Origin of the sequence: Halalkalibacter alkalisediminis (assembly GCF_028610705.1) — a bacterium.
In the GTDB taxonomy this organism is placed as follows: domain Bacteria; phylum Bacillota; class Bacilli; order Bacillales; family Bacillaceae_D; genus Halalkalibacter; species Halalkalibacter alkalisediminis.
Genome location: NZ_JAQQWT010000005.1, coordinates 1 through 57,671 on the forward strand (window position 1 = coordinate 1; position 57,671 = coordinate 57,671).

The window sequence follows — 57,671 nt, forward strand, 5'->3', positions numbered from 1 at the left end:
ACCAATTCCCATTTATGTATCCCCCTAATAAGTCATTCCCACTTATTGTAAAATAAGTTGTTTTTTAAGTAAACTGCTCCGTTACTTTAAGTACAAAATTTCACAATCTCTTCTAAACTTTAACCTAGATATCTAGGTATTGTTCAACAATATGGCCCGATTGTGGAACAACAAAACTATGAAATTAAAGCACCGGTTGAAGAACAAAACTTAGAAAATCCTCTTTTTTCTCCGTCAATTCTTACCATTAAGGCTAATATTAAAAAGTTATCTTGAATTATTTTTAATGTTACTGCATATAGAAAGGATTGAGTTAAAAACCTTTCCAACAATGATGGAAAAATATCCCACAAAATAAACTGAAAAGAGTAAAATTAAAAAAGAGATAGATAAAAAAATTAAATTATTATTTGTTTCACTTCTTGTAATACCAAAAAAGTACAGATTATAGATAATTGGAGGGAAAATCATGTTTGAGAACGCGATAGTTATTGGAGGAAGTATTGCTGGAAAACTAGTTGCTAAAGCCTTGTCCTCTTCCTTTCGACAAGTGATTATCTTGGAAGCAGGTCAAGAATGGAAAGAGAAAGTACCTAGAAAAAGGGTCCCACAAAGCTATCATCCCCATGTCTTATTAAAAGGAGGAGAAGAAGCGATTGAGAAATTATTCCCACAGTTTATTGCTCAATTAATAGAAGATGGTAGTATTGTAAATAATTTTACTGGGGATTTGAAATGGCATCATTTTGGTTTCTGGAAACAACAATTTTCAGGAGAATTAATAATGGTTCAACAAAGTCGACCTATGCTTGAGTGGCATTTACAAAAACGTATTGATCAAGTTCTCAATATTTCTACTAGATACGAAACAGTGGCAGAACAACTGCTAATAGACCGTCTGCACAACAAATTGTCTGGAGTGCGAGTAAGATCCCTTAAAACAAGAACAGAAGAAGAACTTTATGCAAATCTGGTTGTTGATACCAGTGGATTTGGTTCAAAGAGTATAGACTGGTTGAAAACATATGATATAGAGGTTAAAGAGGAAAAGGTGTGGATTCAACTATTCTATGCTTCTAGATTATTTCGTCTAAAAAACCAAGAACATCCAGACTGGTGTAACATCCTTATTTCTCCAAGTTACCCTGACAATCCTTACGGGGCCTATATCCAAACAATTGAAGAGGATCGTTTCTCTGTGACTTTTAGTGGTTACGCCAATGAAAGCCCACCGCAAACGAATGAAGAATTTATTTCTTATGCCCAAAGATTACCCGTCCCTGATGTGCTTCATTTTCTTGAACAAGCAGAGCCTGTTACAGATATTAAAATACATAAGATTCCCTATCAAGTACGTCGGCGCTTTGACCTAGTAAGACATATCCCAGAAGGTTTTTTGGTAATTGGAGACGCTCATTGTCGCTTTGATCCTGTTTTCGGGCAAGGAATTTCTGTCGCTGCGATGGAAGCTTTAGAGTTACAAAGATGTCTTCAACAAGTTACGCACCTCGATAAAGGTTTTACTCAAACATATCATAAGAGAATTTCAAAGTTGATCGCAACCCCTTGGAACATGGCTATCACAGAATCATTTCGCCATCCTAATATAAAAGGGAATAGGTCTCTTGGACAGCCGATTAAACAGTGGTACAGCAAAAGAGTATATCAACTTTCAGCTTTTGACCCGGAAATTTATATCCGCTTGGTTAGAGTGATGAATTTAATCCGTCCCCCTTTTCATCTCTTCCATCCTAAAGTATGGTTCAAAATATTCACCAGTCAGCAGAAGTAGATTGTTTTTAGGGGAAGAATTTGTTAAAAAATAAACCTATTCTATAAATCAAACCTGTTTTTGAACAATCTTCATTCAAAAACAGGTTCTGTTATTAATGTACAGTAATGATCTGGACGATTATTTTAACCCAACAACATAGTTTTTCAATTTACTTTTTACATCTCTTGAAGACACTATGTTTAAAAAAGTCTATCAGCCTTCCTTATCATAAAATAACAATTCTAATTCTCCCTATTAAGTAATATCAAAAAATGTCTCTTTTGCTTAACTTTAATCATTTCAGTTTTCCGGCATTTAAGCAATTGTTACTCTACAATCTAGCCCGATTGTTGAATAGAATGACTTGCATTTTTTAAACAACTTTATTATTTTTTTAATGACTTTATTGTTACTTAACAACAAGGGGCTTTCTCGCCTTTGTAATAGGCTGCCCCCTTAGTAAAACCCTTTGAAATGCAAAAAGGACGCTTAAAAGCGTCCTCAGTATCGAATAAAATTATTTTTTACTATCTATTTTAGAAAACAGTACTAATCTGAATTTTATTTTGCTTAAATAAATTCGCTAAAGTGACCTCTTCTATTTTGACAGATTCTATCAAAGATATATGATCATTACTAAAATACTCGCTTAATTTTATGTCACCTTTCCATACAGCTCTTCCTTCTAACGAATTAGAAATAAAATATTCTTTTCCCTTATAAGTAAATTCAATCTCTCTTCCTTGTTCCAAATAAAACAATAGATGCTGATAACTAATGTTTTTGCCAGCAGGAACATCTTCAACGTTTGTTTGATCATTCATTTTAGAAATCACCTCACTTAATGTCCACTTCTTACTCCACTAGTCCAAGTATGCCTATGTGGAAATTTTAAATTTCCAGCATGGTGAAAATCAATATCTAAGTCAGCTTTTCCATTTTATCATAATATCTTCTTTGTTTTACTCCCTACTATCTTTTAAGTTTTTTGAGGACAAAGCTTTTCCGGTGGTAGGTAAAGATGATTTTGTTGATGTTGATTGCGTTTCTGTTTTGTACTCTAAACCGGACCCGTTAATTTGATTTAGTTGTGTTTTTTTACTTTTTTTCGAATGTTGATTTTGATCCTAATGGAATGAACATACCATTAGACTCATTTATTCATACGAGGGAAATATGGGTTGAATTTTAATAGCAACCGAGAATAATTACAATTTCATTTACAAAGGATATTACCTAGGTGATTGATTATGTGGTTGAATCTATACGGTGGGTTTATCGCACCTTGCTTTTTCGGATTATGGTTATTTAAAAGAGATAAAAAACTTGTTTTTAAGAATCGTCCCTTTTGTGTGGATTTTAGCAAGTATTATTAACTTATGGGGAGATTACAAAAATTTTTGGGTATTGAAACCTAAACTAAAAAAGAGACAATATCTTACTACAATGCCTTTAAGTTTTGGATTATATCCAGCTTTAGGTGCTATCATGATTTACTTAATTAGAATCACAGAGAAAAAGGCCCCTTTTTGGATTTTAACTTTTTCTTGTTTAACCACCTTTGCTGAATCTTTTTGTTTAATTTTTGGAAAAGCAAAATATGGGAATGGTTGGAATACCTTAAAAACATTTTTTTCATATCTAGTGCCGTATTATTTAGTTTATCGGTATTATAAGTTAGTTTACAAATAACCATTAATTGACCTTAAATAAATAAAAAAGCAGGGGAATTTCTATGAAAAAGGGAATTTACATTTAATATGTCTTTGAAAAATCAGTGGTTCATTAATATTACAATGGTTTTACTTTCATGGTTATCCTTATCTTTTTTTGGGTGGCGTAACATCAAACGATTTCTCCCTGCATCGATGCTTGTTGTTTTTTTGGAAGCGACTAAAAATGAATAGGCCAAAAAACCATCCGTTTTACTCTTACTGGAAGGTTTTTTGGCATGTAGGTTGTTATTGTTTTAAAGAGGCAGCTTATCCGTATGGTTATAGTAAATAAAAGATGTTATACCAACACATACAGATTATCCAAGTCAATCATTCTTTCTACTCTTTTCATATACCATTCGTGCCATTTCCTCTAATATAAAAATAACTGGAATTTGCGTGGTAATATTCGATTTGTCAAAAAATTCTTCTGTCACATAATAGGATACATTTTTATCAGAAATTTTGGCGATTGTGGACTGCCCGTTGTTTGTAATACTTAAAATCTTACTGCTATTTTCTTTTAACTTGTGAATGTGAGATATGGTAAACTCATTTTCTCCGGAAACGGATAGAGCAATCGTAATGCTATTGTTTAAGTTGGCGTGAATAGGCATATACCAATCTTTTAAATATGTAGAGAACTTACCTAAGCTCGAGAAGTATCTAGCACCGTATTCTGCAAGAATACCTGAACTGCCGATTCCGACAAAAAATACATGATTTGCTTTAGAAATGGCTTCTGCAGCATCCTCTAGCTTAGAAGTGAATTTCTCATTTTGAGTGCGCTCAAAAAACTCCGCTAATACATGTTGGCCGCTTTTAATCGTTATGTCACTCTTTTCATCAAGTAAAAGCTTCAGTTTCACTTTAAACTCCGAAAAACCTTCGCAATTTAATTTCCTGCAGAAACGCATGATCGTGGAAGTGGAAACATGAGTTTCATCAGCTAGATCGCGTATGCGCATATAAACGACTTTTTCTTTATTTTGCATGATGTATTTATAAAGCAGCATCTCAAGTTCATTGAATGTTGCAATGATCTCATTCGTAAACAAAGGCTTTTCCCCCTTCATGTGATCTTTCATCCTTTTATTATTATACTCCAAAAGAGAAACACAGTGTTATTTTCATGGAACAAATGCCTTTCGGTGAAAAACAAATCTAACGCTTCCAAAACTATATCGATTTCCCTTTTTCTCCTCTAGAATAAGTTTTGTAAATTCATTATTTTTTAGGAGGATGATTTATGGGTAAAGGAATTAAGATCGTAACGATTGGCGGAGGTTCAAGTTATACTCCAGAATTAGTAGAAGGCTTTATTAAAAGATATGATGAACTGCCTGTAAGGGAATTATGGTTGGTTGATATAGAAGCAGGTAAAGAAAAATTAGAAATCGTTGGGAGCCTTGCAAAAAGAATGATTGAAAAGGCAGGACTCGCAATCAAGGTTCATCTAACACTAGATAGAAAAGTGGCATTGAAGGATGCAGATTTTGTTACGACACAATTTCGCGTAGGGTTACTTGATGCTCGTGCTAAAGATGAAAGAATTCCTTTAAGTCATGGGGTATTAGGTCAAGAAACAAATGGACCTGGTGGACTTTTTAAGGGATTGCGTACGATTCCAGTCATTTTGGACATTGTAAAAGATATGAAAGAACTATGTCCAGATGCTTGGTTGATCAACTTTACAAACCCTGCTGGTATGGTGACCGAAGCTGTTCTTCGCTATACGGACCATAGGAAAATCGTTGGTTTATGTAATGTTCCGATCGGAATTGAGATGGGAGTGGCAAAGCTATTGGATGTCGACCATTCTCGTATTCGGATTGATTTCGCGGGTTTAAATCATATGGTATATGGATTAGATGTGTATCTAGACGGGGTTAGTGTGAAAGATAGAGTCATAGAACTGTTATCCATTCCAGAGAACAGCAGCTTTGTTCGAAACGTAGAAGGGCAAGGTTGGGAGCCAGAGTTTATTCGTGCATTAAATGTCCTAACTTGTCCATATCACCTTTACTATTATAAAAGGGATGAAATGCTAGAAAAAGAATTGAAAAACTTTAAAGAGGGCACAACGAGAGCGGAAGTCGTGAAGAAATTGGAAGAGGAATTATTCGAGCTGTACAAAGATCCTACCTTATCAATCAAACCACCTCAGTTAGAGGAACGAGGCGGAGCGTATTACAGTGATGCAGCGGTTCGTTTAATTTCATCCATTTATAACGATAAACGGGATATTCAGCCCGTTAACACAATGAATAATGGAGCAATCGCTAGTATTCCATATGAGTCTGCTGTAGAAGTAAGTTGTGTCATCACGAAGGAAGGTCCAAAACCAATCATAAATGGAGATTTACCAGTTCCTGTTAGAGGGCTAGTCCAACAAATTAAGTCTTTTGAACGGGTAGGCGCTGAGGCAGCCGTTACAGGAAATTACGATACAGCTTTACTTGCCATGACCATAAATCCGCTAGTTCCTTCTGATAAAGTGGGTAAAGCGATTTTGGATGAAATGCTAGAAGCACATAAAGAGCATTTACCACAGTTTTTCCAAACAGTAGACGTGTAATTTAGATTGTTTAAGGGGTAGAAATAAAATTTCTACTCCTCTTTTTATTTCTTACTATATGTCTTTAGAGCATAAAAGAATACCTAAGCCCCTATCAGTGTGAAAAAATAAAAAAAGGTTGTTGTGACTAGAAATAATATAGCTGTCTTCACTCCAACTGTTTGAAAATTGGGCAATAAGTAATCTTAACCCGATAACGACAAGATGAATTTACTTTTATGTGCTACATTAAATCTAACGAGGCACCTCAAACTTGAATGTTCAAGTTTTAAAGTAGCTAAACCTCCTTTTACCCACCTCAAAATCCTCCTCACCTAATTTTCAAGTACCTAAAACCCCTTTTACCTACCTCAAAATCCTCCTCACCTAATTTTCAAGTACCTAAAACTCCTTTTACCCACCTCAAAATCCTCCTCACCTAATTTTCAAGTACCTAAAACCCCTTTTACCCACCTCAAAATCCTCCTCTCCTAATTTTCAAGTACCTAAAACCCCTTTTACCCACCTCAAAATCCTCCTCACCTAATTTTCAAGTACCTAAAACGAATTCTAATAAAGGATGTTTTTCTGTTTTATTAAATTGTACCTCTCAATCGTACCCGTTCCCCTAACATGTCCCTCTTATGGAGTGAGATACCTTAAAGTATGCTCCCTCACTTCAGCAAACGTACTTCCTGATATCGCTGTTCGATCTGCCTCCTCGAATGGATAGACCACATATCCGTTTTCCTCTCGAATGACAAGGGTTGGCTCAATGTTTGGAGAATGGATATGGAGTTCTCCATTCGCTGTTTTGGTCACTTGAATGGTTGCCACACCGCCTATATCGGTGTAATCGTATGTTTGTCCAGATAAAAAGTTCCCTAAGGAGTAAAAAACGGTCGTTTCATGCCCTGAGTCTTGGTGGATGACATCGATCGGCTGCAGGACGTGGGGATGATGGCCAAAAATGATATCAACCCCCGCTTTTGATAACTGCTGAGCTAGCTTGCGTTGCTGTTCATTGGGTTCGCGCTCATACTCTGCTCCCCAATGCATATGAACGACCATCACATCGACTTGGCTACGCAGTCGTTTTACATCTTCTTCTATTCTTTCTGGATCAATGAGAGCGACGACATCTTGATGCCCATCAGGAATTGGAATGCCATTGGTGCCATATGTATAAGCCAAGACTCCGATTTTCACATCTTCAATCTCAACCATTCGGTCTCTATCTCGGTCCTCTGCATCTCGGTACACACCTACATAGTCCATTCCTATATCGTCATAAAAGGTAAGGGCACGTTCAATCGCCTTCACCCCACGATCAAGCGTATGATTATTCGCTCCAATCACCATTTGCACACCTAGCGATTGTAGGTTACTCACTATTTCTTGCGGACTATTAAAGGAAGGATAGGTGGATAACCCAATCTCCACTCCTCCAGGCATCGATTCTTGATTCGCCATGAGGAAATCAGGCGCTTTTAACAGTGGTTCAACCCCTGATAACATCGGTAAAAAATCATATCCATTTTCCGTCTCGGCTAACTCATAAACTCGTTCATGAAGCAAGATGTCGCCAATGGCCCCGAGAGTGATCGTCACTTCTTTTTCGTCTTCCTCGTTTACTTCTTCTTCCGTCCCAACGAGGAGCGATTCATGTTCTAGATCTGGTTCATTTTGATCAGAGGCTGCTTGTCCACATGCACCTAAGTTCAGCATCGCAACGAAACAGATTAACCAGACTACGTTCATAGGTTCACTTCCCTATCTATGACTTTCGTTTAGTATAGGAGGAAATAAATGTTTATATACAACAGACACCTCTTTCCCCTTTTAGCATAAAAAAACGCTAGGAGAGGCTCCCAGCGTTATCATGACATCTTATTTAGTATGTGCCAATTTCCGTATACTCATTTTCAAGTAGATCTAGCTCATAGACGGTTCCCGTGGCCGGATCAACCGAATACCATCCTAATGTCACGGTAGCATGTTCATTAAAGACATAGACTTGAACGATAAAGGATTCTTCCTTTTCTAGCATGGTTACATGGTCCTCTAGCTGATTTGATCCATCAAAGACTACATTGATTTCTGGATCGTGTAATTTCGTTACATGGCGCACCGCGGTCTCTGCACCGCTTGGAGATAGATATTTTTCAATGTCTATAATCTTCCATTTGTTCTCTTCCACAGCTAAAGAATATTGATACAGATCATTCTTTTCCTCATTGATTTCTGGTTGAGCAAAGACCGTCATCTCTTCTTCAGAATGAATCAACACTTGGTTTGGTGGAAGGTCTTGTCGTGCTAAAGGAAACTCATGACGAGGCTCATAGAAACGGCCTGGCTTCTCATAAATTCCTTTAAATTTCCCCTCAATCATACTCAGCGCATAAACGTCTGTAAGCTGACTAGCGATCTCTTCAAAAGAATTGGAAAAGCTTAGCTCCTCTTCACCCATTTCAAAGCTGCTCGATAAAACGTCTACTGCCTTTTGTTCAACATCCATAATAAATTGAACGGCTTCTTCCTCAGAAAGCACAGTTGCTTCTTCCACTACTTCCTCTACCGTTTCTTCTACTTGTTCATCCGTTTCTTTATCTTCAGGTTCCGGATTCGTCTCTTCTTCCACTTGTTCTTCAACCTGGTCAAAAGCTGGGTCCTCTATGGCTTCTTCTACTACGTCTTCACTCATACAAGCTGATAATACCAATAACCCGCTCAGGCAAAGGATCATTCCTATCTTCTTCATCATTACCTCCCTTTTAACTCTCATCCTATGAAACTAGTATAACGTATTTCTTCATCTTAAACGAATGTTTGTGCTAATCTGATTTCTGACCTGATGTAACCTTTACAATTTATTACAATTCATTCATCCTGCCTTAACAATGCACGAGTATGATGAAAGGAGTCACATTAAAGGAGGCTTATATGAGTGAGGATTGCGACATTGTTATCGGAATCACCTGGGCAGTTCTGTTGAGTATTCCTCTTTGGATCGTTGTTTTCGGTTGGATTCGGTTGATCGCATCGCTTTTACCTAGCTAAATGAACTTTAATGTTCCTTTCATCATTCTTATTCATCATCCTTCTTTGGTTTTAAACCAAAAGGCAAAGTGTGGTTGTGCCGCACTTTGCCTTTTCCCCATTCCATTGTTATTGCACTAGTAATTGGATCTCCTTATAGACATCCGCACTTATCGCTAGTTCCCCGCCTAATACATGGATTTGCCCGTAATCTATATCAACTAAATGGTTTCGAGTTACATCGTGCACGGTGTTTCCTACTAGTATCACACCTGCCTGTTCTTTTGCTGCCAAGGCAGCTCCTGATAGGCCATCTGGAAAACGTTCGGAGGTTGCTATATAGGCTTTATCGAACGATGGTTCAAAGTATTGAAAGGCTAAGATGTTTGTTTCAAACCTTGTTCTTCCAGCTAATCTTTCATGGTTGGGGAGAAGACTTGCTACCTCGTCTGTAATCGCGAGCTCTCCTCCAATGACAAGCGTTTCTTTTACCCCTAAATGTTTCAAAGCTCGTTCCGTCGCTTTTGGTACCGTTTTGGTATTTGCCAGTAAGACCGGAATTCCCCTTACGCCTGCATAGGAAGCAACGGATAGAGCATCTTGAAACCTAGAATCACTGACAATAATGGCATGATAGGATCCATTGGGTGCCACTTTCTTAGAGATCAATTCTGCTGTTTCGTGTGCATTGGCTCCTGCGATTCTCTCTATTTTTATTCCCAATTGTTTAATTTGCTGTTCAACCATGGGATCAATGGCAAGATGACCACCAAGAATCATGACCTTTTTCGCACCTAACCTTATGAGTTCATTCTTCGTAAAGGAATCTAATCGTTTATTCCGTGACAGCAACAATGGTGCATGATATTTTGCAGCTAACGGAACACCTGCTAAGGCGTCTTGAAACCGATCGCCTCGTGACAAGATCACATATTCTGATTTCTCCCAGCCCTCTTTACTGATCAAAGCTGATGTCTCATATAAATTAATCCCTTCTATCCGAGATACATGAGGCGCTGGCTGAGTGCGATTGGCATACTTAACGAATCCATGGCCAAACCAACTATCTCTTCCTTTTGGACCTAAATCAAGAGCGAACTCTTGTAGCTTGCTTCTCAACTCCTTATTGGTTTGTTCTGGGTATTTCTGTTTTAAGAGCGCTAAAATCCCAGTAATATGAGGAGTTGCCGACGAGGTTCCATCAGCCAATGCATATTGCCCCTTTAGAAATGTACTTAGAATTTCCACCCCTGGAGCTGAAAACTCGACTTCTTTTCCCGTTGAAGAAAAAGAAGCACGATTCAATTCCTGATCCACCGCTGCAACAGCTATGACACTTTCATATTTTGCTAGACTACTTACACTATTATCTGTTCCTTGTGAGTTCCCTGTATTTCCACTCGCCCCTACAATCAGAATGCCTTTTTCTTCAGCTTGTTTTAATAGGTTCTCTAGTATGTCTGAGGCTTGATTTGTGCCTAAGCTAAAATTGATCATATCCATTTTGTTCGCGATCGACCAATCAATCGCCTGCATAATCGACCGTAGGGTACCTACACCATCTTTGTTTAGAGCTTTGACCGCAAACAAATCCGCGCCAGGAGCTACTCCAATCACACGATTGTTCGTGTTCTTCGCTCCAATCGTTCCTGCAACGTGAGTCCCATGCCCATTATCATCGGACCATGAAGTCGTATAATCAAGTGTCGATACTCCACCGATCACATTAAGCTCCGGATGTGCGGCAATGCCCGTGTCCACGACCGCAATTCTAACACCCTTACCCGTTAACCCTTCATCCCACGCCAAACTAGCTTTAATCGCATGAATATTCCACTGTGACTTTGCGCTTTGAACAACATCATCGTTTAGTTGAGTAGTAGGAACTACATTCATTACCGTGTGTTCTAATGTATAAACGCTATTCTCTTCCACATTGGCTATATGAGGACTCTTTTTTAACTGCTCCAGATCTTCCTCTTGAAACACAGCTGCTACTGCTGGAATGGATTCGAATTGATGTTCAATTTCATGAGCTAACTCGCTAATGAACTGCTTCCCTTCCTCTGTGTTATACACAACAATGACTTCTTTACCCGTTTTATCTTGAGAAAATCCGTACGGCATCGCTGTTAACTGAACCACACAAATAATCAGTAAAGCCATTATCCATTTATATGTAGATCTAGTAAAAACCATCAATGTTCTTATCTCCTTTTAGAATCCGATATGTATTCAAAACGATCAAACATCCTATTCTTGTATTATATCCTATATATGTAAGGGATTTAAGAAGAAATCATGATTAATAGAGTTTCCTTTTATTTTCACAACTATAGTCATAGAGAGGCCATTGAAAAAGGTACGGTTTCACCTTTTTCAACGGTCTTTAAGCAATGAGTGGAACCGTTGCTTTGTCTTAAACCTGCTATGAGTGGGTTTCTCAATCCGCAGGCGCGCAACGTGTGGAGCCATTGCTGCTTCCTCGAATCGGCTTAAAGGGATTTTTTCAGTGCCCTCATAGATTTACGGGGGACTTCTTGGGGCTACGACTCAAAAGATGTGAGGTCACCTTTTGAGTCAGCCTCTATTCATTTTCTGTTTTAAATAACAAATCTAAACTATATTGGTGTCCAACCAATAAATCGTACTGAAGCAGTTGATATTCCTTCAAGAGCTCTTCTTGTTCTGGAGTGAGCTCTAACAGTTCCTGTCCTTTTGGATCCACCTTAACGGTTGGAGCTAACCCCGATATCTCGTCTCTGATTTTTACCAAAAACTGATAATAGGGAGGTAAATCCAAGTTTAATAACTCAAATACGGTGGGGCCGAGAAACGAAGCACTGATCGTATGTAGCTCTCTTCGTTCAACATCTACATTGGAGTAAATAAATAAAGGGGTTTCATGAAAGCTTCGGTAATCTTCTTCCTCTTCATGTACGTCTCCATAATTTAGTTCCTTGTAAACCGCTTTGTCCTCCCCTAAAATCGGGAGGTGATCTCCCCAAAAAACAACAACGGTTGGTTCCTCAAAATCCGAAACAAAGTCGACTAATTTTTTGGTTGCCGCATCGGCTTGCTTAATGCCTTCTGCATAAACTTCTAATTCTAACGTAAGCTCATCACTGATTCCGCTCACTTCAATTGTATTTTCTTCATAACGTTTTGTTCCATACGGAAAGTGGTTTTGCATAGTGACAGCATGGACAAACATAGGCTGCTCGCTTTCTTCTAAAAGCATCACAATTTCATCGGTTACCGACTCATCGCCAATATAAGACCCAGACTTCTCCTTGTGCTTCATTTCATCTATGCTGATAAAGGTATCAAACCCAAATGCTTGGTACACCCTCGTTCGTTTGTAAAAAGCTTTGTTGTAAGGATGGAGGGCAATCGTTCGATATTCTTTTTCCTTTAAAATACTTGCAAGTGAAGGCACCCTTGCCTTGCTATCAATAAATTGTTGATAAGGCATCGCACCTGATTGTAGGGCACTCATCGAAAATCCAGTTAACGCTTCATACTCTACATTGGCTGTTTGTCCACCGAAGCTCGGAGATAAGACAGACCCTGATGTGTGTTCGGCCATATAATTCCGCACATTCGGCATCGGGTCCTCACTGAAGGAGACGTCGAGCTTTGTTGGATCCCAAAAGGTCTCATTCATGACAAAGATGATATTCGGTCGCGCGTATCGTTCATCACTAAAACTCGCCGGTGTCGCTCCCCCTTCATTTAGAATCGCTTGGACCATTTCCTCTACCCGCTTTTGACTGTAATTCTCTGGTTTTTCAAACGTTTCATGATTTAAATTGGAGAGATACCCAAAAACAAATCCATTGTTGCTATAATTTTTTAGTTGGTTCCAACGAACGATCTCCAAATGATTCTCTTCCACAATCTCACCCATAAACGTAGTTGGATGGTAGGTGATCGAATAGACCATAAATAAGGCAAACATACTTGCTGCAGCCCTGCTCACTAAATGGATCTTGACTTCTTGTAGCCATTTATAAACCAAAACCACCATCATAACCACTGTTCCCAAGAAGACCATAGACATCGGAGAAAAATAGCCAACAACCATCTTTAACACATCTGTAAAATGAGCCGTCTGGGTAAAGTCAGATGGGTAAAGCGGTTCACCTAAAAATTTAAGCTTATTCCCATGCAAAACGCCCATCGTCAACACAAATGCCGATAAAAGGATGGAACTGATATAGAGCCTGCCTATTAAGGCGAATAGAAACAACCCCATACAAAACAAGTAAAAAGACCCTAATAGAAACAACCGAGTTTTAACCTGAATCCAGTCAATGGTCCCTGAAACTCCCCTTGAACCTTGAAAATACTCCAACGCAAAATTCAGAAGCACTGCTAGTAAAAGTAGACATGTGATACTATAGGTTTTTTTTATCCAAATTTCGTACTTAGGGTTTTCCAATAACCTCAACACTACGTTAATCTGAAACTGGCTGAAGATCATGACGTAACCCCAAATAAGAAAGGTTATAAGCAAAAAGATTCTCGTATTCAGTTGAATCCAGTCGATGATCGCATCCACATTTAGTTGGAATAACAGCCCTAACACTATACTAGTGATGAGCAAGGCTATCATGACATTGGCTATGAAAACAATTATCCAAGAATTTACGTTTTTTTTCATGCTACGCTCCTAAGTTTATTCGAGTGGAACCAGCTCTAGCTCCTCCCCATTCATATGAATTTCATAAAATGCCTCCAACATGATTAGTATGAACAAAAAAGGAGAAAAAATTTCCCAAATGTTCCTTATTGCTCTAAAACGACCGAACGGATTTATTATTGAAGATAAGGTTTAGACAAATTTATCGCAAAAAAGAACGTATTGTATGATAATTATGAGTGTGTGTTATTGAATTAGGTGAGGTTTAGAGGATGAAGGGGGAGAGGAACTTGTTGATTGGTCGCATATTAAATGCATTAGGTGTCCTTTTTATTTTTTATTGTGGAATTATGCTAGTAACTACATTTTTTACTGATAGAGGAAACTTTGATATGATGACGATTGGTTTCTTTGGTTTACTTAATGGTTTTATCGCTATGGAGGTTGGCCATATCGTCATAAGGTTACATTATAAAGACGTTTAGGAAGTGACCATAACCTTTTGCGCGAACAGTAACCGTTTATACGAAAATGGTCTAACAAAAAACCATTTCTCGCTAAATGGAGAAATGGGTTCGTTCTTGGTCATGCTGCATTGTTTTAAAATAATAGGTATGAAAACTAACTGGTGGTCCTTCTAAGTCATAGAGGAATATAGCTACTCTGTTAAATACCTCTCTGTATGCTCGATTGTTTCCGTATAGGTCCCACCCATAATGGGATTGATATCCGTTTCTGCGAACGGATACACTCGGTACGTTCCTTGTTCGACTAAAGTCGGTTCTATATGAGGAGTGTGTATATCAATCGATACATCGTCGCCCTTTGTCGTCTTCGTCACTTCGACCGTAGCCACCCCACCAATATCTGTTAGCCCAAAATCTTGGGAAGAGATGAAATTGCCAAGTGAATAAAACACCGTTGTCTCATGACCGGATTCCTGCTCGATGACCTCAATTGGCTGCAATACATGTGGATGATGTCCAAAAATGATATCGACACCAGCCTCTGACAGCTGCTCAGCTAACTCGCGTTGTTCCTCATTCGGTTCATTTTCATATTCCGCTCCCCAGTGCATATGCACAATGAGGACATCTACTTGCGCGCGGAGTCTCTCTATATCCTTGTCCATTCGCTCCGGATCGATTAAAGCCACCATATCTTCATGGCCAGCAGGAATCGGAATTCCATTTGTTCCATACGTATAGGCCAACACCCCAATAGTAACGTCGTCAACGGTGACGATGCGCTCTCTCTCCCGGTCTTTTGTATCTCGGTAAACGCCCACATACTCCATGTTGATTTCATCATAATAATCTAACGCACTTTCCACCGCTTCTACGCCTCGATCAAGCGTATGGTTATTCGCTCCAATCACCATATCAATACCAACTGTTTGCAAATTGCTAGCAATTTCATGAGGGCTATTAAAATTAGGATAGGTAGAAAGCCCAAGCTCGACTCCACCTGGCATCGACTCTTGATTCGCCATCATAAAATCGGGAGCTTGTAACAGTGGTTCGACTCGTTCAAGCATCGGTAAAAAGTCATAGCCGTCCTCCGTCTGTGCCTTTTTATACACGCGACTATGTAAAAGAACATCTCCAATAGAACCAATCGTAATATTGACTTCCTCTTCCTCTATTTCAATCATTTCTGCATCGATTAAAGGTGGATCAACCATCTCTTTCACTGCTTCTTCTTGTTCCTGCTGACAAGCTGTGAAAGTCACCATTAAGATCAAAAACATTAACATTCGCTTCATAAAACGACAACTCCTTTTCCAACTGTCAGAATTGCATCCATTATACTCTATTAAACGTTCTTATTATATAAGATTCGACAATTTTCCAGGAAATAATCATAATCCTACATTAAAAAGGGAAGTGACGTTTATTCGTCACTTCCCACGCGATTAAGTAGTTTTTCAACCGTTTTTTTAGCTGAGCCATTCCAAGAAGAAATTCTCGCAGCATTGAACGTTTTTTTCTGCTTATCATTGTAAATGGTATCTACATCGTGAATAATCCTATGTGAATATAAGAGGGCGGTATGATCATGACTATCAGCTGCATAACGAGTAATATGAACAAAATTTTTAAGGTCTTCTTTTACTGTCTCTTCGGCAAAATCTAGAGCTCTCTCCACTTGATTGGCTTCCGACTGCAATTCCTTTTTTATCTTTTCCCAATCAGCACTAGATGCGTCTCGATACTTTTCATGGTTCCCGTAACCAGTAATGTTATTTAATAAATGATGTGTATCGCTTATGATTTCATGTACGACTGCTTTGTTTTCCACCTGTTCAGTCTCAGCTTGACGATGGACCATTGCCGCTTCCTCGATCTCTTCTATTTCGGAAATCACTTCCGCTTCTTCTATTTGCTCATTAGAAAAGATAAAGATAGAGCCAACTGCAAGGATACATGCAATGGAAGCGAGTATGATTTTTTTTCGCATGCTTCCTCTCTCCCTTGTAATGATTTCCCTATTATAACTATAACACATTTTATCCTATGTCTTTCGTATGATTCCAACTTTGTGCTGTGAACGGACTAACATACATAAACTCGCTTCCTTCCGCTAAAAATATCCTTAACCTTTCACAAAGGAGTGAGTTCTTCGTATGAGCAAACGTTCCAAGTCAAAGCGCAACATGATCAAGAGCAAAGATGCCGTACAGCCGAGTAACGGCGAAGAAAGAATTACGATTTCTAAATCGAATCGAGAGCTGCAGGATCGCGAATAGGGTTGAGATGAGTTGAGTTGAGTTGAGATGAGGCGGTTGCGAGCTGGTGCTCGGCCGTCTTTTTGGTGGTGGTGGGTTGGTAGGCTTGGTTGAGTGGTGCTGTTGGACTGCAAATCGAGCGCCCCCCTCATTTTTACGTGGCCACCAATTCCATTCTTCCATTACGACTTTGAAAAGTTTGATAATCGCTAACTAAACGCCAGTCATGAGTACCTGATCACGCTATCGCACCAAAAAAGAGCTTGCGTGAAGCAAGTTCTCCTCCTTTTTCATTACAAAAAAAAGAGTGACTTATCAAAGACCATTGTTCGTCTTTCTTGTAAGTCACTCTTTATCAACCATGTTCTCTAGTACTCCACCTAAAGCTTTATTCCTCAACTTATTTTCTCATCAAACCTTTCAAAGTAGTAAGCACTCGACTTTTGCAACGGTGTCGATTCGGGATTTAGCTTTTTAACAAATTGAATAAATTGGATATAGTCCTCTGTTGACATTCCTGCTTCTAGCGCGTCGATCACCAAATCATCCCAAACGGGGTCCGTAGCTTCTGATGAGCATTCGCTTATCAATGTGTCCATTGATACATCTAAAGCTGAGGTGATCTTTTCTAATACTTCTATCGTAGGAGTTAGATGAATTTTTCTTTCAATGGAAAGGAGATAGGACTTATCTATACCTGTATGCTCTGCGAGTTCTGAGAGAGAAAACCCTTTTTCTATGCGATATTTTCTAACCATTTCACCAATCATGTCTGTTCACCTTCACTTTTAGTCATTTCGTGTTCTCTTTTTCTACCTATACGTGACTATCCCACTTTTTGAGGGGGTCTTTTGAGTGAAAGATAAAAAAAATAATATCTTTAGACTGATTCGCTCTTCATTATACCTAATAGTCGGAGGACGATCGATTCACAAAAGCTGCTGATGACGAAATTCAGTTATCCACATAACACTCTTTTTTCCACAAATTATCCCCAATTAGTGAATAATTTCCCTACTTATCCACTACATCCATATTAAACCCGCGTTCCGTCACGTAGCCTTCTATGGAATGGATATGCAGCTGCTCCGAGCGCGCCGCTTCTTCTGCGTCAAGATAGTCGTCGACATACTTATAGTCATCAAATAAATAGGCCACTCTTGCTAATCCGTTTCTCAAGAGTACTTGTTGAACGTTGGCCCCTTCCACCGTGAATACATGTCCTAGTAAACGGTCATAGTTATCAAACAGTGCCTTTGGATCTAGCTCGATGATGACTTCGTTCCCTTCTAGTAAATCCTTCACGAGATCCGTGCTTTCCTGCCCGAATTTTTGTTTTTCTTTGGTATTCTCAGGCGTATCCACTGCTAGGAATCGCACTCTAACGGCTGACTCTCGTTCAGCAAGTTCCCAAACAATGTCGCTATTTCCAACTTGATCTAGATTGAGTTGCGAGATTACAATCGTATCTCCATCGACCACTCTATCTACCTGAGCCACGAGCCATTCCCCTTCGAGATAGGCTGGATTTTCTACTTCAAAAGCTTCAATCTCGGAACCTTTTGGTAGACTTTGTTCAGCCGGGGCGCAGGCACTCATGATGATCACTAATAGGATCACTATGTACGTTAATTTCATCGCTTCTCACTCCTTGTATTGTTTACTAAATAGAAGATCTTCGCTCATAACAGAAAGAAGGAATGCTCCCTTTAAGTTGAAGCATCCCCTTTCTCATCATCCGAGCAAACTTACTGCACGACCGGATCCGGATACTCATACCCCTTCGTATCGACAGTCACCGTCTTCATCTTTTGCTCTTCTTTTGGTTTGTCACGGAAATCGCGTTCCGCTGCGACGATTGCATCAACGGTTTCCATTCCTTCTAACACTCGTCCAAAAGAAGCGTATTGCCCATCTAGTTCTGGTGAGTCATCTACCATAATAAAGAACTGCGATCCTCCTGAATTAGGATCATTGGTGCGAGCCATCGAAAGGACGCCGCGCTCATGGTTTAATGGATTCTCAAATCCATTAGCTGTGAATTCGCCCCCGATTGAATAACCAGGACCACCAGATCCATCTCCTACAGGGTCTCCACCTTGAATCATAAAGCCAGGCATCACCCGATGAAACGTTAAGCCATCGTAAAAGCCGTCTTCAATCAATGAAATAAAGTTAACCACAGTGTTCGGTGCGGTATGTGGATAAAGTTCAGCTTGGATTTCCTCGCCGTTTTCCATCGTAATGGTGACAATTGGATATTCCTCTACGATGATGGGTTCAGTCGGTTCCGTTCGTTCGTCTGTTTCATCAGTTTCTTCTGTTTCCTGTTCACCGGCTTCTTCATTTTCTTGCAGAGCTCCGCAAGCTGTTAATACTAGTAGAAGCCCTGTAACTAGTAGTAGTAGCCATTTATTCATTGTGATCCTCCTTTTTTAGGGGTGCCTGGCACCCCTGATTATAACGGAAATGGACTTGAAGAAAAAGAGATTGTCGTCGAGAAGGTTTGATTTCAGTTGCTATCGCTACTTGATTCAGCAAAAAGCGCATGAACCATGCGCTTTTTTGCTCGTTCATGATCGACTCATTCCCTCGTCTAGTAATCAACGGACATACATTCCGCTATTCCCTCCAAAATCCCTACTTTCATCGTTCAAGCGGACATCGGATCCTCTATTTTTCAAAAAAAAGAGCGAAATGTCTAAAAATCACTAGAATAGCGGAAGACATGTCCGCAAACCTCCTAAAAATGACTTTTTTCCCTGTAATAACGGAACTCATGTCCGCTCACAAACACACTCTGTATATCCTCAGGCACATACCTTTAGGTTTCACCACATCAGCAATCGGACCATCCTATGCCATCCCTCCCAGCCTTGACGTTACCTCCACTATCGTGATTGCTACAACTTAAATAGGCTCACTATTGAATTGTGCATACTCCCCACATAATCCAGAAATAGTTGGGAACGTTAGAAACAAGCTTGTCTATTCTATTTGAAAAATCCTTATAGAAATAGCGTTCTTACCTATGCCTAGCATCCTTTTAATTTTTTTACTACAAATTGTTTTAGTACCGGTTTTATCTCTTAGAATTATTTTTGTCGTAAAGAATATGAGCATTCCCGCTTCTATTTTCGGATTCCTTGAAGCTTTAATTTATGTTTTCGGGTTGTCGATCGTCCTGAGTGGTGAGCAAAGCATTGCGGAGATGCTTGTTTATGCTTTAGGGTTTGCAGCTGGTATTTATTTAGGGGGCTATATTGAAAATAAATTGGCCTTAGGCTATACAACCCTTACTGTGAACTTATTGAATCAGAATAGCGAACTTGTTTCGACTCTTCGGAATAATGGTTTCGGGGTAACCGTATTGGAAGGAATGGGAAAAGATAGTGTTCGTTATCAACTACAAATACTAACCAAACGAAATTTAGAAGAAAAGGTAATTTCTATGATTGATCAATATGAGCCACATGCCTTTATTATCTCTTATGAGCCTCGTAAATTTAAGGGTGGCTATCTATTAAAGGCGATGAAAAAGAGAAAAAGCTAAAGGGGGAGATGTGCCTGGCACATCCCCTTTCGTATTATCGCTAATCAAGGAGTTCGCAAAGTCATTCTACTTGATTGGGGCTAAACGTTGTTCTCCCCTCTCAATCACGTGTAAAAGCTCTTCTCTTCCTTTATGCGCAAGTTCAATGAATTCCCGGTAAGTTCCAAAGTCCTTATTCATCTAGTCCTCCAATTAGAAAATTTCAAGATAAAAGGCTGCTTCTTTCACATACACTTGATAAAGATCAACCCATTCATACGCCGCAGCACCGGCATTCTTCTTTCCAATTTCACCTAAGAAAAACATTCCCTCATTGACGTATTGAAGTTGGTTGGCTGACATTTTGACGGTTCTTTCTTCGCCGGTTTCATCTAGTTCTCGTATCTTAATGCTGGCTTTGTTCTTTTTTGTCACTTGAAATGTACCTTCCAGAAGGTCATCATAAGGCTCTGCGATGTTACGCATCATCTTAGCGATGTCATTCATTTTCTCCATTGCTTCATTCATATACCTTTGATACGGATTGAATTCAGTGAGTAGCTCAGCTGCTCGAATTAAGTCATCTTCTACTGTAGAAATGAAGGTTGCTACCTCTTTAGCGATGTTCGTTTTCTGCTTTTTATCAAGCCATTTCGTAAAGATTTTCACCGTAGATAAGAATTCCTTCACATTCGACTTACTCGCAGGTCCATTAATCTCAGTAAAATCAAAAACAATCAACTTCTCCCAAAATTTATCATCCACCTCGCTCCAGCTTTTAAAGATTGAGGCCTCCAATGCCTCGCGGATATCAAAGAGACTATTTTTATACTTTCTTACTGTATTTTCACCTTTACCGTCGGTTTTTTTTTTATAAAAATCAATTATATCATTCGTATAAAAGTTGTTGATCGTTGAAGGAGTGAATCCTAACTTCTCATATACCTCAATGTCCTCTTCAGAGACAGGCGTTGGCTTTTGATTTTGCGGGCTCGTCGCTTCGACCTGAGAAAAACGGTTTGCTCCCTCTGTAACAAAGGGGGATAAAGGTAACCCTAATCTCTTTCGCACCGTATTCAAATCAGCTGTAAAGTCGACATCGCCATACTCCTTTTCGGTCATCGCATACACATGATATTCCGCTTGCTTCAACCATCGCTCCGCATCTTCTGCTCGGTTGTGATTGACTAGTTCGATTAAGGAAAGATTGTCGTATTTCGGGATCGATTGTGTGACATCGATTAACCCAATAGACTGCACGTAAAGACCCACATACGGCGGAACGTTTTCTCCCATTTTAATCATCGTCGTTTGAAGTTCGGCATGTATCGGCAACGTGATCGTTTCGATCTGCTCTTTTACGTTCGTAATGGCCATATGAACTTGTTTAAGCTTTCTCATAAATTCCTTTTTTGCTTCTAAATGATGAGAGGTATACGTAAGCTCATCCTCTTCGATTGTGAGATGACCATCGACATCCGCTAGAACGATCTCTCCTTCTACTAGTGTATCTCGGTACACCTTCCAATCCTTTGCAAAGCCCCCTTGTTTGCTCGTTTTATTCCATTCGTCAATGACAAGATCTTCAAGTCGGTAAAAATACTCTGCAACGATTTCATCATCAAGCACCTTGGCTTGGACTTTATAAAGATGAATGTCTTTGTGCGTATGAGAATGTGGTTCAGGCCCCATTGTGGCTGCAAGAATTTCTGGGAAGTATTCAAATAAAATATGCTCATTCGTCTGAGACGTTTTTTTCGACCATTGTTCTACTTCTCGCTTCGCTATCTGTATATCTTCAGGAGAAATCATCCGATTGATGCCATGGAATTCGAAATGTCCATCAAATGGTTCAAGCAAAGCTAACGTCCCGTACCAAGGAGCAAACGACTTTAACTTTTGGTTTGGAAATTTGACCGTGAACGTTTCCTTCGTCCACACATCGGAAAATTGAATCACTGACTCCGTCCTTCCCGTCGCTTCAAGCAAACGCGGCTTCAAACTTGTCCACTGCTTGACTAGTTGACGGTCCGCTGCAGATAACTTTGCGCCCCGCTCTTTCTCAAACCACTCAATGCCTCGCAATCCATTTTCAAAACGGTAGAAATAATAAAGCCAAAAGTCAAAAAAACTCTCTTCTACATACTCTTCTATCAATCCCTTTGTTCGCTTTTTGAACAAGCTGAATTGCTTTTGATGCTGCATATAAGAAAATTTAGAGTAGATAAACTCTCTTAACATTAGAGTTAAAGCATGCTTTTGTTGTAAAAAGCGCTCTTCCTTCACATGCTTCAGCTGAATAACCTTTTCTTTGTTCATACAACATTTCTTATATTTTTTGCCACTTCCACAAACGCACGGATCATTTCGCTGAATGGTTACGCTCATCCATTGCCCTCTCCTTCTCTTCATTCTTTGTTTTTATCTTATCATAGATTTGAGTTGGGTTGGAGAAGAGGCGCGGTGCAGTGGGCGTGCCCTTGTAGGTGTTTACTAAAACCGATTCCGCTCCGCACAAACACCACTCTATCTGCATGCCCCTCGGTTAAAGCAAACGAACATCATGGTTAAGAGCCTCTAATCAACTATTGATTAGAGGCTCAGATTCATTACAGAACTCACTTTTCATCCCAAATCCTACTCAAACCATTCCGGCAACCACAACGTAAAGAACGGTACGTAAGCAATTAATAGAACAACGACAATACCTGCTACAAAGTATGGAAGGATGTCTTTAATGGTTTTCTCAATTCCAACCTTCGCAATGTAACAAGAGATAAATAGAGTGGCCCCTACTGGCGGTGTAAACATACCTAAAGCAAGACTGACTAACATGACTATCGCAAATTGAGTTGGATCCATGCCAATCTCTGCTGCGATCGGAAAGAAAATAGGAATAAATAAGAATAAGTTAGGAACAAGCTCCATCACCATACCGGCTACAAGCATGATCGCAATTAACACGAGTAGCAAAGCCCAGCCAGGTAATCCCAATCCATGAAGCATTTCCGCGATCCATTTAGGGATCCCTTCTGAGATTAAGACCCAAGTGAAGATCATTGAGGTACAGACGGTGACCATCACGACACTATCATCCCTTGATAAAAAGGTTTTCCCACTCATCCCCTCACCCGGATCTAGCAGAATATCTTTTAAATACTTCATATTAAATCCAACAGCAGCTTTCGGGTAAAGTTTATTTGTTTTTTGATCATATAAAAAGAGGACACTGGCATTCGATCCTTCAATCACATTTAAAACCTCTTTGATCAATTGATGGAGCACTTTATCTAAATCAAGAGTAGATGTTAATACCCTTGCAGAATTGATTAAACTAAATAGCTTTTTTTCGGTATTCATTTGTTCTTCCTCCTTATGCCTTTTATTCAAGAACAGATCCCCGTATTATAGCAAATTTTCGATCATGTTTCTTATGGTCCCACTAGCGACACATCAACACTAAACATCTTTGTGACCTGTTAGAAAGGGTTTTAACACACACCTACGTGAAAAGATGATTGCTAGATAAACAGATCTATGATAGATTTACACTATCAGTGAAAACGCTTGCAACAAGTACCGCCAACCTGCGCATTTTGTTGCACTTTATTTTCACCGTTTATGCAAACGATTGCACAAATGACTTCTATTTCATTTAGGAGGTGTTTAAAAGCATACAACGAAGAGCAACAAGATGAGGTAGTTTTTAAAAAAACTAGTTTTGAAAGGGGTACGTCATCCATGTATACGAAGCATAGAAAGTGGTTTTCTTTCACTTTAGCTCTATTAATGGTTTTTAGTTTACTAACTAGTTCGTTACCAGCAGTCGTTACCGCTCAATCCGTTTCTGACTTGGCAAGTCCTGTTGTAAGTAGCGATGGAACGGTTGTTTTCAATTACAAAGATGACAACGCTGACCGTGTTCTTGTGGCGGGAGGATTTACAGATTGGCAAAACCATGCGTTAGAAATGGAACAGATCAATGGCGTTTGGACCACCTCTACTACTCTTTCTCCAAACGTTTACCCATATAAATTTATCAAAGACGATGAATGGATGTTAGATCCGTTAAATAGTGAGGAAGTGAGTGGGAATAGCAAGCTAGTTGTCCCAGGATTGAACATTGATTCAATACCTTCTACTTTGAAAACGGGGTCCACTCACTCATTAAAAGCTGACGTTGTTCAAAACAGTGGTGCTATAACGAGTGCTGAAGGAGTCACTTGGTCTTTAGAAGATGCTCCAAGCGGGGTTGAAATCATGGATTCAACTCTATCCATTTCTGAGAGTCTTTCAGGAAATGAAACGTTTAAAGTGAAGGCTGTAAAAGATCAGTTTGAAACGACAAGACAGATTAAAACGGTTGGAGTCATGTACGACTATACCATTCATTACCATCGTACAAATGAAAATTTCGATAACTGGGATATGTGGATTTACAATAGTGGTTATGCAGATGCAGGCTATGCCTTTGACTCTTTCGTTGGCAATGAGTATACGTTTGCAAAAGGCACTCATTCTTTCCCAGAAAATGAAATCACGGTGATTCCACGAAAAAATGACTGGAGCGCCCAAGATGGTCCTTTCGATCTTCCTGTTCCGACCGAAGAAACAAGCACAGAGGTTTGGATCGTACAAGGTTTAACAGATGTATTTACGAGTGAAGCTGCTGCTGTTGCAGCAATTAAAGAAAGAGAAGGTGGCCTTCAACCTCATATCCGCCTTTCCTATGACAGACCTGATGGGAACTATGAAGATTGGGACGTGTGGGTTTGGGGGACAGGTGCCGAAGATCAAAATCATGATTTCAGCCGTTTTGAAGATGGAAAAGCAATTGCTGAAATCCAGGTAGGTCCACATGCTGATCAGGTTGGATTCATCGTACGTAAAGCAGACTGGGTTGACCGAGAGCCAGGCGGCGATCGTTCGATTACCGTGAACCAAACGGATCCTATGACAAAAGTATTTGTCACAAGTGGTGAAACTGAATTTTTCACCGTCCCTTCTATTCGTAAGCCATCGATTCATCAAGGCCATGCGAGCTTCCAATTTAGAGATAAAGACCTTTATCTAACAGATGAAATGGCTAAAATTGAACAAGTAGAACTAGACATTAAGGGAATTGAAGGCCGTCACCTAATGACCAAAGAGGAAAAAAATGAGCGTTTTGTTTTTACGTACCATGACTTTCCTGCTGGTGATTATGAATACACCTTCTTTGTCACAGTGGATGGCGTCACAACAGAAGTCACAGATCCCTATAACACAGTCGATGGAAAGTCAGTGATTGCTTATTTTAATTCGACGATCGATGTATCAGGAACCGTAGCACCAAAAGAAGTGGATTATCATCAAAATACGGTCCTCACTTTGGATATAACGAATGAAGATGAGGTGGACATTCGCGAAATTTCAGTCGACTTGCGTGAAGTAGGTGGCAAAGAGGCAGTGGCGATTGACCCAGAGCTCCAGGAACTAACTATTGCGATTGACCACCAAACGACGGCGGGAGTGAAGACGCTGCCGATTACCGTTGTAGATACTTATGGAAACGAACACAAAGGTGCAGCAGAAGTAACCGTCAAAGCTCGTCACTCGATTGGAGCAGGTGATTTTGATTGGGATGAAGCACGCATTTATTTCTTATTAACCGATCGTTTCTTTGACGGCGATTCATCTAACAATGATCCTTATGGAGTCGGGTATGATAAAGAGATGCCAGGCGCCTATAAAGGTGGAGACTTTAAAGGCCTTACATCAAAACTAGATTATTTACAAGATCTCGGGATTAATACCATTTGGATTAACCCTATTGTTGAAAATATCGTGTATGATGTTCGCCATAACGATACTCCGCATATTACACCATACTACGGCTATCACGGATATTGGGCGAGCAATTTCGAAACGTTAAACCCTCACTTTGGAACGATGGAAGACTTCCATGAACTCATTGATGAGGCACACGACCGTGGGATGAAGCTGATGATCGATGTCGTGTTAAATCATACTGGATATGGATTAAAAGCAGCCGATGCCGAGCTAGACGGCCAAATTGCGCATTTCCCTACGGATTGGGATCGAGCACGTTTTGATGGAATGCTACGTGATGGCGGAACCGATTCTGTTCGCGGAGAATTAGCTGGATTACCAGACTTTATGACCGAAGATCCAGAAGTTCGTGAGCAAATTGTTCAGTGGCAAGTCGACTGGATCGAAAAGTCGAGAACGTCAAACGGGAATACCATTGATTACTTCCGTGTTGATACCGTTAAACACGTGGAAGATGCGACATGGATGAAATTTAAAAGTGAACAAACAAAAGTTATGCCAGAATTCAAAATGATCGGGGAGTCGTGGGGCGCTTATTACAACGACGACCATGGTTATTTAAACAGTGGAATGATGGATTCATTGCTAGACTTTGACTTTAAAAACGACGCAGTCGATTTTGCAAACGGCCAAATTGAACAGGTTGAGCAGACGCTACATGCTCGTAATGCAGCCATCTCTAACGGAGGCACCCTTGGACAATTCCTCGGAAGTCATGACGAGATTGGTTTCTTAAACCAACCAACTATCAATGGCGATGAAGGAAAATTAAAGCTAGGGGCCGCCCTTCAAATCACAGCTAAAGGACAACCTGTGATTTATTACGGGGAGGAATTAGGCTATTTTGGCGAAGCAAATTACCCGTACTATACAAATCGATATACGATTGATTGGGACATCGTTGAAGGAAATGATGTGCATGAGCATTATACGAAGCTATTAAATGCCAGAAAAGACTATTCACAAGTTTTCTCTAAAGGAACGAGAACACAGCTTGCCGGTTCAGATGCAGAAGGATTCACAGCGTTTGAGCGCTCATTTGATGGAGAGTCTGTTGTGGTGGCGATCAATGTGAGAAATACTGAAAACGAAGTAACATTTGACGTACCTTTTGAAGCAGGAAGCACGGTTACCGATGTGTACGGCAATCAAACGTACACTGTATCTGCGGACCAAGCGCTTTCCGTTACGATTCCTGACCGCGATGCTGGTGGGACTGTGATCCTTGTAGCCGGAACCGTTTCAAGTCCAGTGAACGGAGTAGAACCAACCGAAGCTAGACCCGATGTTCCTAAAAAGACGGAAAAGCCGAAAGGAAAAAATCCGTTCAAAACGAAGAAAAAGCAAGAAGTGAAAGACAAGTTAGATAAGAAGTCAAACGGAGGAAAGGTAGAAAAAGCTCCCGTTGAAACAAATGGAGCTCGTCTTCCTAATACCTCTACGAATATGTATAGCTATTTCGTTCTCGGAACCCTTTTCCTTCTAGTAGGTGGCGGGATCATCATCCGTAAAAGAAAAATAGATATGTAATAGGAAAAAGTCAGCATCATATGGCATGCTGACTTTTTTTCTTGGTTATTCCGAACATTAAATCTCCTGCTTTTCATTCGCTTACGTGTCTACCTATTCTTGCCTGATCCCTAGATTGCTTTGTCTCAGGTTACAATCCTTTTATCAAATTACATATGGTGACAAGCATGACACCGACACCGGAATCCCATTAAACACCGCATTCCCCGAGACGGGATCGACCAGTCTCTCATCACTTAACCGGTTAGAGTTTACACCTGCTTGCTTTTGTCCATTACTCAATTGAATTCCAGTTAAATGGTGTCCCCATCCATGTGGGAGACTCACAACCCCTTCCATCACATCATCGGTGATGTCTACTGCCACTTCAATCATTCCAGCAACTGATTTCACTTCTGCTAGATGACCATTTGATAGGTGGTAGCGCGCTGCGTCCGCTGGATGGATTTGCAGGGTACAGCGGTTCCCTCCTTTTGTTAATTCTTTAATGTTATGCATCCATGAATTATTGGATTGTAAATGTCGACGGCTAACGAGCAGTAATTGCTTTTCATTCAGCGCAAGATCTGTCTTCAGTCGTTCTACATCGGCTACCAACAGCTTTGGCGCTAACTCAATCTTACCTGAAGGTGTCGATAAGATTTGAGGAATTCTTGGCTTTAATGGCCCTAAATCGAGTCCATGCGGATGCTCTTCTTCTAATTTTGATAAAGATAGCCCCTCCGACTGTTCGTCAAAGAAATCTCCGTATTCACCTGTGCGCAGAAGGAAATCAAGGATTCGCTCCGGACCTCTTCTTTGTGATAATTGATTAAACAGTTCCTTCGGGTCTTTCTCAGCTAACGGAGAATCGACTTTCGAACATTCCTTGTTAATCAACTGTTTGCACGCAAAATCGTCTAAATATGAAACCGGATCATCGCCGACTTCTTGATCCATAACAGCTGCTGTTAAATGGAGTAACACTTCCCATTCATCCAATTGTCCCTCCGGCAGCTCGAACACCGTTTTCGAAAAGTGAGCGATGTTGCGAACCGAAAGCTGGTAAAACGATAGGTCATAATGAGAGCGTTCGAGCGCTGATGGAGCAGGAAGCAAGACGTTGGCATGCCGCGTCGTTTCATTTAAATAACAATCAACACTAACCATAAAGTCTAATTGTCCGATGGCCTCGATCATCTTCTCTCCATTTGGTGCTGATAATACAGGGTTCCCAGCAATCGTCACAAGGGCTTTGATTTGACCGTCGCCTTTTGTTTGAATTTCTTCAGCTAAACAGGAAATCGGTAACTCGCCTAACACCTCTGGCCGTTTGCGTACCCTTGAATGAAAACGACCAAACCGGATTTCCTTTTTCCGTTTTCCACCTCCATGTTTAGAAGCGGCTGCCGGATTTGTAAACATCACACCACCCTCTGAATCTAAATTACCGGTCACTGTATTAATGACATCAATGAGCCAGCTATTAAGGGTGCCATATACTTGTGTGGACGTTCCCATTCTTCCGTAAACAATGGCTCGTTTCACCTTAGCGATCTCGCGTGCAAAACGGCGAATGGTCCTTGCCTCGATTCCACATTTAGCCGCAACCACTTCTGGCTCAAACGGTTCAACCGCTTTTCTCACGTCCTCCAACCCGTTGATGTGCTCTTCGCTCACATTTACAAGCTTCTCTGCAAACAACGTCTGCAGAATCCCTATGAGCAAATACGCATCCGTCCCTGGAATAATAAAATGGTGCTCATCTGCTAATTTCGCTGTGACGGTTTTCACTGGATCAATGACGACCAGCTTCCCGCCTCGCTTTTGCAGCTCTTTCAAGCGTTTCCTCATATTCGGCGCGGTCATCAAGCTTCCATTCGAAACAAGGGGATTCGCTCCCAGTACGAAGAAATAATCGGTCCGATCAATATCTGGAATCGGTATAGAAAAGTCACTTCCAAACATGAGCTCGGCTGTCAACTGCTTTGGAATCTGATCCATCGTACTAGCTGAATAGCGGTTCTTGGAGCCTAATGCACGCAAGAACATAGGCATGTAGATCATTCCCGCTAAATGATGAACATTCGGGTTGCCAAGATACGTAGCAACGGCGTCCCGCCCGTGCTGACCGATGATCGACCCGAGTCCTCTCTTCACCTCTTCAAAAGCCTCGCCCCAGGAAACCTCCCGCCACTTCTCCCCAACTCGAATCATCGGTTTCCTCATTCGGTCAGGATCAGCGTATAACTTGTCTAAACGATACCCTTTAGGACATAAATACCCTCGACTAAACGGATCTTGTTTATCGCCTTTGATGTCGACCACTTCGTTGCGTTTAGTATGAATCTCCAAACCACAAGTCGCTTCACACAAAGGACACGTGCGGTAATGAACGTTGATCTTATCTGTTTCTTCGGTTTTCAATCTTGCAACCTCCTCTTGCATACTAACTAGTTAGTATGCAGTTGACATTTGTGAACCTTTACATCTTCGGTGCAGTTATACCCTGTAAACGTAAAAGAGTATTTACCTGACCTAAGTGATAGACTTCATGATCAAACACACGGTGAAAAATCCAACCAACTGACGGATGATCAATGGGTGTGCTGCGATACCCTTCAGGAATCGAACGAGTCTCTTCTAGTATACGAATCGGGTTGGATTCGAGGAACGCTAACGTTTGTTCTCTCGTCTCATGTAAATATTCTAAGAGACTTTCCGCCGATTGTAAGTCGGCTTTTCTTTTGGGATCATCTCCCCTTTTTTGATGACCGCATGAAGAAACCAATCCTCCGCTTGTGCTACATGCCGTAGAAGGAAACCAATATTATTTTTATAGCCTTGTGGTTCCCACTCTAATTGCTCATGCGACAGCTGGTTATACGCAGGAAAAAAGTGCTCCCTCAAATCATTCGCATAGTAAAATCGTTCAATCGCTTTCAACATGCATCCCTCCATTATGGTAACGCTTACAAAATAATGTATTCGACAAACTTTTAATCATTCCTGTTTAAAAACAAGATGATTGTAAAGATTCTACAACCTCGAACCATTGATCAGCCTTGTCTAGTGGACATCAGATCCGCTATTTCTTCAATAACCCCCTATTTTAGCGTTTAAGCGGACACCAAATCCGCTATTTGCTAAAAATAAGGACTAACTGACGACTTTGAGCTATGATAGCGGAACGGATGTCCGCTAATCTATTAAAATGACGGTATTTAACAGAAATAACGGAACTCATGTCCGCTTACACCCAATGACTAGATTCATTGAGGTCCTTCACGACGTTGATCCTAAATCATGCCTATCGGATCATACAACAGTCGTTTCCAATCATACATCGAGTCACCCAATCGAAGTAAGCCTCCACTCGCGCTTTTCTCAAAGCAAGCCAAAAAAGCCATTTCTCATCTAAACTAATGAGAAATGACTCTTTTTCTATGCAGGAACAGCTCTTACGCCGTTTCCACTTTATCCTTGCCGCCTTCACTTTGTTCCACAAATACGGCGCAGGCTGCGTCGCCTGTAATGTTAACAGACGTTCGAAGCATATCAAGAATTCGGTCAACCGCTAAAACAAGGGCAATCCCCTCAACTGGTAATCCGACAGATTGTAAGACCATCGCAAGCATAATCATGCCGACTCCTGGAACACCAGCTGTGCCGATACTCGCAAGTGTGGCGGTTAAAACAACGGTCACTAACGCTCCTACAGACAATGGTTCGGCAAATACTTGGGCGATGAATACCGTCGCCACAGCTTGCATAATCGCTGTCCCATCCATGTTAATCGTTGCGCCAAGCGGCTGCACGAAGCCAGAGATCGGCTTAGAGACGCCAAGCTTTTCTTGGGCCGTTTTCATCGAAACCGGTAGTGTGGCGTTACTACTTGATGTACTAAAGGCCACCGTCATCGCAGGTAAGAAGTTTTTAAAGAAATGAATCGGATTCATTTTCCCTAGGAAATAAACGGTACCTGAGTAGACAATCGTAACATGTAAAATTAAGGCCAAGATCACACAGATCATGTACATGCCCATGGACGATAAGGCATCAAGGCCTAGTTTTCCTAATGCTGAAGCAATCAGTCCGAATGCTCCGTATGGCGCAAGCTTCATCGCAATCGTGACGAGAAACATCATGATGTCATTGCCTTGCTCCATGAACTTGAACACTCCACTTGTTTTTTCCCCAAGATGTGCCAGAGCAAAACCGATAAAAATGGCAAAGAAAATAATTTGGAGCATCTGCCCGTTGGCAAGCGCGTCAATTGGATTGGTTGGGATGATGTTTAATAAGGTGTCCATCACCGGAGGCGCTTCTGCAGCTTCATATCCTGATCCTTCCGCCTCACCCATTAACCCCTCTTGACCTGGTTGAATGACAAGAGCCACGGCAAACGCAATACAAAGAGCGACCACGGTCGATAGCAAATAAAACCCAACCGTCTTGCTTCCGATTCGACCTAACTTTTTTGTATCCCCCATACCAGCAGTTCCAAGTACAATCGAAAAGAAGACCAGTGGGACAACTAGCATTGTAATTAGCTTTAAAAAGATTTGCCCAAGTGGCGTGAGCACATAGGTATCTACAGGTACAAAGGCATCCGGAGCCAAAACATTAAACCCAAGCCCTACAGCTACCCCTAAAATAAGGGCAATAATGATTTTTTTGGTCAAACTCATTTTTATTCTCCTCTCATGATGTAGTCTTTGAAGAAGGCGATTACATTCCTTCAATCATAACTACTATACTTTCATTTTTTCTTGTTGCCGTCAATCCTTGTTGTTCGTTTTTCTTACATATCTTATATGTCACCAATCGTCATTTCAGACTGCACATTGCTTTTTCAGATAAAACGGTTCATGAGAAAAGTACCTATCTTCACAAAAAGTTATTTCATACATTTTCACAATTTAGGAGCTTCTTCTCAATTACTAGAGTATTGCTTTGTTTCTCTCTTTTTTATGTTTAAATGAGTAGAGAAGACGAGGAGGTAGATTGAATGAAACTCAAGGTTATGACAGTTCTTTTCATCATGATCACTTTTGCACTTCCAAAGGAATCATTTGCTCATCCTTTGCTACAGAAAGAAGACGATGGAGATCAAGTCGTCGAATTGCAACAGAAATTGATCGCGTTAGAATATTTACATACGAATGCGACAGGCTATTATGGTTCGCTTACCGAGGAAGCCGTTCGCAAGCTTCAACAGGATTTCGACCTCGCAGCTGATGGAGTTGCTGGTCCACATACGTTTACTCGCTTAGACGAGATTGAAAAATTAGCTAGAATCGTTCACGGTGAAGCCCGCGGTGAACCTTATAAAGGACAAGTTGCTGTTGCCGCTGTTGTGAAAAACCGCCTAAAGTCTTCGGAATTCCCTTCTACGATTGAAGGTGTCATCTATCAACGAAATGCTTTTACAGCCGTGCATGATGGTCAGTACGAATTAGCGCCAACGTCCATTTCCTATAAAGCGGTTCGCGACGCTTGGACAGGCTGGGATCCTTCTGATGGAGCTACGTATTATTACAATCCCGATATTGCAACGTCTGAATGGATTTTCACGCGCACACCAACTTTTTCTATTGGTAGGCATTTATTTGCAGAATAATACTAAAAAAACCTGTCACTCTTCGATTTAGTTGGTGAGGTGACAGGGTTTTCTATCAATCTATTCATTTGTTGCCGCAGCCTCAAAATAGATGCTCTCTTCAATCATCTCAATAAAGGCTGGAACGTATTTGGCATCGAATTGATGACCAGCACATCTTCTTAGTTCTTCTATTGCTTCCTCAAACGTCTTCGTCGCTTGATACGGTCGTTCCGTCGTCATCGCGTCAAATGAGTCAATGATACATAAGATCCTCGCTAGTTTAGGAATCTCCTCCCCTTTTAACCCATGCGGATACCCTTTGCCATCATAACGCTCATGGTGCAACTCGACCAAAGGAAGTAAGTGGGCAAGCTCTTTATTAGTAGAGACAATTTCTTTGCCCCACGTCACATGCTTCTTCATCATTTCCCATTCATGCGGTTCCAACTTGCCTTTTTTATTAATGATGTCGCGCGGAATTTCGAGCTTCCCGATATCATGAATCAGTGCCCCCATAATCAGAACCTTCGACTCGTGCTCATGTAACTTGAGTTTCTTCGCAAAATTGACCGCATATTTAAAGACTCGCTTACTATGCTTGTATGTATAGACATCCTTCGAAAGAAAAATCCGAACTTGTTGTTCAAGCAACTCAATTTCCTTTTCCTCATCCAAGTTCTTTTGAACGACATCCTCCTCATCATAAAGGTGCACATTGTTCTTCCCTTGCGCCTTCGCGTAATACATCGCTTGATCCGCCTGATCGAGCAATTCAGACGTATTATAAACGGACCCCTCATGCGAAACAATGCCTCCAGAAAAAGAAAGACACCCTTGCGGAAGAATTTCCACACCTTTAAAGTATGTATCATTCATCTTCTTCCGTAGCCCATTCAGAAACTCATAAGCCTGTTTCCCCAACGTATCTGGCATGAGAATCACAAACTCTTCCCCGCCATACCGAGCATAGGTATAGTTGTAAGGACGACAACCCTCTTTTAACAAAGAACCAAAAAACTTCAATAAATCATCGCCTTGCAGATGCCCAAAATAATCATTATATTTTTTAAAATCATCTATATCAATGACCGCTAAACTAAACGGCTGACTGTTTTTCATTTTCACAAAATCAATGAACACTTCTTTGAAATAACCATGATTGTATAAGCCGGTTAGGTCATCTCTGTTGGCTTTTTTAGAGGCTTGTTCGTATAAATTAAAGTGTTGTTTGAAGGCTAAGGAAAGCATAAGAATGACAGTAGTAAAAAGTAAGATTCCTATCACTGGTTGGTGAATTAACAATATACCTAATATAAGCGCTAAGACTAAGATACTTAGATAACTGAAAATAGCTTCTGATAGAAATGTTTTAAAAATGATTAAAAGAGGTTCATTGCTAATTAACCAGAAAAATACACCTATTGTCATTATGTTTAAAAGCATATAAACAATCATAGAGAAGAAATACGAGTGCATGTAACTAAAACTAATTAACCCCGTTTCCCCACCTAATAATGTATAGGTAAAATATGAACAAATAATCATGATTGAATAAGAAGCAAAATTAAAAAGATGTTTCCACCATGCTGTCGTGACTCGGTATAGAGCAACTATTGCTATACTACCTAATAAAATCATTAAGGTTATTTCTAGTCCAAATATAAAAATAGATGCAAGATAAATAGTGGTATCCATTCCAAGAGAATTCCCTTTAGGTGGGATTAAAATCGTGAAATGTTTACACAAGACATTTACAACAACTAAACTTATAATAAGAGTCCATTCAATTGATGTATAAGAAAATGTTAGATCCCCAAATAAGATGAACAAACCACACCCTAATACTGATAAGATAAGGATGTATAAATTAGCCTTTTTATTAAATACACCATGATTATTCATTGTATCTCACTCTCTAGAATAGATTAAAGGAGAAGTATATGACAACTTCTCCTTCATAAAATTATACTAATGCAAAACCAGATGTTAAAGCAACAACAAGAGATGCGATAATAGCTAGATTCATAACTAATTTTTTCTTATTCAATTCACTCACCTCCTTCAACTAACAAGTGTAGAGATCGATGGTTTTACTCGTTTATGTTGTAACATAAGGTGTTGGATAAAAATAAAAATTCCAATATTCATAATGACATCGCCGATACTAATGACTTGACTTTTTGGATAAGGCGATGTAATTGGAATAATGTCGCCAAGAAATCCTAACTTAGTAGACTCCGTAATCATCGCATGCTTTGCGTATAATCCACTTTTTAGAACCTCCGTATAAAAGGGATCAAGTGCAATGGCAGCTGCCTCATAAGAAACAGGCATTCTACCTCCATTTGCAGCTATTGCAATGAAGTTTAATAGAACCCCCACAAACAATAAAACAAACCCCTTATTCTCACGGTTAACCCATAAAAAGAATAAGCCTAAAATATAGATAAGAATAAACAAAAATCCACTAATTTGTTCAAGAATGGCTACTCTTCCTTGCAACGTAAAAACAAGAATTTGTACTCCTAGCAAAAGTGGAAAGACCCATCCATATTTTAAATTCAGATCAGCCAAGCCTCTTAATGTACCTCGTCTTAAAAATCCAACGATGAGTGATAGTAAAATTCCGTCAAATACCATAGTTCAACACCTTGACTGTCCTTATTTTTGTAGAATTTTGTAAATAGATACCATTTTAAACTGAAAATTGGCTCAATATGTAATATACTCTCTCATTTTAGCAATAAAAGATTCAGACATCAATTCAAATATCCTCTTAGTTCATAGGTCTAAAGTATGGAATAATAGTAAAATAACCCTTTTTCAATAGGTGTTATTTCACACTCGCAAACTCACTCACAATCTATGATCCATCCCATCTATTTTCCTATAATAAACGACGAAACGATCTCTTCCGTCGATAGGGCCTGGTCTCCTCCAACAGAGACGACTTTTAAACATTTTTCTTTTGACCTCATAAAAAAAGACCTGTTGATCATGAGTCTAGTAAAAAAGGTTCACTAGACTCTTAAACAAGTCTTTCTTTCATTTTATGCCCCGTAGGCTTTCTCAAACAAGAGAAGGTAATCTTCCTTCGTAATCTCTCTTGCATTGCTAGGCGTTGAACCATTTTGAAACGCGGATTCAGCTAAGTCATCAAAGTCTGCTCGGTTTACTTGCGGTAGCGATGCAAAGGTTGGAATGGCAAGGTCCTGTGCCAGTTGCTTCATTTCGGTGACTAGTGCTGCAGTCGCTACTTCGTCCGGCGTGCTTTCTGTTGCCAACCCAAGTGTTCGGCCGATGATCGCATGTTTCTTTAAATCAGCTTCGGCATTAAAGGCAATGATGTATGGCAAGAACATCGAATTGGCGACTCCATGTGGCGTGTCATACAGCCCGCCTATGGCTTCGGCCATGCAGTGTACCGCTGCAACATCGGCGTGGGAAAACGCCATACCGGCGATCGTCGCACCAATCATTAATTGATATCGTGCATCCGTGTCAGTACCATCTTTGACCGCTCGTCTTAAAAACGGATATATCCGCTTCATTGCCTCAATCGCTAGACCTTCTGCAATCGGATTGCTCCGTTTGCATGTGAAGGCCTCGACTGCATGAACGAGTGCATCCATTCCCGTTGATGCAGTCAGCGGTGCAGGGAGCTCATACGTTAGTTCTGGGTCGACGATAGCTACGGCTGGTGCTATTTTTACATCTTTAATTGTGAGCTTGATTTTCTTTTCCGTGTCGGTGATCACCGATGAGCGAGTGACCTCTGCTCCTGTACCTGCTGTTGTCGGAATGGCAATGATTGGTGTCACGGCCGACGGGACTTGGTCGCGCCCTGCATAGTCTTGCGGTCTTCCTCCTAATACTTGCAAAATCGCAATGGCCTTCGCTGCATCAATGACCGATCCTCCTCCGAGGGCAACGATGCCATCTGCCTTAAATTCATGGGCCAGCTCTCCTCCCCGAATGCAATCTGTATCTCTTGGGTTCGGCTTCACCTCAGTGAAACACTGCGTTTCAAAGCCTTGTAAGATGCTTTCTAACTTTTCAACCACCCCCCATTTGATGAGCCCCGGGTCGGTGACGATGAAAAGGCGTTTGCCTTGGATAAACTCTTTTATGTATTCTCCTGTTTTTAAAAACGTTCCGTTGCCTGAGTAGATTTTGGTTGGCAGATGAAACTCAAATAGATTCATTAGAAACCTCCTTATGTGTTTACTAAATTGAAGGGTTCTACGTTTCTTGAGAGTTTCCCTTTTATTGAGCAAATCTCTCTTTAAAAAATCTGAAAATTATTTTATTTCGGTGGCAAATTACGACAGCTTTTGTAAACGGTTTGCCCTATGATAATAGTATAAATTTAGTAAAGTGAGGGTTTCCTTATGAAAAACAAGCGGTTTTATCCAATGTCATATCAGAAACCTTTAAAAGCTCACCTAATAATAGAAGAGATTTCTAATAAGTCTAAAGAAATTGATGTACATACAATGGATTCATTCGGCTTGTCTTTTTCAACCGATTTGGATTTTCCAAGCAAAGAGGAAACTTCTTTGACGCTCAAAATTAAGTTTTTCGCACTAGGGGAAGTGACTGGAGAGGTCATACGAAAGGAAATGGGTTATGACGGTCGTTACGTTTATGAGTTGAAAGCGCTCAGCTGTAACCTGCAATACCTTAAAACGTGCGCACCTCTCTATGAGGCACCTACCGATCGTTTTCTGCTTAGTTAAAGAACTTCAATGGGAGGTTCTCTTTTTTTTGTTTTAAATGATAGTAAGAGTTATTGAGCTAACGGCGCAGTAAAGTTAAAGAGATAACATATGGTATGGGATTTGGTAAAGTAATAATAGAATTTATAATAAAATTAAGCTTTACTCCAAATAGGAAGTAAAGCTTTTTTATATTCAATTATTGATTGAAGTTAAAAAAGGACTAATTTAATTTTTTTGTATACATAATCACCTTTAATTCGTTTTAGTAGTTGTGAAAGGAGATGAAGAAATGAGTAAGCCCTCAAATGAAGAAATAACTAGATTATCTAACGATATATATCAAAAGCTTTGCTCGATGGGGGCTAATCCAGAAGATGCAAAAGAAATTGTTCAAGAATCTCTATATCGTGGATTTCTTAATATCGATGGTATTAATTCTAAGGCATTTAAGTCATGGCTTTACAAAGTTTCCATCAATCAATATTACGATTTGTGTAGAAAAAATAGCCGTCATTCAATCATCGAGTTTGAGGATTATCTATTGGAATTGGAAGGAAATCATGTGGAAGATACCGTGATTAAACAAGAAACAAAAGAAGAGTATGAACAGGTATTATACAAATTAAAACCACTTGAACGAAAATTAATAAAAATGAAATATGAAGATGAATTTTCGTATGAAGAAATTTCTGAGTATCTTAATTTGAAAGAAAGTAATGTTAAGACCTATTTATATCGTGCTAGGAAAAAGCTTACAAAACTTTTTAGGAGGGATAATAATGAAAAATGATCCATTCCAGTCTAATGATATTGAAGGAATAGTTAAAAAAGCGAAAAGAAAAAGTATTATTCGAAATATAGTCATCTCAACTATTTCACTGCTTCTTGTAGGGGCACTATTTATAATTATTAATGGTCAGATTGTAAATAAGGCTCATTATAAAGCAGCTGAGGCAAATAGGCTATTATTTAAAATTTCACAACCCAATATTCAAATTGGAGGAGGAAAATTTGATTATGGCATTCTATCGGGAACGTACAGCTACAATAAATATAAATTAATTGAAGATAGAGTAGTCCCTTGGGGTCAAGATATACGAAAGTTTAATGCAATAGGACATAATAATAAATCATCAGCAATAGCGGTATATGATGAGGTTATAGTTGGTGAAACCGAAGAAGAGTATCGACATTATAACACTACAAACGGACAGAGAACGATGCAATTTTATCATCCGTGGTTTGAATATACGACTATTCATAACGATTTAGCCTTGATACAAAATGCTCCTAATGACGCGATAATGGAAGTAGCTATCTCTTTTAATCAATCTTATTCAGTTAGTGAAATACAAGAATTTTTTAATCTAAATAATAAAATAACTTGGTATTGGGTTAATGATTATAATCAAAATGCTAAAGAACAATTACAAGGTCTTCATAGTTCGGGTGCTACTGCGTCACATGTGTATGGCTTTAGTGGTACAACTACTAAAGGAGAAGGAGACATTGTAGCTCAAAATGAAAAGGATTTTCTTGCTACATTAGAAGATATAAAAAGCACAGGAAATTATGACTATATAGTAGACCCTCTTCTAGAAAATGTAAACCTAAACATGAAAGAAGGGATAATCCTTGGCGTTGTGGTAACTGGAACCAAGGAAGAGTTATTAACACTAAAAGAGGATAAACAAATTAGAGCCATATCATTAGGGGCTGTTGCAACAGAATATTAGTATTTAATAAGAACCTTCTTATAAACGAAAGGGTGCGTTCCTGGAATCAAACGGGGCGCATTTTCTTTTGCACCAGATAAGAGGAAATTAATAGTAAAATTTAAATGTCAGTTATTGAAGTAAACGGAGCAGTGTAATTCAATAGAAAAGAAGTCCTAATATATGTAAATTTGTGCTAAGGTTAACAAAAGGAGGGGATAAAATGAAGAAATTTTTCCCATACATCATATTTTTCATATTTGCATTTATCGGTACAGTCCTTGTAGAAGAATGGGGATTTTTAATTGGCATTATAATTGGTACTTTGGTTCTTATCTATCAAGAACTTCAAAAGATAACATCACTCTTAAGTGATAAAGCAAAGAATAATAGTGAATGATTGTTGCACGAACAGGTGCGATGCTTGAATAAGGAATCGCCTTTTGCTTACCGAAGGAACTTTGCAGGTTACTTGAAGAAAAAATGGGAAGAAGTTAGCGTCTATTTATAAGGGGAAGAGTAATGATAAAAAATAAAATATATCTTGCTATACCATTGTTAATGGGAATGATTACTTTAGTTGGTTGTAGCGGTTCAAATGCAGAGAATAATCAACTGAAAAAAGCAAAAGAGACTGTTCAAGAATCTACAATACAGCAAGTTATGACAATAACAGTTGAAGAAAGGATTGATGAAGGATACAAAACTGTTAAAGTGCTTGATGATGCGAATGAATTAAAAACCGTTGAGGAAATTATAGAAAATGCAGATTGGGAGGAAAATGTATATGTTTCTATGGCTATACCTCCTGAGTACCGATTTAGATTAAATCCATCTTATTATGCCATCTGGGTAACACCTAATCGAGATAGACTTGAAATAGTTATAGAAGGGAAAGGAAAGTATATAAATCTACCAGAAAAAGAATCAAAAGCCTTATTTGAACTCATTACTGGTAATGAATTGAATTAAAATAGCGGCCCATCGATTTTATGAAAAAAACGGCTTTAAAAAATCCAATCAAAAGCGATTCATTTTTATCTCTTATCTCTTCGGTTAATTTTCTTGCATTGACTATAGCGCTTTCTTTTTGTGTATAAGCCCCACCAATAACGACAACTATCTTAGACCCTTCAAGGTAAGAGGATGCTTTTATCGATTGAAAACTTTTTATCAGTTTGTTTGTTTCTTCTAATAAAGGTCGGTTTGAAGAATCAGAAATTGAAATAACCATCACAGTGAAACGCTCCGGCAGCCAAAAGGAGGAAAGCCTTGCTTCACGACGAATTTGTTGTTCGTTCACATACTCATGATTAATTAAATTCCAAAGTAACTGGTGATCATCATTGTTTTTTTGACCTTTTTTCGCATAGTGTTTGTAAATCAGTTTACCAACATGTGACGAGATATCCTTTAAAAAACTTAGTTCCTCTTCTTTAAGCAGAGTATTAGACTCAAGCACCCATGTACCCAATCGTTTGCTTGTTATGTTTTACACTGATCACGACACGCTGATACAATCCTACTTCTTCAATAGGTTCTACTCGGATTGGATCATTTTTCGTTTCTAACTGTTGAACAATACCCTCTATTTCTAGTCGTTCTATAATAAAAACAGGACATTTTTTTGAGAGAATGTTTTTTTGTTGTGTGGAATCAAAATGAGAATGATCTGGAGAGCTATAAGCAATAAGTTCAAAATTTTTGTTCTCAATAATAACTGATTTCTCAAGAATGGTACTAATATATTCAGCCGTTTCATTGATATCTTCTAGCAGGAATCTAGTGTCTAGTGAACTCATAATTACCTCCTCATTGCCCTGTTAAAAACTAGTAATTACTTCCTATTATAAATTAGTTTTAATAAATAGCAAAAAACGAATTAGTAGTAACAAGGCCGGAAGATAAGTCTTCTATTGTTTCTATATCTCAAAGAATTTGAAAGTTAGAACATTTTAAACTAGAACTAGAAAAATATATCAAGACTATAATACCAAACGAAGAGGCAAAATTAAAAGGCATGAGTCCAGTACAATACCGAACACATGCCCAACTAGCTGCCTAATGAAATAACCGTGTCTACTTTTTGGGGTCATTTCAAAACCGAAATGGAGGTTGCAATCGCTCCGTTCGCTACTCGCCTACAGAGGACAAACCCACTCCGCTGATTGCTTCGAGGTTATCCCAAAAAGTCATAAAAAGACCTCTAGAAACAACCCCTTATATTTATATCTTTATTTTTACAAAGTACAAAGCTTACTAACGGTATAATTACTATTATACCGTTGGAATGTTTAGTGTTTGTCCAACCATAATTGGTTGATTGACATCTATCTGGTTAAACTCGGCCAATTGTTGAACGGTTATTTGGTACTTTTGAGCAATCTTCCATAATGTGTCTCCTAAAACAACAGCATGTACGATCATTTGCGGTGAAGTTGGTTGTTGAGTCGTTGGAATGGTCAACTTTTGTCCAATCATTAAATACTGTGATTCCGTTAGGTTATTAATCTTCACTAACGCGTCCATTGTGACTTGGTATTTTTGAGCAATTTTCCATAGCGTATCTCCTGAAACCACAGTATGCACCCTATTTTCTGTTGGAACATTTGGTACGGACTGTTGGGTTGATGGAATCGTCAATTTCTGACCAACCCATAGATAGTTCGTTTCATTTAAATGATTGATTTTTACAATCGCGTCAACTGTCACTCCGTATTTTTGAGCAATTTTCCATAACGTATCTCCTGATTGAACGGTATGAATCGTTGTGCTTACTGGTTGGTCTACTGTTTTTGTTGGAATCTTTAGCTTTTGTCCAACGAAGAGGTGTTGATCGACATCTAAAGAATTAAGCTGAACAATATCAACAATCGTTACTTCATATTTCTGAGCAATCTTCCATAACGTATCACCACTAATAACAGTATGAATGGTAACATTGCCTACTGGCTCTGTTAGTGGCGGAGAAGCCGGTGAAGCCTCTACTAATTCCACATCAGAGCTTGGAATTTGACCTGGCACTTGGTCTTTAACTAAGATTTGATAATAACCATTTTCAGGACTATCTGAAATTAAGGGAAATACCTCTCCCTTAGTTGCCTGATAACCCTGTGACATAGGATACACTTGGACAGTTGGGTTATTAGAGGTGACTCGTACCTGTTTAACTGGCTCTGCAGCAACAACTGACGTGCTCTCTTTCACTGTTACAGGTTGACCGTTAAAAGTGATATAACCAGTAGCCCCATTGCTTTCAGTTACCATCACTTTGATAAAATACTGACCATTGATTGCTTTCCCACCCATCATGTCAGTACCATTCCATGTAAAAGAATGAGATCCAGGCTTTAGATCTTGAATAGAAAGTACACGGTTCATATGACTTCCGGCTAATGTTGCCATAAAAACGGTGACGTTCACAGGTTCACTGACCGTTATTTGTCCAGAAACCGTATCATTTACCCCATCATTATTAGGGGTAATTTCTTGAGAATTAAAAGAAGCTGATTGAACAATTTCTTTTAAACGCCATTGTGGAATTTGATTTTCTCCATTGGCTACCTTTATTAAACCGAGCTTTTCAATCGTTTGTGTTGTAGCTGGATAATTAAAGTTTAACTCAATCGTTTTAAAGACAATCTCATAGTCTCCATCACGAACGATATTGCCTTTTTGGTCTCTTCCATTCCACTTGAAACTGTGCTGTCCCGGTTCGAGTTTCACTCTAGAAGTTTGATATAGGACGGCTCCATCCTTTTGAACGGCAATTTGAACGTCAGCATGACGGCTTAACTCATATTGCACTTCTGTTAATGCTTCGTTTACACTATACCTTGGTGATATGCTAGATGGAGCGATTTGTTTCAATGTAACAAGTGACTTTGGATTCGTTTCTGATACAACAGTTATTTGCCCAAGCGGGAACCCTTGTGCTGAATTATAACTACTATCCGTTAAATAGGATTTTAATTGATACGTCCCTGGGGGAAGCGGTTCCTTTTTTTCATCATCCCATGGTGACCAATGAACAACATGCGTTGTTTTAAAATCAGTTGTTGAAAGATTAATTTTTGTTTGACGACCATTACCAACAGCCATCACATAGCCACGCGTTGGTTCATTCGTTTCTAACATAATTGACAAATACCCAGGGACGCTATTCCCTTTATAAGCAATAGGACTAGATGAAATTTGTTTATTTATAACTTCTGGAGGGTCACTATCTGAAGCGTGAACATGACTCTCAAAAACAAATACCATTAAAATAACAGCAAGAATATTTACAAACAGTTTTTTCGGCATATAGACACCTACTCTCAATTTATTTTTAAAATTACTAACTTATAATAGTAGAAAGAGAGTGTTTCCGGCAATCTGAAATTAATGGGAATTGGTTCATACAAAAGGCTGCTGAGATTATTCCTTATAAGGGTACTCTTTGTGCTTATTTCCATGAATATTTAAACAAGAAGAAAAAGCTAACATATAAATGAAATCTTATTATGTATAGCCTAAGCAAGCAGGTCTTCCAAATTGGAAAAACGGCGCCTATGTTCAATAAGGTAACTGCAAATAACCTTCCGTAATTGGGCGCTTTTCTGTAATAAGAACAGCGTGCTTTTTTATGAATAGGGCCATTTAATGGAGTAAGACTTTCCAACAATACTGGATATACATGTTATTATTATTTGAGATTGTGAAGTAATGTACTTAAGCTAAAGAAACAGGTCACTTTAATAGCATGCTACTAAAAAAGAGAAGAAGTAGATTTAAGAGAGGTGGAATATTTGGATTTATATTATCAAGAGTATGGGAATAAAGACGCTTTATTAATGGTATTTTTACACGGTGGTGGAGTAAGCAGTTGGATGTGGGATAAACAAATTCAATACTTCAATCATTATCATTGTGTTGCAATAGACTTACCAGAACAAGGGAAAAGTAAACAAATGAATAACTTTTCAATTAAATTTAGTGCAGAGAAAGTTATTGAGTTAATAGAAAATATAGCGAATAAAAAGAAAGTACTTGTTATTGGGTTCTCTTTAGGAGCACAAGTGGTTGTTCAAATGTTAAGTATGAAATCAAATTTAATTGATTATGCAATGATAAATAGTGCATTAGTTAGACCATTTTCATTTGTAAAAAAATTGATTAGTCCTTCTGTTAAATTAACTTTTCCATTGATAAGAAATAAATCATTTTCAAAACTTCAAGCAAAAACACTTTATGTTGATAAAGAATATTTTGAAATATATTACAAGGAAAGTTCCCTTATGAAATCAGATACTCTTGTTAGAATTTTGGAAGAAAATATGTCATTTGAAATACCCGAAGATTTTAATAAAGCGAAGAGTAAAATATTAGTTACTGTTGGTGAAAGAGAAAAAGCAGTAATGAAAAAATCAGCAAAAGATATAGTTTTAAGTAATTCTAATTGTATATGAATTATTATACCTAATGTTGGTCACGGAATATCTTTGATTAATCCTGATTTCTTTAATCATATGATAGAAAATTGGATAAAGGAGGATGTTTTACCACGAAACGTAGTAAAAATAAAATGAAATATGTTTTTAGTTTCATCAATGTATTAAAAGGAGGAGGTTTCACTGTTGAAGCATTCCTCCTTTTTTATCGTTCGTTATGTAATCATCCAATTGTTTAGGATTCGGTCCATGTGGATTAGAGCTAGGTTGACTATCTAAACATGTAAACACAAATAGAACAATTCCACCAATGATCGGAACAAAACTTATGAGAAACCACCATCGACTTCTCCCAATATCATGAAGCCCCCTAACCGTCACAGCTAACATTGGTAGTAAAACAGCTAGAGTATAAAGAGTTGTCAAGAGGCGTTTAGAACCTTGTATTTGGCTGCTCGTGGATTTTGACGTACCTAATGCCTCGTTTAGGACCTTGTATTTATCCGCTCTACGGGTTTGACGTGCCTAAAGCCTCGTTTAGAGCCTTGTATTTCTATGCCCTACGGTTTTGACGTACCTAAAGCCTCGTTTAGAGCCTTGTATTTATCCGCTCTACGGTTTTCACGTACCTAAATCCTCGTTTAGGACCTTGTATTTATCCGCTCTACGGGTTTGACGTGCCTAAAGCCTCGTTTAGAGCCTTGTATTTGGCTGCTCTCCGGTTTTCACGTACCTAAAGCCTCATTTAGGACCTTGTATTTGGCTGCTCTCCGGTTTTCACGTACCTAAAGCCTCGTTTAGAGCCTTGTATTTCTATGCTCTACGAGTTTGACGTACCTAAATTGTCTCATGTGGGTGTTTGTTAACCTATTTGGGTTAAACCCTCTACAGTGTGTAACACGCCTCACACTCTTTTTTGTTCCATATGATCCAATCTATCCGATTGTGAGTTTCATTGAGTTATTTTCAATATGGACCCTTGTATTAACTTAACTGTAGCAAGGTCTAATCGTAGCTTCGGTTAAACCAACCACTGCCTGGATTGTAACGATTCTCTTTACTATTGGGTCATCATTATTAAGTTTTTTAACAGCATGATACGTCGCAAAAAGGGATGAAGCATTAGCTTTCATCCCTTTTTGCGCAGCCTAACTGACACGCAATCTTTCATACGTTTCTTTATTACAAATAATATACAGCTGCGCTTCTTCTGGAATCGGTTCACTCAGCCTGCGGTTAATGTCTAAGAAGTCTCTATCTGCGATCAGAGTGGCGCCCTGTTTCAACAAGTCTTGAAAAGCATCGTTGTATGTAACCCAGCTTGGATGTTTCGATAGCTGATAGAGGTCTTCCCCATGCTGACGGCTTATAAGCTGTGAATATACTTTGCTGACACCTTTATATAATGCAGAGCGTACGGCAAGTCTTGAGATGGTTTCCTGTGACAAAATAAATTCGTCGACTTGCACATGAGAGAAGTTAGCTAGATTTTTTTCAGCCATGACTTCAACGGTTGTGTGAACATGAGGAGCCAATCGTCCAACTGTGATTGAGACGAGTAACGTCTTTGCATCTTTTAATGAAGCCTCCTGGATGTTGTCATCGGAAAAGATTATCACAGCGTTCGCTTGTGTCATGTTGGCTTTGATAAAGGGCTCCTCTGAGGAGGGATCTCCTTGTATGTAGTGAAGCCGGTTGTCGGTTAAATCCATAGGCGCTTTCGCCAGTGTATCAATGACAACTACCTCAACTTCCTCATCCGAATCAAGAATTTCCTTAATCGCCGATTCTGACTTTTTTCCCCATCCAATAATGATAATGTGGCGGTTATTCATGTAACTTATCCTTCCTTCCTCTCTCATCCTTCTAAATAACGTAAAGGAATCCACAATCTTGCCAATCACAACCCCAAGTAAGCCAATTCCAATTAAAAACATGAATACAGCAAATAGTTTACCAGGTAAAGTCACAGGAGAATAATCTCCATATCCGACGGTTGTAAAAGTCGTCATCACAAAGTAAAACGTGTTGGTGAGAGTTTCAAAGTTAGCTGGCTCTAGGGCATACATCATGATCGTACTTACAAGAATAAACAGAGCTGTCGTTAGAAATAATGTTAGGTTTTTCATTTTGATTAAACCTAGGCTGATTCTCAGAAAAATGTGCATTGTTCGTGTCCTCCTGTGTCCTCGGTTTGCTGAAACCGAGAAGTTCCCGCACTTGTATCGAAGAGGCACGTACGGGGGCCTCATATGATTCGTTCGATGATATGAGTGGCAAAGTCGCTATTAAAATCAAGAACTCGCGAATATCACTCGCTCGCAATCGTCCACTCACCCTCTGCCCACCTCTCACACTAAAAAAATCATGCCGGTCTACTAGGCAAACTAGCAAAAAAACCTTCTACCCCGTCGTATATGCCACAAACATCGATAAATTCCCGGTAATCATGCCGCCGACTCGGAAAAACAAGCCACTTGGCTGGCCGTTGATAACGTGTGACCCGATTAACAACTTGCCTGTATAAGGGCCGTCCCATGTATCAATCGTTTGATCAGGCATCGGGAAATATTCTTGAAAGACGACCGCTTGCTCTTGGTAGTAGTCGACGTCTTCTTCTAAAACGCTGCCACCTGAGACAATTTGAATGCCGCCGCCTTCACGACCAAGGACGGGCTTTTTCACATAGGACTCAAGTGAAATAGCCGTATCATAGGTTGGTATAAAATATTGATCAATGACGGCTTGCTCCGATCTGGTGTACCATTCTTCTTTTTTCTCCGTGATCAATGATAAAATCGCTTTTGATTGCATGAGCAAGGCTGAAGGTGGATTGATCACTTTCACTTTATCGTTCATCATGTGAACGATAAAGCGTTCGCCGATCAGCTCACCTGTGCCGCTTTTTTCTTCTAAAAAGTATTCAAGTGGGTAGAGGCGGTACAAAAAGTCGATTCGCTCGCCTTCTGGTGTTTGGACATCATCTTCGCCGACGACAATGTCTTCGAGCGGGATGTACTTCGCTTGCTGCGGGTACAAGCTCATTAGGAATTGCACGGTTTGTTTGTCTTCATTATGCCAGTCGGCGCAAGTGAAATAGAGTGTGTCCGTGCTGCCGATTCGATAGTCTTTAATGATTTGGTTCCAGGCACTTTTAATATTTGCGCTGATGTGGGCATTTGGATTAGGACTGCCGTACTCCTGACAAAGAACATCCTGCGCGATCGCAGCCTCTACTAATCCAACCGGTGTATCGGTATTTCCTTCGATCACTTTCAAACCTTTGGCCGAAGCGATAAAGTCATACCGAACAAAGTAGGAGAAGGCCGTTTTGCCTTCAGTAAGAAGGAGATCCCATAAGAACACGGAAATACCGGTTTTGTGGATCACCGAACGGTCTTTTAAAATTTGTTCATATGTTTTCGCAAAAATATCGTTCACCGCTCTAGAAGCGTTTTCAACTTCTCGCACTAAGGAAGACGGGACGACTAAAAGGGAGTCGCTCATGTATTGGTTGTCTTCATAGTTTTCATAGAGCGTTGCCCACGTAAAGCCTTTAGCCGACACTTTGCGTTCGAGCTCAAGCCATCTTTTCAAATAAGCATCTGCTTCAAATGGCTCCGTAAGTGATTGGTATGGAAGCATTTGTCTTACCTCCTTTTAGTAACTGATCGCCGCTGCGACAATCATCCCGACTAGGACAGAGATACCGCCTAAGAACAGACCGACGGCTACGTTGCCTTTTTCCACTTCCTTTGCTAAGTTCGTATTGCGCGTAAACACATATTCCACTACAAGGTGAAGCACAATTTGAACGACGATCGCGACTAACGCCCAAATGGCTAGATCGACCAAGTTAATCGAGTGGCGAATCGCTGATTGAAGCACGACAACAAGACCTGCCATTTTTCCGAGTAGCTTTAACGCTACTGCGGTATTGCCGTTTTTAATTTGTGCACGTTCTGAGTAAGGGGTGAACAACTTAAATATGTATGTTCCAATTAGAAATAAGACAAGAGAAACAGCTAAATAGATCAAAAAATGATCGAAGGTTTGTAGATAAAAACGAATATTCATTCACTTGCTCCTTTCATTCCACAAGGTAAGAAATAAGATAGATTGTTGGTAATTTGTGCCCCTGCTCGAAAACCAAAGGCGCTTGGTTTCTCGTTTACGATAAAACTACCTATTAACAGGTGAGCATCCGTCGTTCCTTTTTCCGTATGAATCGTTGTCACGGGCAAGTCGACATACTTTTGAAACACTTTTACATATTGGTCATAGGTTTGTTCCTTCGGCGAAAAGAGCGTTTGTCCATTTTGTTTCACTAAAACGGTGTCGCCTTCTCGTCCGAATGCGGGTTTGGAGACATACCGATCTCCATTTTCGATGAAAGGTTCTTCATCTAAGTACGTCGGTAGAAAGTGACGGCCAATGATGTCATGTTCTTGTTTTGTAAAAAATGCATGATCGTGTTCGTGCATTCCCCAGATCGCCGCCATCACCGCTTTGCTTTGCATCAAAAACGCTGAGGCTGGGTTCAGCATACCGACTTTCCCCTCACTCACTAGCTTCATAAACTCGATTCCGATTGGAAACTCGTCATCAGCTACATCTTCGAGTAACGCTTCTAACGGATAGGTGTGGCGGTAAAGAATATCGATTTTATTTCCTGCGCAATCAAAGACGCCCTCACCGGCAACAAGTTGCAGCTCGTTCAATGGAACAAAAGCCGCTCCTTTGATTCTCGACACTTTCATTAAATACAGCAACGTTTCACGGTCTTCAATGTCTTCTTCATGAGCTGTGAAAACGACATATGGATGACCGGCTAATAAGATCCCCTGCGCGCAGTGATACACACTGTTGCGGATGGCTTTTCCTAACTCATACTCTTTTGAAGCATTAGGATCGACCCTATCAAATTCCACACACACCAACCCGTTCACCTCAAAGAGCTCGCGAATAAACGTCGGCGTGTCTGAGTTAAACTCAATCATTTTTAAACCCTCATTGGTTTTGACAAAATCAAAGCGCCCGATGACCGTCTCATATGGGAGGAAATTCATCCTCAAAAAGGACACAGCTTTTGACGGAAACCCGAGATCGAGAAGTGTTTCGTCTGAAGCCCTTCGGATCATCTCGTTCATTTTTTTATAAATGGAGTAAACGTCTTGCGTTGCCTGATTGATGGCTGCTGCTTCATCCTCGTCCAATGTCAAACAGTCATAAAGAGCATATTCCATCCCGTACAACCGATCCCAAAATGTCGGTATCGCTCTATAAAATAAATCTCGTTTAGCCTCCAAAAGTACCACCGCCACCCATGCCAGAGCGCGGGTTGGTCGCTTGGTTTGGATTTCGTTGTTGATTCGGGTTGGGCTGACTTACGTTCGGGTCTGTTCTTGGTGTTGTAACGGCCGGCTGACGTGTACCGCCACCACCCATCGCTCTTCCTGCCATAAAAGCAGCCATCGTTGGAAACCACATTCCCCCGTAGTAATAGTGACCGCGGTTCGGGTTCCCGTCTTCGACACATTGATAGCCCTCTGCTTCCTCATCCCACTTCCATGTATCACAATCCGCTTCATCTGGCGAAGGCGGACCTAGGTCCGGCTGAACATTAGGATCCGGCTCAGCTGGAGCCGAAAAGAGCTCCTCCTGTGTAGCGGGAGAGCATGCGGTTAGCCCCATTAACGCCACACTCGAACCAAGCAATCCTTTTAGAAGCTTATCCGTTTTTGGTTTCATCTTTTCTACACCTCCCGTTTTGTATACGCATGTCCTGATCTTTTGGTTTCACGGATATCGATCCTCATACCTATCTATTTTAACCTATTTGCTTTCTAGCAATCATTTGTATTTATTTTTCGGAAAATCTAATATGGAAATTGTTTGAAATCCTACTTATTTTCGATAAAATGAATTATGATAGATTCATATATAGCCGTTGGGAGATACCGCACATGACGTTTCGATTCGAATTAATCAAAAGCCTGAAAGACCCGTACTCAAAATTCTATCAATTAAAGATTTCAGAAGGAGTCCCATTTCCTTTTAGAAAAATAGCTCTCCTCGTTGGGGTCAGCTTGTTGATCGCTTTGATCCGTTTATTTTTTGCATTAGACACAGCGAATATTTCTGCACTAATTACGGAATATTCCGCTAGTGAGTTTGAATTAATGAAAGTCATGATTGGACTTGGCGGTTTAGCTGATGCTGCTCTTTCGCCGATTGTCTATGTGTTTTTTACTAGTTTAATTCTCTGGGCGTTTTTAGATGAAGTCTCTTTTCGACAAACCCTTGTCGTCTCAACCGTGAGTCTCTTCATTCTTATAATCGGAAAAGCAGCCTTGCTTCCTTTTGAATTGTCTCTAGGGATACCAGCCGTTGCCTCTCCTTTTGCCTTAGGTGTCGCCGCAAGTAAGTTAACCGAAAATGATTATTTTATCCACTTTTTTGGAGGCATCTCCATCTTTTGGGTGGCTGCGATTGTGATACAAATATATGCTTACTCGATTTTGGCCATGAACCGAAAACGTTTTATTGTCGTTCTGACCGTATCCATTCATTTCCTTATTCTTTTAGTTGCTGTCCTTAAAACATTTTTAGGCATTTATTTAACTCTTTAGTTGCGAAAAAGGTGGTCAAACATAGTGAAAGCTTGGATCAAACATACACTCCTCCTAATAGGTATCCTTTTTATTAGCATGAATGTCTTCTTCCTTTTACAAGAAGATATGAACATCGAACACTTACAAATCATTGACCAGTTTATCTCTCCCTCCCAAGTAGACATTGTCGAGGCAACCGAAAAACCTGGTATCATCTCCTCTACAAGCGAGGAACACATTTACTTAAATGAAAACCTCGGTTCACTTGGAACGGTCTATGTGGAGGAAGGTCAAGAAATTCAGTTAGGTGAGGTTTTATTTAGCTATCATAATATTCAATTAGGGTCTGCCGAAAGAGAGTTACAATTAAAAATAGAACAAACTGAATTACGATCCTCTCAACTTTCGGATGAGATATTCACCCTCAACAACATGAAAGATATGTTAGCTCGAACTACATACGAGGACGAGCCAGAACTGATTGCTCTATTGGAATCTCAAATTGCGCAATATGACATTCAAATCTTACAAAAAGAGCATCAAATCGCTAGTCTTGAGCTTGAAAAAGAACAGTACCAACAGTCACTTTCCACGTTAAGTGAACAGCAGGCTGAATTAGAAATTACGAGTCCCGTGACTGGGATTGTTAAAGAGATCAACACGAATCGAAACGAACCCTTTCTCACGCTCCTTTCCTCTCCTTTTGTCGCCAAAGGGGAGTTAACAGAAATGGAATCGCTCGCGATTGATGAAGGGATGAATGTTGAGATACGAGTTCATGACCGAGAGCCGATGGACGGCATTCTCTCACAGATTTCAAACTTTCCGAGCAAAGCACCCAACCTTGAACAAGAAACCACTTATCCGTTTGTCGTCGAGCTTAGCGATATCGAGACGGATCTCAAGATTGGCTACCATGTCAACCTCAAGATCATTCAAAATAAAATCTTGGATGCGATCGTGATCCCCCCCTCATCGATTGCCATGAACGAAGAACAGTTCGTCGTGTTCACGGCAATCGATGGCCATCTGGTTGAAAAAGGGGTCACGCTTGGCATGGTTTCAAACAACCGGCAGCAAGTAACATATGGCTTATCTACGGCTGATTTGCTTGTCGATGAGCCGTATACAGTGAGTTCAGGGCAACCATTTGTGACGAAGGTGCGCTTGAGTGAGTTAGAAAGAGAGGCTTTTTCTTCTTTTAGAAAGAAGGAGTTGCTGATGTTGGCGTTGCGGGGGTTTCTACAATAGAAGATGTTGGCTTAGGTGAAGGGGTCACCTAAGTCTTTTTAGTTACAGAAATGGTATAATAGAGGTAATTAGTTATTAGGAAAGGTTTAGAGATATGATGAGAAGCCATTTACTTTTATTCTTATTCGTTAGTTTATGTCTGATTGGCTGTAGCCCTGAAAATGAAGCTGAAACCCTCTACGTAGCAGCCGCTTCCGACCTCTATCACGCTTTAACGGAAATCGGAGAAGCCTTTACCGAAGAAACTGATATAGCGTTAGAATTCACGTTCGGCTCTACAGGCCTTTTAACCCAGCAAATTCAAGAAGGAGCTCCTTTTGATTTATTTTTAGCCGCTCATGAATCGTATATCGATCGTTTAATGGAGAGAGAGGCTCTTCTACCTGATTCAAAAGCGTATTATGCGATAGGGCGTCTGGTTCTGATGGGGCCAGCTTTGCCTGAAGGCGATCAGTTAGCTCTCGACTATTTAGTAGATCCTGAGGTGAAGACCATTGCCATTGCCAACCCTGAACATGCGCCTTACGGAAAAGCCGCACAGGAAGCGTTGGAAACGTCGGGCATTTGGGAGGAGATCCAACCGAAGCTTGTGTACGCAGAAAATATTAGACAAGCCTATCAATACGCGGAATCAGGTAATGCCGATGTTGGGATCATCGCGTTAGCCTTAATGAACGAGACGGAATTCCCTTATGAGGTCATTGATGAAGACCTTCACCTTCCTCTCATGCAGGCGCTAGGCATACCAGCGCAAACCGAGAAAGAAGAACTGAGCCGAAAATTGGCTGCGTTTATTTTAAGTGAACAAGGCCGAAGCATTTTACAACAATATGGGTTTGATTTGCCATAATGGATACGATTGTGACGCCCTTACTTTTGTCGCTTAAAATTGCCGCGGTTGCTACGCTGTTTGCTTTTATTGCTGGCATTCTTTTGTCTTGGTGGTTTGCTTTTAATAAAAGCAAACTAACGGATTTGCTGTCGATATTGATTACGATTCCACTTGTGATCCCGCCCACTGTCTTGGGGTATTATTTGCTCTTGCTGTTAGGAAGAAGCAGCCCCATCGGTCAGTGGGTTGAAGGATTGACAGGGCAGCCGATCATCTTTACTTGGAAGGCTGCGGTCATTGCGGCAACGATCGCGGCCCTGCCTTTACTAATTCGGCCGATTCAAGCCGCTTTTGAGGCCATAAGTAAAGATACGATTGGCGCGGCTGAGGTTGACGGAGCTGGGAGACTTCAGGTTTTAGTTCATATTATCATTCCGCTTGCTTACAAAGGGGTGCTCGCTGGTTTGGTGTTAGGTTTTGCTCGAGCGATGGGCGAGTTTGGTGCGACCTTAATGGTTGCTGGGAACATTCCCGGTAAAACGCAAACTCTCTCGATTGCGATTTACGATGCCGTTCAAGCCGATCGCATGATGGATGCTCATATGATGGTCATCATCTTAAGTGTGGCGACGATTTTCTTTTTGTATTTGATTCATAGATGGTTTCGGTGATTAGAAAACCATTTCCAAAAGGCCCATCCATTAGGAGAGGGCACTGAAAGAAGTGAAAATCGTACCTTTTTCAGTGCCTATCCATAGGATGAGCCTCTTTTTTGTAAACTTATTACTCTTTTGATGGGTTCCCTGCATGAGCAGGCTTTCCTGTTTTCACAGCATGATCAGGTTTTCCAATCGCTTTACCTTGATGATAAGATAGTCCAAATCCGTAAGCATAAGCGTCACCAGATGGATTCACATACGCATAGGATGGATCTGCCTCAGGTGCGAAACTAGGAATATCACCGATTCCGTTATCTACCGCTTCCATACTAGCCGGAAGGGCAAATGGCAATTTTCCAGTTGGATTGAATGTTCCACGGATCACATCGACAATCGCCTCATCCTTTGTTCCAAAAGTAGCGATGAACGCTGCTGCATTTGGTTCAATTTGATCAAGTACCCATGGGTTCGTCATGTTGACCGCCGTAATAGTCGGAACTGTTTTTTGAATTTCAATCATTCGATCGACATTGGCGATTCCTGTTTCAGGACCTATGGTAATTCGCGGATTATTATCCCAGTTCGATTGAACAGGTTTCACATAAATATACGCATGTGTGGCTTCCTCAAGATGATCCGTGATGCTGATTGAAGGATCGTGCTTTTGAATTTTCTCTATTAATCCCTTCGTATTCGCTCCATCCGTTCCACCAGGGAAAAGCTCGACGTAAAGCTTTGCATTTTTCATTTTCGCATCTTTTAGAGGCAATACATTTTGATCATTGCGTAAAAGAACGACTGACTTTAGATGTGCTTCATCTGCTAATTCCTGTACTTCTGGATTAGCGACAACATCAAGTGCGTGTTGTGGATCGACATATGGATCTTCAAACAACCCTAATTGCATCATTTCCCTTAACAATCGAGAAACAGATTGATCCACTTTCTCTTCTGTAAGTAAGCCTTGTTCAACTGCGTCAATAATAAGCGTTGGATCAGATGACCCCGAAATGATATCTGTTCCTGCATTCACTGCTTTCGCCATTTTTTCTACAGGAGTTAAATCCTCAGCACCCCATGCGTTTCTTCCGACAGCACCTGTATCAGAGTTCACATATCCTTTGAAACCAAGCTGTCCACGCAAGAAATCCTCTAAGATGGCTTTGTTTAAGGCAAAACCAACTTCTTCAAATTGCTGATCTTCGCTATACCATGGCAACCCTTGATCCGCACTATCATTACTTGGATACGCGTAATAAGGCATGATCGATGAGACATTCGCTTCGATCGCTGCTTCAAAAGGAGGAATATGGTACTTAAGCATGCTTCCTTCTGTTGGATATGGATTAAATCGACCTTCAACAAAGTGAGGATCTAACCCTTTATCACGTGCTCCGCCACCAGGGAAATGCTTCACCGTTATCGCAACACTGTCAGGACCAAGCTCATCTCCTTGGAAACCTTTTATCACGTTATAAATCATATCTGAGGCCACTTCGGGATCCTCACCGAATGTATCTTCAATTCTTGCCCATAGTGGATCTGTAGCGATATCCGCCGTATATCCGTAGACTTTGCGAATTCCGGCCGCTCTCCATTCCTCTTTTGCGATCTCTGAGAATTCCTTTATCGCATCTGTGTCACCTGCTGCTGCAAAACCTAATGGACCCGGCCAAAAGGAATGTTGTCCCTCACTTGCAGCAATATTTGTGTAATCCGTCGAAGCATGATTTCGTGGATTCGACGTGACCACAACTGGTATTCCTAATCTTGACTTTTCAGCTAATGATTGGAGCTGATTTGTATATTTTGCGATCACATCCAAAGTTGGCGTTTGACGGAAAATGACGTAGCGCATTTGATTTTGAACAATGAGGCGATCATGTTCTTCAACGTATTTGCCATCTTCAGGATTCGCAATTGGCGTGTGTGTGTTAATGAGCATTAAACCGGCCTTTTCCTCAAGATTCATCCTTGACACTAGATCGTCTACGCGCTCATCCACTGGTCTTCTCCAGTCTTCATAAGGGTCTAATTCCCTGTTGCCATTTGCATCTCTAAACTTCAACCCATCTACTGTAATGACACCTTTTTTTGCCACTTCTATTTCCGGTTGCCCCGTATTTGGATCTGCTTGTACACGATAAGTAATCGTGTCTGCCCCTGAATTTCCTGGGCTCGTGTTCTCCGTTGGATCTACATACCCTAAGTCATCATTCCCATTTGCACTAACCTGTGGCGCGATCGCTGGAACTAATAACAATAATGCTAGCGTACTAGTCAGGAATTTTTTCCTTCCTTTTTTTGATACTAAAACCATTTTCCTTCCTCCTTTTAAATTTAATCGCTTTCAAAACTGCTCAACCACTAAATGGAACTAAACCTCCCCCTTTAAGTTTGATTGTTCATTTTAAATTAGTTTATACACTAAACAAACTAATACATACCTATCGTATATGTAAGCGCTTTTCTATACAAGGAAATTTTTACCTAATTAGAGATTAGTAGTAGACTAGTATTCGCAGCGAACATTGTCAGATAGTGATTTTTATTGTAAAATCATGTCGTAAACAGGTTATAAATCCTGAATCTTTCGAATGGCATGTGTCGCTTATCTTCTAAACCTATTTGTAGCTTTTGATCGATTTCAATATCCGATTCTAGCACTTAAAAGAAAAAAAAGACCAAATCTTATAAGATTTGGCCTAGAGTTATTAATCTATTTTTTTGAACGAACTATTTAAAAATAGTCGAAATCACTTGATCCAGTGACATCTCACTATCAACTTCAAACGTACCTGGGCGTAATGAATTCGCCAATCCACGTTTTTCCACTTCTTTAAAAAACGTCATCGCACTATCGGTGATCTCTGCTCGCACAAGAGCTTCCCCGACATCAATGCTCGTCATCCCTGGCGAAACGGTTAAGAGTGTGCGGTAAATAATGACTTCTTTAACCTCTTGTTCTTTTTCTGGTTCTTCTTCTTTCGCCTCTTCCACTACTTCTGGCTGTTCTGCCGCTTCTACTTCAGCTTGGAAAGCAGCCACCTGCTCATGCCACTGCTCTTCTGTATGGATGACAAAGCCGTCCGCACCTAGCGAAGCAATCATCTCTTCAGCTGTCATTTTTTCTTTCACTTGCGCTTGTGCTTGTGTCGTCGGCGCATCGCTTGTCCCGAAAAAATAAACGGCTGCACATACACCCGCCGCTACTAGTAATCCACTAGCAAAACTTTGCATCGTTTTAGAGGTCATTGGCTGCTTTTCTCCTTTCACTTGGTAATTCCATGTAAGGAGCAAGCATCAGTTTAATCTCTGATTCTGTTTTTCTTGTTTTTGCAGCAATGCCTTCAAGCGAGTAGCCTCGTCTATGTAAGTCAATCGCCTCTCGTAGGATAGCTCGTTGCGCGGAAGCCTCTACCTTAATTCCAGCCTCTTTTGCCGTAATTTCATGATCGAGCTCAAGGTAACGCATTTTTTGTTCTAGCTGTTGCATTTCTTCCATCATTGA

At 40.1% G+C, this 57,671-nt stretch carries 46 protein-coding genes and 3 pseudogenes (1 of these 49 running past the window's edge); 18 read left to right on the forward strand and 31 right to left on the reverse strand.

Annotated features, from left to right (window positions below; all coding sequences use genetic code 11):
• Positions 1–469 precede the first annotated feature (469 nt).
• Positions 470–1,792 (forward strand): FAD-dependent oxidoreductase, encoded by a 1,323-nt coding sequence (locus tag PQ474_RS09005; RefSeq protein WP_273842164.1) that lies wholly within the window; start codon positions 470–472, stop codon positions 1,790–1,792.
• A 518-nt stretch (positions 1,793–2,310) separates the two neighbouring features.
• On the opposite strand, the gene PQ474_RS09010 is transcribed toward PQ474_RS09005, so the two are convergent.
• Positions 2,311–2,598 (reverse strand): hypothetical protein, encoded by a 288-nt coding sequence (locus PQ474_RS09010; RefSeq protein WP_273842166.1) that lies wholly within the window; start codon positions 2,596–2,598, stop codon positions 2,311–2,313.
• Between the two features lie 445 nt (positions 2,599–3,043).
• Here PQ474_RS09010 and PQ474_RS09015 point away from each other — a divergent pair, with 445 nt between their 5' ends.
• Complete coding sequence (locus PQ474_RS09015) at positions 3,044–3,466, forward strand: hypothetical protein (protein ID WP_273842172.1); 423 nt, start codon at positions 3,044–3,046, stop codon at positions 3,464–3,466.
• 349 nt (positions 3,467–3,815) lie between these two features.
• Here PQ474_RS09015 and PQ474_RS09020 read toward each other — a convergent pair whose 3' ends face one another.
• A complete protein-coding gene (locus PQ474_RS09020; RefSeq protein ID WP_273842174.1) occupies positions 3,816–4,547 on the reverse strand; it encodes a MurR/RpiR family transcriptional regulator in 732 nt (243 codons plus the stop codon).
• A gap of 191 nt (positions 4,548–4,738) precedes the next feature.
• Here PQ474_RS09020 and PQ474_RS09025 point away from each other — a divergent pair, with 191 nt between their 5' ends.
• Positions 4,739–6,067 (forward strand): 6-phospho-beta-glucosidase, encoded by a 1,329-nt coding sequence (locus tag PQ474_RS09025; RefSeq protein ID WP_273842176.1) that lies wholly within the window; start codon positions 4,739–4,741, stop codon positions 6,065–6,067.
• A gap of 621 nt (positions 6,068–6,688) precedes the next feature.
• On the opposite strand, the gene PQ474_RS09030 is transcribed toward PQ474_RS09025, so the two are convergent.
• The 4 genes from PQ474_RS09030 to PQ474_RS09045 form a co-directional block, all read right to left on the reverse strand.
• On the reverse strand, positions 6,689–7,807 hold the full coding sequence (locus PQ474_RS09030) for a CapA family protein (RefSeq protein ID WP_273842177.1): 1,119 nt from the start codon (positions 7,805–7,807) through the stop codon (positions 6,689–6,691).
• Positions 7,808–7,940: 133 nt separating this feature from the next.
• Complete coding sequence (locus PQ474_RS09035) at positions 7,941–8,807, reverse strand: hypothetical protein (protein ID WP_273842178.1); 867 nt, start codon at positions 8,805–8,807, stop codon at positions 7,941–7,943.
• A 407-nt stretch (positions 8,808–9,214) separates the two neighbouring features.
• Positions 9,215–11,284: a S8 family serine peptidase gene (locus tag PQ474_RS09040; protein WP_273842847.1), complete on the reverse strand. Its 2,070-nt coding sequence runs from the start codon at positions 11,282–11,284 to the stop codon at positions 9,215–9,217.
• 388 nt (positions 11,285–11,672) lie between these two features.
• The gene (locus PQ474_RS09045) at positions 11,673–13,751 is read right to left on the reverse strand and encodes an LTA synthase family protein (RefSeq protein WP_273842180.1); all 2,079 of its coding nucleotides are present in this window, start codon (positions 13,749–13,751) and stop codon (positions 11,673–11,675) included.
• A 269-nt stretch (positions 13,752–14,020) separates the two neighbouring features.
• Between PQ474_RS09045 and PQ474_RS09050 the strand changes: the two genes are divergently transcribed.
• Complete coding sequence (locus tag PQ474_RS09050) at positions 14,021–14,215, forward strand: hypothetical protein (protein WP_273842183.1); 195 nt, start codon at positions 14,021–14,023, stop codon at positions 14,213–14,215.
• Between the two features lie 173 nt (positions 14,216–14,388).
• Here the strand turns inward: PQ474_RS09050 and PQ474_RS09055 are convergent, their stop codons facing one another.
• The 5 genes from PQ474_RS09055 to PQ474_RS09075 form a co-directional block, all read right to left on the reverse strand.
• A complete protein-coding gene (locus PQ474_RS09055; protein WP_273842185.1) occupies positions 14,389–15,495 on the reverse strand; it encodes a CapA family protein in 1,107 nt (368 codons plus the stop codon).
• A 128-nt stretch (positions 15,496–15,623) separates the two neighbouring features.
• A complete protein-coding gene (locus PQ474_RS09060) occupies positions 15,624–16,190 on the reverse strand; it encodes a hypothetical protein (protein WP_273842186.1) in 567 nt (188 codons plus the stop codon).
• 663 nt (positions 16,191–16,853) lie between these two features.
• On the reverse strand, positions 16,854–17,228 hold the full coding sequence (locus PQ474_RS09065) for a helix-turn-helix domain-containing protein (RefSeq protein WP_273842188.1): 375 nt from the start codon (positions 17,226–17,228) through the stop codon (positions 16,854–16,856).
• Between the two features lie 244 nt (positions 17,229–17,472).
• Positions 17,473–18,096: a thermonuclease family protein gene (locus PQ474_RS09070; protein ID WP_273842190.1), complete on the reverse strand. Its 624-nt coding sequence runs from the start codon at positions 18,094–18,096 to the stop codon at positions 17,473–17,475.
• 110 nt (positions 18,097–18,206) lie between these two features.
• A complete protein-coding gene (locus tag PQ474_RS09075; protein WP_273842192.1) occupies positions 18,207–18,878 on the reverse strand; it encodes a peptidylprolyl isomerase in 672 nt (223 codons plus the stop codon).
• 611 nt (positions 18,879–19,489) lie between these two features.
• On the opposite strand from PQ474_RS09075, the gene PQ474_RS09080 reads away from it, so the two are divergent.
• Positions 19,490–20,011, forward strand: coding sequence for a DUF2179 domain-containing protein (locus PQ474_RS09080; protein WP_273842194.1), 522 nt, complete (start codon positions 19,490–19,492; stop codon positions 20,009–20,011).
• A gap of 192 nt (positions 20,012–20,203) precedes the next feature.
• Here the strand turns inward: PQ474_RS09080 and PQ474_RS09085 are convergent, their stop codons facing one another.
• Both PQ474_RS09085 and PQ474_RS09090 read right to left on the reverse strand, forming a co-directional pair.
• Positions 20,204–22,378: an SEC-C domain-containing protein gene (locus PQ474_RS09085; RefSeq protein WP_273842196.1), complete on the reverse strand. Its 2,175-nt coding sequence runs from the start codon at positions 22,376–22,378 to the stop codon at positions 20,204–20,206.
• Between the two features lie 249 nt (positions 22,379–22,627).
• Complete coding sequence (locus PQ474_RS09090) at positions 22,628–23,350, reverse strand: SLC13 family permease (protein ID WP_273842197.1); 723 nt, start codon at positions 23,348–23,350, stop codon at positions 22,628–22,630.
• Positions 23,351–23,731: 381 nt separating this feature from the next.
• Here PQ474_RS09090 and PQ474_RS09095 point away from each other — a divergent pair, with 381 nt between their 5' ends.
• A complete protein-coding gene (locus PQ474_RS09095; protein ID WP_273842199.1) occupies positions 23,732–27,352 on the forward strand; it encodes an alpha-amylase family glycosyl hydrolase in 3,621 nt (1,206 codons plus the stop codon).
• 144 nt (positions 27,353–27,496) lie between these two features.
• Here the strand turns inward: PQ474_RS09095 and PQ474_RS09100 are convergent, their stop codons facing one another.
• The 3 genes and pseudogenes from PQ474_RS09100 to PQ474_RS09115 form a co-directional block, all read right to left on the reverse strand.
• Entirely contained in the window at positions 27,497–29,758 is a 2,262-nt protein-coding gene (locus PQ474_RS09100; protein WP_273842201.1) for a molybdopterin oxidoreductase family protein, read from the reverse strand.
• Positions 29,759–29,816: 58 nt separating this feature from the next.
• Positions 29,817–30,292 (reverse strand): annotated as a pseudogene (locus PQ474_RS26590) (DinB family protein).
• 500 nt (positions 30,293–30,792) lie between these two features.
• Entirely contained in the window at positions 30,793–32,022 is a 1,230-nt protein-coding gene (locus PQ474_RS09115; protein ID WP_273842209.1) for a dicarboxylate/amino acid:cation symporter, read from the reverse strand.
• A gap of 320 nt (positions 32,023–32,342) precedes the next feature.
• On the opposite strand from PQ474_RS09115, the gene PQ474_RS09120 reads away from it, so the two are divergent.
• Complete coding sequence (locus PQ474_RS09120; RefSeq protein ID WP_273842213.1) at positions 32,343–32,954, forward strand: cell wall hydrolase; 612 nt, start codon at positions 32,343–32,345, stop codon at positions 32,952–32,954.
• 60 nt (positions 32,955–33,014) lie between these two features.
• Here PQ474_RS09120 and PQ474_RS09125 read toward each other — a convergent pair whose 3' ends face one another.
• The 3 genes from PQ474_RS09125 to PQ474_RS09135 all read right to left on the reverse strand — a co-directional run bounded on the left by PQ474_RS09125 (position 33,015) and on the right by PQ474_RS09135 (position 37,141).
• Positions 33,015–34,838 (reverse strand): bifunctional diguanylate cyclase/phosphohydrolase, encoded by a 1,824-nt coding sequence (locus tag PQ474_RS09125; RefSeq protein ID WP_273842214.1) that lies wholly within the window; start codon positions 34,836–34,838, stop codon positions 33,015–33,017.
• Between the two features lie 159 nt (positions 34,839–34,997).
• On the reverse strand, positions 34,998–35,576 hold the full coding sequence (locus PQ474_RS09130) for a DUF5317 domain-containing protein (protein WP_273842216.1): 579 nt from the start codon (positions 35,574–35,576) through the stop codon (positions 34,998–35,000).
• Positions 35,577–35,986: 410 nt separating this feature from the next.
• Positions 35,987–37,141: an iron-containing alcohol dehydrogenase gene (locus PQ474_RS09135; protein WP_273842218.1), complete on the reverse strand. Its 1,155-nt coding sequence runs from the start codon at positions 37,139–37,141 to the stop codon at positions 35,987–35,989.
• A gap of 210 nt (positions 37,142–37,351) precedes the next feature.
• Between PQ474_RS09135 and PQ474_RS09140 the strand changes: the two genes are divergently transcribed.
• The 5 genes from PQ474_RS09140 to PQ474_RS09160 all read left to right on the forward strand — a co-directional run bounded on the left by PQ474_RS09140 (position 37,352) and on the right by PQ474_RS09160 (position 40,344).
• Positions 37,352–37,675: a hypothetical protein gene (locus tag PQ474_RS09140; RefSeq protein ID WP_273842220.1), complete on the forward strand. Its 324-nt coding sequence runs from the start codon at positions 37,352–37,354 to the stop codon at positions 37,673–37,675.
• A gap of 271 nt (positions 37,676–37,946) precedes the next feature.
• Positions 37,947–38,447, forward strand: coding sequence for an RNA polymerase sigma factor (locus PQ474_RS09145; protein ID WP_273842222.1), 501 nt, complete (start codon positions 37,947–37,949; stop codon positions 38,445–38,447).
• Entirely contained in the window at positions 38,437–39,393 is a 957-nt protein-coding gene (locus tag PQ474_RS09150) for an anti sigma factor C-terminal domain-containing protein (protein ID WP_273842224.1), read from the forward strand. Before PQ474_RS09145 ends, PQ474_RS09150 begins: the two co-directional genes overlap by 11 nt.
• A 202-nt stretch (positions 39,394–39,595) precedes the next feature.
• Complete coding sequence (locus tag PQ474_RS09155; protein WP_273842226.1) at positions 39,596–39,772, forward strand: hypothetical protein; 177 nt, start codon at positions 39,596–39,598, stop codon at positions 39,770–39,772.
• A gap of 122 nt (positions 39,773–39,894) precedes the next feature.
• On the forward strand, positions 39,895–40,344 hold the full coding sequence (locus PQ474_RS09160; RefSeq protein WP_273842228.1) for a hypothetical protein: 450 nt from the start codon (positions 39,895–39,897) through the stop codon (positions 40,342–40,344).
• On the opposite strand, the gene PQ474_RS09165 is transcribed toward PQ474_RS09160, so the two are convergent.
• Both PQ474_RS09165 and PQ474_RS09170 read right to left on the reverse strand, forming a co-directional pair.
• The gene (locus PQ474_RS09165) at positions 40,322–40,834 is read right to left on the reverse strand and encodes a hypothetical protein (protein ID WP_273842229.1); all 513 of its coding nucleotides are present in this window, start codon (positions 40,832–40,834) and stop codon (positions 40,322–40,324) included. The two genes, PQ474_RS09160 and PQ474_RS09165, sit on opposite strands and share 23 nt — an antisense overlap.
• Positions 40,827–41,174, reverse strand: coding sequence for a hypothetical protein (locus tag PQ474_RS09170; RefSeq protein WP_273842232.1), 348 nt, complete (start codon positions 41,172–41,174; stop codon positions 40,827–40,829). The genes PQ474_RS09165 and PQ474_RS09170 overlap by 8 nt, the downstream gene beginning before the upstream one ends.
• Positions 41,175–41,291: 117 nt before the next feature.
• On the opposite strand from PQ474_RS09170, the pseudogene PQ474_RS09175 reads away from it, so the two are divergent.
• Positions 41,292–41,437 (forward strand): annotated as a pseudogene (locus tag PQ474_RS09175) (IS3 family transposase); the annotation flags it as partial.
• Between the two features lie 212 nt (positions 41,438–41,649).
• On the opposite strand, the gene PQ474_RS09180 reads toward PQ474_RS09175, so the two are convergent.
• Positions 41,650–43,677, reverse strand: a complete 2,028-nt coding sequence (locus tag PQ474_RS09180; RefSeq protein ID WP_273842235.1) for a LysM peptidoglycan-binding domain-containing protein — start codon at positions 43,675–43,677, stop codon at positions 41,650–41,652.
• Positions 43,678–44,162: 485 nt separating this feature from the next.
• On the opposite strand from PQ474_RS09180, the pseudogene PQ474_RS09185 reads away from it, so the two are divergent.
• Positions 44,163–44,942: pseudogene (locus PQ474_RS09185) on the forward strand (alpha/beta fold hydrolase).
• Positions 44,943–44,984: 42 nt separating this feature from the next.
• On the opposite strand, the gene PQ474_RS09190 reads toward PQ474_RS09185, so the two are convergent.
• From PQ474_RS09190 to PQ474_RS09215, 6 genes are all read right to left on the reverse strand, one after another.
• Entirely contained in the window at positions 44,985–45,251 is a 267-nt protein-coding gene (locus tag PQ474_RS09190) for a DUF805 domain-containing protein (protein WP_390187171.1), read from the reverse strand.
• 701 nt (positions 45,252–45,952) lie between these two features.
• Positions 45,953–47,056, reverse strand: a complete 1,104-nt coding sequence (locus tag PQ474_RS09195) for a potassium channel family protein (protein ID WP_273842239.1) — start codon at positions 47,054–47,056, stop codon at positions 45,953–45,955.
• A gap of 151 nt (positions 47,057–47,207) precedes the next feature.
• A complete protein-coding gene (locus PQ474_RS09200) occupies positions 47,208–48,449 on the reverse strand; it encodes a glutathionylspermidine synthase family protein (protein WP_273842242.1) in 1,242 nt (413 codons plus the stop codon).
• A gap of 15 nt (positions 48,450–48,464) precedes the next feature.
• On the reverse strand, positions 48,465–48,881 hold the full coding sequence (locus tag PQ474_RS09205; protein WP_273842244.1) for a DUF350 domain-containing protein: 417 nt from the start codon (positions 48,879–48,881) through the stop codon (positions 48,465–48,467).
• Positions 48,878–50,113, reverse strand: a complete 1,236-nt coding sequence (locus tag PQ474_RS09210; protein WP_273842247.1) for a glutathionylspermidine synthase family protein — start codon at positions 50,111–50,113, stop codon at positions 48,878–48,880. The genes PQ474_RS09205 and PQ474_RS09210 overlap by 4 nt, the downstream gene beginning before the upstream one ends.
• On the reverse strand, positions 50,103–50,555 hold the full coding sequence (locus tag PQ474_RS09215; RefSeq protein WP_273842248.1) for a DUF1190 domain-containing protein: 453 nt from the start codon (positions 50,553–50,555) through the stop codon (positions 50,103–50,105). The genes PQ474_RS09210 and PQ474_RS09215 overlap by 11 nt, the downstream gene beginning before the upstream one ends.
• Before the next feature lie 215 nt (positions 50,556–50,770).
• Between PQ474_RS09215 and PQ474_RS09220 the strand changes: the two genes are divergently transcribed.
• The 4 genes from PQ474_RS09220 to modB all read left to right on the forward strand — a co-directional run bounded on the left by PQ474_RS09220 (position 50,771) and on the right by modB (position 54,172).
• Positions 50,771–51,436 carry a hypothetical protein gene (locus PQ474_RS09220; RefSeq protein WP_273842249.1) on the forward strand — a complete coding sequence of 222 codons (666 nt, stop codon included), beginning with the start codon at positions 50,771–50,773 and terminating at the stop codon, positions 51,434–51,436.
• 24 nt (positions 51,437–51,460) lie between these two features.
• Positions 51,461–52,669: an efflux RND transporter periplasmic adaptor subunit gene (locus PQ474_RS09225; RefSeq protein WP_273842250.1), complete on the forward strand. Its 1,209-nt coding sequence runs from the start codon at positions 51,461–51,463 to the stop codon at positions 52,667–52,669.
• 94 nt (positions 52,670–52,763) lie between these two features.
• Complete coding sequence (gene modA, locus PQ474_RS09230; RefSeq protein WP_273842251.1) at positions 52,764–53,519, forward strand: molybdate ABC transporter substrate-binding protein; 756 nt, start codon at positions 52,764–52,766, stop codon at positions 53,517–53,519.
• Positions 53,519–54,172 (forward strand): molybdate ABC transporter permease subunit, encoded by a 654-nt coding sequence (gene modB / locus PQ474_RS09235; RefSeq protein ID WP_273842252.1) that lies wholly within the window; start codon positions 53,519–53,521, stop codon positions 54,170–54,172. Before modA ends, modB begins: the two co-directional genes overlap by 1 nt.
• A 112-nt stretch (positions 54,173–54,284) precedes the next feature.
• Here the strand turns inward: modB and PQ474_RS09240 are convergent, their stop codons facing one another.
• The 3 genes from PQ474_RS09240 to PQ474_RS09250 all read right to left on the reverse strand — a co-directional run.
• A complete protein-coding gene (locus tag PQ474_RS09240; protein WP_273842253.1) occupies positions 54,285–56,480 on the reverse strand; it encodes a glycoside hydrolase family 3 protein in 2,196 nt (731 codons plus the stop codon).
• Positions 56,481–56,896: 416 nt separating this feature from the next.
• Complete coding sequence (locus PQ474_RS09245) at positions 56,897–57,415, reverse strand: hypothetical protein (RefSeq protein ID WP_273842254.1); 519 nt, start codon at positions 57,413–57,415, stop codon at positions 56,897–56,899.
• Positions 57,405–57,671: the 3' portion of a hypothetical protein gene (locus tag PQ474_RS09250; RefSeq protein ID WP_273842255.1), read on the reverse strand. Its footprint extends 120 nt past the window's final position; the window shows 267 of its 387 coding nt (coding positions 121–387); its start codon lies beyond the right edge, outside the window — the gene reads right to left on this strand; its stop codon occupies positions 57,405–57,407. Before PQ474_RS09250 ends, PQ474_RS09245 begins: the two co-directional genes overlap by 11 nt.

Excerpts from the sequence above, each read along its gene's own strand:
- PQ474_RS09005 (WP_273842164.1), top strand. The coding sequence starts at position 470 with ATGTTTGAGAACGCGATAGTTATTGGAGGAAGTATTGCTGGAAAACTA.
- PQ474_RS09010 (WP_273842166.1), bottom strand. The coding sequence starts at position 2,598 with ATGAATGATCAAACAAACGTTGAAGATGTTCCTGCTGGCAAAAACATT.
- PQ474_RS09025 (WP_273842176.1), top strand. The coding sequence starts at position 4,739 with ATGGGTAAAGGAATTAAGATCGTAACGATTGGCGGAGGTTCAAGTTAT.
- PQ474_RS09030 (WP_273842177.1), bottom strand. The coding sequence starts at position 7,807 with ATGAACGTAGTCTGGTTAATCTGTTTCGTTGCGATGCTGAACTTAGGT.
- PQ474_RS09035 (WP_273842178.1), bottom strand. The coding sequence starts at position 8,807 with ATGAAGAAGATAGGAATGATCCTTTGCCTGAGCGGGTTATTGGTATTA.
- PQ474_RS09040 (WP_273842847.1), bottom strand. The coding sequence starts at position 11,284 with ATGGTTTTTACTAGATCTACATATAAATGGATAATGGCTTTACTGATT.
- PQ474_RS09045 (WP_273842180.1), bottom strand. The coding sequence starts at position 13,751 with ATGAAAAAAAACGTAAATTCTTGGATAATTGTTTTCATAGCCAATGTC.
- PQ474_RS09055 (WP_273842185.1), bottom strand. The coding sequence starts at position 15,495 with ATGAAGCGAATGTTAATGTTTTTGATCTTAATGGTGACTTTCACAGCT.
- PQ474_RS09060 (WP_273842186.1), bottom strand. The coding sequence starts at position 16,190 with ATGCGAAAAAAAATCATACTCGCTTCCATTGCATGTATCCTTGCAGTT.
- PQ474_RS09065 (WP_273842188.1), bottom strand. The coding sequence starts at position 17,228 with ATGATTGGTGAAATGGTTAGAAAATATCGCATAGAAAAAGGGTTTTCT.
- PQ474_RS09070 (WP_273842190.1), bottom strand. The coding sequence starts at position 18,096 with ATGAAATTAACGTACATAGTGATCCTATTAGTGATCATCATGAGTGCC.
- PQ474_RS09075 (WP_273842192.1), bottom strand. The coding sequence starts at position 18,878 with ATGAATAAATGGCTACTACTACTAGTTACAGGGCTTCTACTAGTATTA.
- PQ474_RS09080 (WP_273842194.1), top strand. The coding sequence starts at position 19,490 with ATGCCTAGCATCCTTTTAATTTTTTTACTACAAATTGTTTTAGTACCG.
- PQ474_RS09085 (WP_273842196.1), bottom strand. The coding sequence starts at position 22,378 with ATGAGCGTAACCATTCAGCGAAATGATCCGTGCGTTTGTGGAAGTGGC.
- PQ474_RS09090 (WP_273842197.1), bottom strand. The coding sequence starts at position 23,350 with ATGAATACCGAAAAAAAGCTATTTAGTTTAATCAATTCTGCAAGGGTA.
- PQ474_RS09095 (WP_273842199.1), top strand. The coding sequence starts at position 23,732 with ATGTATACGAAGCATAGAAAGTGGTTTTCTTTCACTTTAGCTCTATTA.
- PQ474_RS09115 (WP_273842209.1), bottom strand. The coding sequence starts at position 32,022 with ATGAGTTTGACCAAAAAAATCATTATTGCCCTTATTTTAGGGGTAGCT.
- PQ474_RS09120 (WP_273842213.1), top strand. The coding sequence starts at position 32,343 with ATGAAACTCAAGGTTATGACAGTTCTTTTCATCATGATCACTTTTGCA.
- PQ474_RS09125 (WP_273842214.1), bottom strand. The coding sequence starts at position 34,838 with ATGAATAATCATGGTGTATTTAATAAAAAGGCTAATTTATACATCCTT.
- PQ474_RS09130 (WP_273842216.1), bottom strand. The coding sequence starts at position 35,576 with ATGGTATTTGACGGAATTTTACTATCACTCATCGTTGGATTTTTAAGA.
- PQ474_RS09135 (WP_273842218.1), bottom strand. The coding sequence starts at position 37,141 with ATGAATCTATTTGAGTTTCATCTGCCAACCAAAATCTACTCAGGCAAC.
- PQ474_RS09140 (WP_273842220.1), top strand. The coding sequence starts at position 37,352 with ATGTCATATCAGAAACCTTTAAAAGCTCACCTAATAATAGAAGAGATT.
- PQ474_RS09145 (WP_273842222.1), top strand. The coding sequence starts at position 37,947 with ATGAGTAAGCCCTCAAATGAAGAAATAACTAGATTATCTAACGATATA.
- PQ474_RS09150 (WP_273842224.1), top strand. The coding sequence starts at position 38,437 with ATGAAAAATGATCCATTCCAGTCTAATGATATTGAAGGAATAGTTAAA.
- PQ474_RS09155 (WP_273842226.1), top strand. The coding sequence starts at position 39,596 with ATGAAGAAATTTTTCCCATACATCATATTTTTCATATTTGCATTTATC.
- PQ474_RS09160 (WP_273842228.1), top strand. The coding sequence starts at position 39,895 with ATGATAAAAAATAAAATATATCTTGCTATACCATTGTTAATGGGAATG.
- PQ474_RS09170 (WP_273842232.1), bottom strand. The coding sequence starts at position 41,174 with ATGAGTTCACTAGACACTAGATTCCTGCTAGAAGATATCAATGAAACG.
- PQ474_RS09180 (WP_273842235.1), bottom strand. The coding sequence starts at position 43,677 with ATGCCGAAAAAACTGTTTGTAAATATTCTTGCTGTTATTTTAATGGTA.
- PQ474_RS09195 (WP_273842239.1), bottom strand. The coding sequence starts at position 47,056 with ATGAGGCCCCCGTACGTGCCTCTTCGATACAAGTGCGGGAACTTCTCG.
- PQ474_RS09200 (WP_273842242.1), bottom strand. The coding sequence starts at position 48,449 with ATGCTTCCATACCAATCACTTACGGAGCCATTTGAAGCAGATGCTTAT.
- PQ474_RS09205 (WP_273842244.1), bottom strand. The coding sequence starts at position 48,881 with ATGAATATTCGTTTTTATCTACAAACCTTCGATCATTTTTTGATCTAT.
- PQ474_RS09215 (WP_273842248.1), bottom strand. The coding sequence starts at position 50,555 with ATGAAACCAAAAACGGATAAGCTTCTAAAAGGATTGCTTGGTTCGAGT.
- PQ474_RS09220 (WP_273842249.1), top strand. The coding sequence starts at position 50,771 with ATGACGTTTCGATTCGAATTAATCAAAAGCCTGAAAGACCCGTACTCA.
- modA (WP_273842251.1), top strand. The coding sequence starts at position 52,764 with ATGATGAGAAGCCATTTACTTTTATTCTTATTCGTTAGTTTATGTCTG.
- modB (WP_273842252.1), top strand. The coding sequence starts at position 53,519 with ATGGATACGATTGTGACGCCCTTACTTTTGTCGCTTAAAATTGCCGCG.
- PQ474_RS09240 (WP_273842253.1), bottom strand. The coding sequence starts at position 56,480 with ATGGTTTTAGTATCAAAAAAAGGAAGGAAAAAATTCCTGACTAGTACG.
- PQ474_RS09245 (WP_273842254.1), bottom strand. The coding sequence starts at position 57,415 with ATGACCTCTAAAACGATGCAAAGTTTTGCTAGTGGATTACTAGTAGCG.